The sequence below is a fragment of the Georgenia sp. Z1344 genome, assembly GCF_049856295.1.
Lineage (GTDB): Bacteria > Actinomycetota > Actinomycetes > Actinomycetales > Actinomycetaceae > JB111.
Map to the genome: position 1 here is coordinate 104,895 of NZ_JBNDMZ010000001.1, position 56,208 is coordinate 161,102.

Annotated in this window: 54 protein-coding genes (1 of these 54 cut by a window edge); 46 read left to right on the top strand and 8 right to left on the bottom strand. The window is 74.3% G+C overall.

Features of this window, described 5'->3' with window-relative positions; translation table 11 throughout:
* The 10 genes from ACPYO6_RS00520 to ffh form a co-directional block, all read left to right on the top strand.
* Positions 1-1,176 carry the 3' portion of an AMP-binding protein gene (locus ACPYO6_RS00520; protein ID WP_425712926.1) on the top strand. Its footprint begins 552 nt before the window's first position, so the window shows 1,176 of its 1,728 coding nt (coding positions 553-1,728); its start codon lies off the left edge, out of view; its stop codon occupies positions 1,174-1,176.
* On the top strand, positions 1,173-1,670 hold the full coding sequence (locus ACPYO6_RS00525; RefSeq protein WP_425712927.1) for a DUF4233 domain-containing protein: 498 nt from the start codon (positions 1,173-1,175) through the stop codon (positions 1,668-1,670). The genes ACPYO6_RS00520 and ACPYO6_RS00525 overlap by 4 nt, the downstream gene beginning before the upstream one ends.
* A 111-nt stretch (positions 1,671-1,781) precedes the next feature.
* On the top strand, positions 1,782-2,213 hold the full coding sequence (gene ndk, locus ACPYO6_RS00530) for a nucleoside-diphosphate kinase (protein ID WP_425712928.1): 432 nt from the start codon (positions 1,782-1,784) through the stop codon (positions 2,211-2,213).
* A 133-nt stretch (positions 2,214-2,346) separates the two neighbouring features.
* Positions 2,347-5,940, top strand: a complete 3,594-nt coding sequence (gene smc, locus ACPYO6_RS00535; protein WP_425712929.1) for a chromosome segregation protein SMC — start codon at positions 2,347-2,349, stop codon at positions 5,938-5,940.
* 53 nt (positions 5,941-5,993) lie between these two features.
* A complete protein-coding gene (gene ftsY / locus ACPYO6_RS00540; protein ID WP_425712930.1) occupies positions 5,994-7,208 on the top strand; it encodes a signal recognition particle-docking protein FtsY in 1,215 nt (404 codons plus the stop codon).
* 120 nt (positions 7,209-7,328) lie between these two features.
* A complete protein-coding gene (locus ACPYO6_RS00545) occupies positions 7,329-7,586 on the top strand; it encodes a type II toxin-antitoxin system Phd/YefM family antitoxin (protein WP_425712931.1) in 258 nt (85 codons plus the stop codon).
* A 1-nt stretch (position 7,587) separates the two neighbouring features.
* A complete protein-coding gene (locus tag ACPYO6_RS00550) occupies positions 7,588-7,845 on the top strand; it encodes a Txe/YoeB family addiction module toxin (protein ID WP_425712932.1) in 258 nt (85 codons plus the stop codon).
* Positions 7,846-8,007: 162 nt separating this feature from the next.
* The gene (locus ACPYO6_RS00555; RefSeq protein ID WP_425712933.1) at positions 8,008-9,315 is read left to right on the top strand and encodes an ammonium transporter; all 1,308 of its coding nucleotides are present in this window, start codon (positions 8,008-8,010) and stop codon (positions 9,313-9,315) included.
* 8 nt (positions 9,316-9,323) lie between these two features.
* Positions 9,324-9,662: a P-II family nitrogen regulator gene (locus tag ACPYO6_RS00560; protein WP_425712934.1), complete on the top strand. Its 339-nt coding sequence runs from the start codon at positions 9,324-9,326 to the stop codon at positions 9,660-9,662.
* A gap of 265 nt (positions 9,663-9,927) precedes the next feature.
* Entirely contained in the window at positions 9,928-11,490 is a 1,563-nt protein-coding gene (ffh, locus tag ACPYO6_RS00565; RefSeq protein WP_425712935.1) for a signal recognition particle protein, read from the top strand.
* A 138-nt stretch (positions 11,491-11,628) separates the two neighbouring features.
* Here ffh and ACPYO6_RS00570 read toward each other — a convergent pair whose 3' ends face one another.
* Positions 11,629-12,735, bottom strand: coding sequence for an amidohydrolase family protein (locus ACPYO6_RS00570; protein WP_425712936.1), 1,107 nt, complete (start codon positions 12,733-12,735; stop codon positions 11,629-11,631).
* Positions 12,736-12,818: 83 nt separating this feature from the next.
* Here ACPYO6_RS00570 and ACPYO6_RS00575 point away from each other — a divergent pair, with 83 nt between their 5' ends.
* The 20 genes from ACPYO6_RS00575 (at position 12,819) to ACPYO6_RS00670 (ending at position 30,007) form a co-directional block, all read left to right on the top strand.
* The gene (locus ACPYO6_RS00575; RefSeq protein ID WP_425712937.1) at positions 12,819-13,175 is read left to right on the top strand and encodes a GntR family transcriptional regulator; all 357 of its coding nucleotides are present in this window, start codon (positions 12,819-12,821) and stop codon (positions 13,173-13,175) included.
* Positions 13,172-14,047 carry an ATP-binding cassette domain-containing protein gene (locus tag ACPYO6_RS00580; protein ID WP_425712938.1) on the top strand — a complete coding sequence of 292 codons (876 nt, stop codon included), beginning with the start codon at positions 13,172-13,174 and terminating at the stop codon, positions 14,045-14,047. Before ACPYO6_RS00575 ends, ACPYO6_RS00580 begins: the two co-directional genes overlap by 4 nt.
* On the top strand, positions 14,044-14,820 hold the full coding sequence (locus ACPYO6_RS00585; RefSeq protein WP_425712939.1) for a hypothetical protein: 777 nt from the start codon (positions 14,044-14,046) through the stop codon (positions 14,818-14,820). Before ACPYO6_RS00580 ends, ACPYO6_RS00585 begins: the two co-directional genes overlap by 4 nt.
* A 92-nt stretch (positions 14,821-14,912) precedes the next feature.
* Positions 14,913-15,839 carry an ABC transporter ATP-binding protein gene (locus ACPYO6_RS00590; protein WP_425712940.1) on the top strand — a complete coding sequence of 309 codons (927 nt, stop codon included), beginning with the start codon at positions 14,913-14,915 and terminating at the stop codon, positions 15,837-15,839.
* Positions 15,836-16,642 (top strand): ABC transporter permease, encoded by an 807-nt coding sequence (locus ACPYO6_RS00595; protein ID WP_425712941.1) that lies wholly within the window; start codon positions 15,836-15,838, stop codon positions 16,640-16,642. The genes ACPYO6_RS00590 and ACPYO6_RS00595 overlap by 4 nt, the downstream gene beginning before the upstream one ends.
* 48 nt (positions 16,643-16,690) lie before the next feature.
* Entirely contained in the window at positions 16,691-17,578 is an 888-nt protein-coding gene (locus tag ACPYO6_RS00600) for an ATP-binding cassette domain-containing protein (protein ID WP_425712942.1), read from the top strand.
* Positions 17,575-18,357, top strand: coding sequence for a hypothetical protein (locus ACPYO6_RS00605; RefSeq protein WP_425712943.1), 783 nt, complete (start codon positions 17,575-17,577; stop codon positions 18,355-18,357). The genes ACPYO6_RS00600 and ACPYO6_RS00605 overlap by 4 nt, the downstream gene beginning before the upstream one ends.
* A 316-nt stretch (positions 18,358-18,673) precedes the next feature.
* On the top strand, positions 18,674-19,189 hold the full coding sequence (gene rpsP, locus ACPYO6_RS00610) for a 30S ribosomal protein S16 (protein ID WP_425712944.1): 516 nt from the start codon (positions 18,674-18,676) through the stop codon (positions 19,187-19,189).
* Position 19,190: 1 nt separating this feature from the next.
* Positions 19,191-19,430 carry an RNA-binding protein gene (locus tag ACPYO6_RS00615; protein WP_425712945.1) on the top strand — a complete coding sequence of 80 codons (240 nt, stop codon included), beginning with the start codon at positions 19,191-19,193 and terminating at the stop codon, positions 19,428-19,430.
* 158 nt (positions 19,431-19,588) lie between these two features.
* Positions 19,589-20,209, top strand: a complete 621-nt coding sequence (gene rimM / locus ACPYO6_RS00620; protein ID WP_425712946.1) for a ribosome maturation factor RimM — start codon at positions 19,589-19,591, stop codon at positions 20,207-20,209.
* Position 20,210: 1 nt separating this feature from the next.
* A complete protein-coding gene (gene trmD, locus ACPYO6_RS00625; RefSeq protein ID WP_425712947.1) occupies positions 20,211-21,623 on the top strand; it encodes a tRNA (guanosine(37)-N1)-methyltransferase TrmD in 1,413 nt (470 codons plus the stop codon).
* A 183-nt stretch (positions 21,624-21,806) separates the two neighbouring features.
* The gene (gene rplS, locus ACPYO6_RS00630) at positions 21,807-22,157 is read left to right on the top strand and encodes a 50S ribosomal protein L19 (RefSeq protein ID WP_425712948.1); all 351 of its coding nucleotides are present in this window, start codon (positions 21,807-21,809) and stop codon (positions 22,155-22,157) included.
* A gap of 151 nt (positions 22,158-22,308) precedes the next feature.
* Entirely contained in the window at positions 22,309-23,223 is a 915-nt protein-coding gene (gene lepB / locus ACPYO6_RS00635) for a signal peptidase I (RefSeq protein ID WP_425712949.1), read from the top strand.
* Positions 23,220-23,948 carry a ribonuclease HII gene (locus ACPYO6_RS00640; protein ID WP_425712950.1) on the top strand — a complete coding sequence of 243 codons (729 nt, stop codon included), beginning with the start codon at positions 23,220-23,222 and terminating at the stop codon, positions 23,946-23,948. Before lepB ends, ACPYO6_RS00640 begins: the two co-directional genes overlap by 4 nt.
* 7 nt (positions 23,949-23,955) lie before the next feature.
* The gene (locus ACPYO6_RS00645; RefSeq protein ID WP_425712951.1) at positions 23,956-24,258 is read left to right on the top strand and encodes a DUF2469 domain-containing protein; all 303 of its coding nucleotides are present in this window, start codon (positions 23,956-23,958) and stop codon (positions 24,256-24,258) included.
* An 87-nt stretch (positions 24,259-24,345) separates the two neighbouring features.
* Positions 24,346-25,293, top strand: a complete 948-nt coding sequence (locus ACPYO6_RS00650) for an alpha/beta fold hydrolase (protein WP_425712952.1) — start codon at positions 24,346-24,348, stop codon at positions 25,291-25,293.
* Between the two features lie 226 nt (positions 25,294-25,519).
* On the top strand, positions 25,520-26,080 hold the full coding sequence (locus ACPYO6_RS00655) for a YraN family protein (protein WP_425712953.1): 561 nt from the start codon (positions 25,520-25,522) through the stop codon (positions 26,078-26,080).
* Complete coding sequence (locus tag ACPYO6_RS00660) at positions 26,080-27,639, top strand: YifB family Mg chelatase-like AAA ATPase (protein ID WP_425712954.1); 1,560 nt, start codon at positions 26,080-26,082, stop codon at positions 27,637-27,639. The genes ACPYO6_RS00655 and ACPYO6_RS00660 overlap by 1 nt, the downstream gene beginning before the upstream one ends.
* A 79-nt stretch (positions 27,640-27,718) precedes the next feature.
* Positions 27,719-29,017, top strand: coding sequence for a DNA-processing protein DprA (dprA, locus tag ACPYO6_RS00665; RefSeq protein ID WP_425712955.1), 1,299 nt, complete (start codon positions 27,719-27,721; stop codon positions 29,015-29,017).
* 18 nt (positions 29,018-29,035) lie between these two features.
* Complete coding sequence (locus ACPYO6_RS00670; protein ID WP_425712956.1) at positions 29,036-30,007, top strand: tyrosine recombinase XerC; 972 nt, start codon at positions 29,036-29,038, stop codon at positions 30,005-30,007.
* A 126-nt stretch (positions 30,008-30,133) separates the two neighbouring features.
* Here ACPYO6_RS00670 and ACPYO6_RS00675 read toward each other — a convergent pair whose 3' ends face one another.
* Complete coding sequence (locus tag ACPYO6_RS00675; protein ID WP_425712957.1) at positions 30,134-30,838, bottom strand: murein hydrolase activator EnvC family protein; 705 nt, start codon at positions 30,836-30,838, stop codon at positions 30,134-30,136.
* 438 nt (positions 30,839-31,276) lie between these two features.
* On the opposite strand from ACPYO6_RS00675, the gene rpsB reads away from it, so the two are divergent.
* The 9 genes from rpsB (at position 31,277) to ACPYO6_RS00720 (ending at position 40,245) form a co-directional block, all read left to right on the top strand.
* A complete protein-coding gene (gene rpsB / locus ACPYO6_RS00680) occupies positions 31,277-32,284 on the top strand; it encodes a 30S ribosomal protein S2 (protein WP_425712958.1) in 1,008 nt (335 codons plus the stop codon).
* Positions 32,285-32,309: 25 nt separating this feature from the next.
* A complete protein-coding gene (gene tsf, locus ACPYO6_RS00685; protein ID WP_425712959.1) occupies positions 32,310-33,149 on the top strand; it encodes a translation elongation factor Ts in 840 nt (279 codons plus the stop codon).
* Between the two features lie 229 nt (positions 33,150-33,378).
* Positions 33,379-34,086, top strand: a complete 708-nt coding sequence (gene pyrH / locus ACPYO6_RS00690; protein ID WP_425713187.1) for a UMP kinase — start codon at positions 33,379-33,381, stop codon at positions 34,084-34,086.
* A gap of 4 nt (positions 34,087-34,090) precedes the next feature.
* Positions 34,091-34,648: a ribosome recycling factor gene (gene frr, locus ACPYO6_RS00695; protein ID WP_425712960.1), complete on the top strand. Its 558-nt coding sequence runs from the start codon at positions 34,091-34,093 to the stop codon at positions 34,646-34,648.
* A gap of 19 nt (positions 34,649-34,667) precedes the next feature.
* Positions 34,668-35,687: a phosphatidate cytidylyltransferase gene (locus ACPYO6_RS00700; RefSeq protein WP_425712961.1), complete on the top strand. Its 1,020-nt coding sequence runs from the start codon at positions 34,668-34,670 to the stop codon at positions 35,685-35,687.
* A gap of 34 nt (positions 35,688-35,721) precedes the next feature.
* Positions 35,722-37,053: a 23S rRNA (adenine(2503)-C(2))-methyltransferase RlmN gene (gene rlmN, locus ACPYO6_RS00705; RefSeq protein ID WP_425712962.1), complete on the top strand. Its 1,332-nt coding sequence runs from the start codon at positions 35,722-35,724 to the stop codon at positions 37,051-37,053.
* A complete protein-coding gene (locus ACPYO6_RS00710) occupies positions 37,053-37,580 on the top strand; it encodes a DivIVA domain-containing protein (RefSeq protein WP_425712963.1) in 528 nt (175 codons plus the stop codon). The genes rlmN and ACPYO6_RS00710 overlap by 1 nt, the downstream gene beginning before the upstream one ends.
* On the top strand, positions 37,577-38,935 hold the full coding sequence (locus ACPYO6_RS00715) for a 1-deoxy-D-xylulose-5-phosphate reductoisomerase (RefSeq protein WP_425712964.1): 1,359 nt from the start codon (positions 37,577-37,579) through the stop codon (positions 38,933-38,935). The genes ACPYO6_RS00710 and ACPYO6_RS00715 overlap by 4 nt, the downstream gene beginning before the upstream one ends.
* Entirely contained in the window at positions 38,932-40,245 is a 1,314-nt protein-coding gene (locus ACPYO6_RS00720) for a M50 family metallopeptidase (protein ID WP_425712965.1), read from the top strand. Before ACPYO6_RS00715 ends, ACPYO6_RS00720 begins: the two co-directional genes overlap by 4 nt.
* Here ACPYO6_RS00720 and ACPYO6_RS00725 read toward each other — a convergent pair.
* Both ACPYO6_RS00725 and ACPYO6_RS00730 read right to left on the bottom strand, forming a co-directional pair.
* On the bottom strand, positions 40,235-40,861 hold the full coding sequence (locus ACPYO6_RS00725) for an ArsR/SmtB family transcription factor (protein WP_425712966.1): 627 nt from the start codon (positions 40,859-40,861) through the stop codon (positions 40,235-40,237). The genes ACPYO6_RS00720 and ACPYO6_RS00725 overlap by 11 nt on opposite strands.
* On the bottom strand, positions 40,858-41,337 hold the full coding sequence (locus ACPYO6_RS00730) for an SRPBCC domain-containing protein (protein WP_425712967.1): 480 nt from the start codon (positions 41,335-41,337) through the stop codon (positions 40,858-40,860). Before ACPYO6_RS00730 ends, ACPYO6_RS00725 begins: the two co-directional genes overlap by 4 nt.
* A 180-nt stretch (positions 41,338-41,517) precedes the next feature.
* Here ACPYO6_RS00730 and ispG point away from each other — a divergent pair, with 180 nt between their 5' ends.
* Both ispG and ACPYO6_RS00740 read left to right on the top strand, forming a co-directional pair.
* On the top strand, positions 41,518-42,684 hold the full coding sequence (ispG, locus tag ACPYO6_RS00735; protein ID WP_425712968.1) for a flavodoxin-dependent (E)-4-hydroxy-3-methylbut-2-enyl-diphosphate synthase: 1,167 nt from the start codon (positions 41,518-41,520) through the stop codon (positions 42,682-42,684).
* Positions 42,685-42,690: 6 nt separating this feature from the next.
* A complete protein-coding gene (locus tag ACPYO6_RS00740; protein WP_425712969.1) occupies positions 42,691-43,572 on the top strand; it encodes a GNAT family N-acetyltransferase in 882 nt (293 codons plus the stop codon).
* Between the two features lie 72 nt (positions 43,573-43,644).
* Here the strand turns inward: ACPYO6_RS00740 and ACPYO6_RS00745 are convergent, their stop codons facing one another.
* The 3 genes from ACPYO6_RS00745 to ACPYO6_RS00755 all read right to left on the bottom strand — a co-directional run bounded on the left by ACPYO6_RS00745 (position 43,645) and on the right by ACPYO6_RS00755 (position 47,768).
* Positions 43,645-44,433, bottom strand: a complete 789-nt coding sequence (locus tag ACPYO6_RS00745) for an O-methyltransferase (protein WP_425712970.1) — start codon at positions 44,431-44,433, stop codon at positions 43,645-43,647.
* A gap of 244 nt (positions 44,434-44,677) precedes the next feature.
* A complete protein-coding gene (locus tag ACPYO6_RS00750) occupies positions 44,678-46,600 on the bottom strand; it encodes a fibronectin type III domain-containing protein (protein ID WP_425712971.1) in 1,923 nt (640 codons plus the stop codon).
* 208 nt (positions 46,601-46,808) lie between these two features.
* On the bottom strand, positions 46,809-47,768 hold the full coding sequence (locus ACPYO6_RS00755) for an NAD(P)H-dependent flavin oxidoreductase (RefSeq protein WP_425712972.1): 960 nt from the start codon (positions 47,766-47,768) through the stop codon (positions 46,809-46,811).
* 42 nt (positions 47,769-47,810) lie between these two features.
* Between ACPYO6_RS00755 and ACPYO6_RS00760 the strand changes: the two genes are divergently transcribed.
* A complete protein-coding gene (locus ACPYO6_RS00760) occupies positions 47,811-49,595 on the top strand; it encodes a proline--tRNA ligase (protein ID WP_425712973.1) in 1,785 nt (594 codons plus the stop codon).
* 42 nt (positions 49,596-49,637) lie between these two features.
* Here ACPYO6_RS00760 and ACPYO6_RS00765 read toward each other — a convergent pair whose 3' ends face one another.
* On the bottom strand, positions 49,638-50,621 hold the full coding sequence (locus ACPYO6_RS00765; RefSeq protein ID WP_425712974.1) for a hypothetical protein: 984 nt from the start codon (positions 50,619-50,621) through the stop codon (positions 49,638-49,640).
* Positions 50,622-50,972: 351 nt separating this feature from the next.
* Between ACPYO6_RS00765 and rimP the strand changes: the two genes are divergently transcribed.
* From rimP to infB, 4 genes are read left to right on the top strand one after another with little or no spacing between them, the layout of a single operon-like run.
* On the top strand, positions 50,973-51,446 hold the full coding sequence (gene rimP / locus ACPYO6_RS00770; protein ID WP_425712975.1) for a ribosome maturation factor RimP: 474 nt from the start codon (positions 50,973-50,975) through the stop codon (positions 51,444-51,446).
* 51 nt (positions 51,447-51,497) lie between these two features.
* Positions 51,498-52,610, top strand: a complete 1,113-nt coding sequence (nusA, locus tag ACPYO6_RS00775; RefSeq protein WP_425712976.1) for a transcription termination factor NusA — start codon at positions 51,498-51,500, stop codon at positions 52,608-52,610.
* 47 nt (positions 52,611-52,657) lie between these two features.
* Positions 52,658-53,038: a YlxR family protein gene (locus ACPYO6_RS00780; protein WP_425712977.1), complete on the top strand. Its 381-nt coding sequence runs from the start codon at positions 52,658-52,660 to the stop codon at positions 53,036-53,038.
* Between the two features lie 57 nt (positions 53,039-53,095).
* Positions 53,096-56,113 carry a translation initiation factor IF-2 gene (infB, locus tag ACPYO6_RS00785; RefSeq protein ID WP_425712978.1) on the top strand — a complete coding sequence of 1,006 codons (3,018 nt, stop codon included), beginning with the start codon at positions 53,096-53,098 and terminating at the stop codon, positions 56,111-56,113.
* Positions 56,114-56,208 lie beyond the last annotated feature (95 nt).

Below are 56,208 nucleotides of genomic sequence, written 5' to 3' on the forward strand. Positions count from 1 at the left end.
GACCCGGACGACGACGCGCTCGTCGTCTTCCAGGCCGCCGGGTCGCTGCGGCCCAACGGTGTCGTGTACACGCACCGCACCCTGTCCGCGATGTGCCGGGCGGCCACCCATGTCGCGCCGATCGACCACACGCACGGCCTCGTGGCCGGCTTCGCCCCGGCCGCGCTGCTCGCCCTCGCCGTCGGCGCCCCCACCGTCATCCCGGGCGACGGCCGCCCCGGCGCCCTCACCGCGCCGCAGCTCGCCCGCGCCGCACGCCGCGTCCCCTCGCCGACGCTCGCCGTCAGCCCCGCCGGTCTCGCCTCCGTGGTCGGGACGGCCGGGCGCCTGAGCCCGGACGAGCGCGACGCGCTCACCCGGCTGCGCAGGGTCGTCGTCGGCGGTGCGCCCGTGACGGCGGAGGAGCTCTCCCGCGCCTCCCAGCTCCTCGGCGGCCCCGAGATGCACGCGCCGTACGGGATGGCGGGGCTGCTGCCGTTCACCGACCTCACGCTGCCCGACCTGCGAGCGGCGGCGGCCTCGACCGCACGCGGCGCCGGCGGCGGCACCTGCGTGGGGCGGCCGGTCCCGGGGGCCGAGGTCGCGGTCGTCCCGCTCGACCACCTCGGTGCTCCCGCGGGGGGACCGGTCACCACCCCGGGCGTCACCGGCGAGGTGGTCGGCACCGCCCCGCACCTGCGCGACCGCTACCTCCTGCCCGCCGCCGAGCAGGCGCGCGCCCAGATGCTCACGGGGTGGCACCGGACCGGGGACCTCGGACACCTCGACGTCGAGGGCCGGCTCTGGCTCGAGGGGCGGGTGGGGAACGAGATCACCACGCCCGACGGCGTCGTCACGCCCGTCGCCCTCGAGGTCGCGCTGAGGTCGATCCCCGGCGTGGTGGCGGCGTGCGTCGTCGGCGTCGGACCGCGCGGCGCGCAGGACGTGGTCGCCGTGCTGCAGACCGACCCCCGGAGCCACCGCGGTGCCCGGGCGGCGGCCTCGCGGGCGCCGAAGGGCCTCATCGCCGCGGCGCGCGCCGCCGTGGCCGGACTCCTGCCGGGGTCCGCGTCGCTCGACGCCGTCCTGCGCATGCCGGTGATTCCCGTCGACGTCCGCTACGGCGCGCAGGTCCAGCGCGCGGCCGTCGCGCACCGTGCCCGGGTGGTCCTCGGCCGAACTACCCTGGGGGCGTGAGCAGCGAGCAGCCGGGCGGAACCGCGGCGACCCCGACGGGCGAGGTCGCGGAGACCCGGAGCCCCACCGCCGCGGACGCACCGGCCGCCCCGCGCCCGCCGAAGTCGGCCCGCGTCATGTTCCTCACGGCGATCCTTGCCCTCGAGGCGTTCGTCATGCTCTTCGCCACCCTGGTCGCGCACGGACTGCGGGCCGCCCCGCTGCCGTGGGTGTGGGGCGTGGGGATGACCGCGATGGTGCTCTGCCTGGTCGGCGCCGGGCTCGTGCGGAAGTACCCGCGCGAGGTGGGCGTCCTCGGCTGGCTCATCCAGCTGGGCCTGGCCGCCGTCGCGATCGTCGTGCCGCTCATGCTCGTGCTCGCGGTCGTGTTCGCCCTCATCTGGCTCATCGCGCTGCGCACGGGCGCGGACATCGACTCCGACCGGCGGGACCGCTACGCCGCCGAGCTGGAGCACCACCGCCTGGCGTCGTCGTCGGCCACCCCGTCCGCCTGACCGGCCCGGGCCGACCCGCCCGACCTGACCCGCCCGACCCACCCGCCCGTCCTGGCCCACCGGCCGGACGGGCCGCGCGGACCAGCCCCGACGCGCCACTAGGCTGCCGCCATGACCTCCCCGCTCGAGCGCACCCTCGTCCTCGTCAAGCCCGACGGCGTCGCCCGCCACCTCACCGGCGAGATCCTGCGCCGCATCGAGGCCAAGGGCTACACGATCACCGACCTGCGGATGCTCACCCCCGAGCGCTCCCTCCTCGAGCAGCACTACGCCGAGCACGCCGAGCGGCCGTTCTTCGCCGGCCTGGTGGAGTTCATGGGCTCGGGGCCGGTGGCGGCCGCCGTCGTCGAGGGCCGCAGGGTCATCGAGGGCGTGCGCAGCATCGTCGGCGCCACCGACCCGACCGTCGCCGCACCCGGCTCGATCCGCGGCGACCTCGGCCACGAGGGTGAGGGCAAGGTCATCGAGAACCTCGTCCACGCCTCTGACTCGGTCGAGAGCGCCGAGCGCGAGATCGGCCTCTGGTTCGCCCCGACCAGCTGACGAGTGAGCGGGAACCCGGCTGCCGGGCGGAAGTCCGCTCACTCGCCGGGAGGAAGTCCGCTCACTCGCCGATGGGGGCGGGGACGGGCCGGGTTCCGCGGGATCGCCGCCCTCCTGACCTAGGCTCGCGGGCGTGTATCTCAAGACGCTGACCATGCGGGGCTTCAAGTCCTTCGCGTCGGCGACGACCCTCCACCTCGAGCCCGGCATCACGTGCGTGGTCGGGCCGAACGGGTCGGGCAAGTCCAACGTCGTCGACGCCCTCAGCTGGGTGATGGGCGAGCAGGGCGCGAAGTCCCTGCGCGGCGGCTCGATGCAGGACGTGATCTTCGCCGGCACCACGGGCCGCGCCCCGCTCGGCCGCGCCGAGGTCTCCCTGACGATCGACAACACCGACGGCGTGCTGCCCATCGAGTACACCGAGGTGACGATCAGCCGCACCCTGTTCCGCTCGGGCGGCTCGGAGTACCAGATCAACGGCGAGTCCTGCCGCCTCCTCGACATCCAGGAGCTCCTGTCCGACACGGGCATGGGCAAGGAGATGCACGTCATCGTCGGGCAGGGGCGGCTCGACTCCGTCCTCCAGGCCACCGCCGAGGACCGCCGCGGATTCATCGAGGAGGCCGCCGGGGTCCTCAAGCACCGCCGCCGCAAGGAGAAGGCGCTGCGCAAGCTCGAGGCCACGGCCGCGAACCTCGCCCGCCTCCAGGACCTCACCGCCGAGATCCGCCGCCAGCTCGGCCCGCTCGCCCGCCAGGCCGACGTCGCCCGCCGCGCCCAGGTGGTCCAGATCGACCTGCGCGACGCCCGCGCCCGGCTGCTCGCCGACGACCTCGCCCAGCTCCGCGCCGCCGCCGACTCGGCGAGCACCGACACCGCCGCGATCGCCGCCCGCCTCGCCGAGGTCGAGGGGGAGCAGGACGTCGCACGACGCTCGCTCGCCGCCCTCGAGCAGGCCGCCGCCGAGGCCGCGCCCCGCCTCGGCGCCGCCACCGACACCTGGTACCGCCTCTCCGGCGTCCGCGAACGCCTGCGCGCGCTCACCGACGTCGCGAGCGAGCGGGTCCGCCTCCTCGGCGGGACCGGGGACGGGTCCGACGACGACGAACAGCCGGCCGCGGCGGGTGAGCGCCGTGAGGACGCGCGGGACCCGGACGTGCTCCAGGCACGGGCCGAGCAGGCGCGCGCGGCGGAGGCGGAGCTGGCCGTCGAGCTGGAGGCTGCCCGGCAGACCCTCGCCGGCGCCGAGGCCGCGCGCACCGAGGCCGAGACCGCCGAGCGTGCGGCCGAGCACGCGCTCGCCGCCGTCCACCGCGCCGTCGCCGACCGTCGCGAGGGGCTGGCCCGCCTCACCGGTCAGGTCGCCGAGCGCCGCTCCCGCCTCGAGGCCGCGCAGGCCGAGCTCGACCGCCTGCACGACGCCGAGGCCGCCGCGCGAACGCGCGCCGAGGAGGCGCAGCGCGAGTTCGACCGGCTCGAGCGGGACGTCGCCGGGGCGGAGACCGGCGAGGAGGACCTCGACGCCGCCTACGAACAGGCCGCGGACCGACTCGCGGAGGCGGAGGGCGAGACCGAGCGGCTCGCCGAGGAGCTGCGCGCCGCCGAGGCCGACCGCTCGTCCGCCCAGGCCCGCGCCGAGGCCCTCGCGCTCGGGCTCGCCGCCTCCGATGCCGCCCCCGGCGGGGAGGTCGAGGGCCTGCTCGGCCCGCTGCCCGAGCACCTCGAGGTCGAGGGCGAGTGGGCCGACGCCGTCGCGGCCGCCCTCGGTCCGTTGGCCGCCGCCCACGTGGTCGCCTCCCTCGACGCCGCCGTCACCGCGCTGCGCGACGCGCGCGAGCAGGAGGCCGGCAAGCTGCGCCTCGTCGTCGCGGCCGACCCGGACGCCACGGCCCCCGAGACGGTGGGCGAGCTGCCCGACGGCGTCGTCGCCGCGGCCTCCGTCGTCACCGCCCGCACCGAGGTGGCCGTCACGCTCGCCCGGCTCCTCGGGCGCACAGTCCTCGCCGAGGACCTCACGTCGGCCCGCGCCGCCGTCGCCGCCCGCCCCGAGCTGACCGCGGTGACCAGGGACGGCGACGTGGTCGGGGCCGCGGCCGTGTCCGGCGGCAGCGGCGACGAGTCCTCCGTCCTCAGCCTGCACGCCGCCCACGAGCAGGCGCTCGCCGACGCCGACGCCGCCGCCCGCCGCGCCGAGGTCACCCGGTTCGCGCTCGGCCCCGCTGGCGAGGAGGTCGAGGCCGCCCGGGAGCAGGCGAACGCCGCCCTCGACGCCCTGCACGCCTCGGACGCCGAGCTGTCCGCCGTCACCGAGCGCCTCGGCCGGCTGCGCCAGACGATCCGGGACTCCGGGGTCGAGATCGAGCGGGCCGGGCCCGCGCGCGAGCAGGCGGAGACCGCGCTCGTCGAGCACCGCGAGGTCCTCACCGAGCTCGGCGAGCGCCTCGAGCTGGCCGGCCGCGAGCCCGAGGAGGCGGAGGCGGACCTCGAGCGGGCCACGACCGAGCGGGACGCCGCCACCACGGCCGCCCGCGAGGCCCGGTCCGCCGAGACCGACACGCGCCTGTCCCTGCGCACCGTCGAGGAGCGGGTCGGCGCGCTCGCCGGCCGGGCCGCCTCCCTCGAGGCCGCCGCCCGCACCGAGCGGGCCGCCCGCGCCGCGGCCGCCGACCGGGCCGCGCGCCGCCGCCGGCAGGCCGCCGTCGCCGCCGAGGTGGTCGAGCGGGCGCAGGAGGGCGTCGCCGCCGCGGACCGGGCCGTCGGCGAGGCCGCCGCGCGCCGCGCCGAGGCGGAGGCCGAGCGGGAGGACCGCGAGAAGGCGACCACCGCGGTGCGCACCCAGCTCGCGGAGCTCGACAGGACGCTGGTCGGGCTGCGCGACGCCGCCCACCGCGAGGAGCTCGCCCGCACCGAGCACACGATGCGGGTGCGCCAGGTCGAGGAGCGCTCCGTCGAGGAGCTCGGCCTCGACCCGGAGGTGCTCCTCGACGAGTTCGGCCCGCACGTGCCGGTGCCGTCCACCGACCCGGTCGCCGACGGCGAGGAGCCCCCCGAGCCGCGGCCGTACCTGCGGGCCGAGCAGGAGAAGCGGCTCGCCCGGGCCGAGAAGGACCTCGCCCGCCTCGGCAAGGTCAACCCCCTCGCGCTCGAGGAGCACGCCGCCCTCGAGGAGCGCCACCAGTTCCTCACCGAGCAGCTGACCGACCTGACGAAGTCACGCGAGGACCTCCTGCAGATCGTGCGGGACATCGACACCCGGGTCGAGGAGGTCTTCACCGCCGCGTTCCACGACACGGCGGCGCAGTTCGAGGTCGTCTTCCCCCGCCTGTTCCCCGGCGGCGAGGGACGGCTCGTCCTCACCGACCCGGACGACATGCTCACCACCGGCATCGAGATCGAGGCGCGGCCCGCCGGCAAGAAGGTCAAGCGGCTGTCGCTGCTCTCCGGCGGCGAGCGCTCGCTCACGGCGGTCGCCCTGCTCGTGGCGATCTTCACCGCCCGCCCGAGCCCGTTCTACGTGATGGACGAGGTCGAGGCCGCGCTCGACGACGTCAACCTCGGGCGCCTCATCGAGATCTTCGCCGAGCTGCGCGCGTCCTCCCAGCTCATCGTCATCACGCACCAGAAGCGCACGATGGAGGTGGCCGATGCCCTGTACGGCGTCACCATGCGCGGCGGCCTCTCGACCGTCATCTCCCAGCGCATCGAGCGCGCCGACGCCTCCGCCTGAACGACCGGTCGGACTCGCCGACACCGACCTCCAGACCCTGCGACACTGGGCCCGTGGACACGCTGCAGATCGTTCTTCTCGTCGTCGGAGTCCTTCTCGTCGTCGGGGTCGTCGCCGGGCTCTTCCTCGCCCCCTCGCGCCGCAGGCGCGACGACACCCTGCCGCCGGGGGAGTCGAGCCCGTACCCCGGGGGTGAGGAACCGGCGTCGGGCGCGTCGGCGGCGCCGACCGCCGTCATCGACGAGGACCGCCCCGGCGGGACCGACGTCGCCGAGCCGGGCGTCGCGGAGCCCGAGGTCGCCGAGCCGGCCGCCCCCACCCTCGAGCAGCCCGAGACCGTCCCGTCGCGCCTCCAGCGCCTGCGCGCCCGCCTCGCGCGGTCCGGCTCGTTCGGCCAGGCGATCCTCGCGATCCTCTCGCGGGACACGCTCACCGAGGACGACTGGGAGGAGCTCGAGGAGACGCTGCTCGTCGCCGACGTCGGGATCGGCCCCACCACCGAGCTCATCGACACCCTGCGCACCGAGGCCAAGGTCACCGGCGCGAGCGACGCCGGCGCGGTGCGCGACATCCTGCGCCGCGAGCTCCTCGAGTTCGTCGGCCCCGACGCGGACCGCACGCTCGACCTCAGCCCCGTCGTCGGCGACGACGGCGCGCCCCACCCCGCGACCGTCCTCGTGGTCGGCGTCAACGGCACGGGCAAGACGACGACGATCGGCAAGCTCGCGCGCGTGCTCGTCGCCGAGGGGCACTCGGTGGTCCTCGGTGCCGCGGACACCTTCCGCGCCGCCGCCGCCGAGCAGCTGTCCACGTGGGGCGAGCACGTCGGTGTCCCGGTCGTCCGCTCCGAGACCGAGGGGGCCGACCCGGCGTCCGTCGCGTTCGAGGCCGTCAGGAGCGGTCGCGAGCAGGGCGCGGACGTCGTCGTCGTCGACACCGCCGGACGCCTGCAGAACAAGGCGGGTCTGATGGAGGAGCTGGGGAAGATCAAGCGCGTGATGTCGCGTCAGGCGCCGGTGCGCGAGGTCCTCCTCGTCCTCGACGCCACGACCGGCCAGAACGGCATGCAGCAGGCGAAGATCTTCTCCGAGGCCGTGTCGGTGACCGGCATCGTGCTCACCAAGCTCGACGGGACCGCGAAGGGCGGCATCGTCGTCACCGTGCAGCGCGAGCTCGGCGTCCCCGTGAAGTACGTCGGCCTCGGCGAGGGCCCCGACGACCTCGCGCCGTTCGTCCCGGAGGACTTCGTCGACTCGCTCCTGGGCTGACGCTCCCGCCCGCACCTTCCGCTCAGCCTCCCGGCGCCGTCACGTGATCGTCACGTGGCGGCGCCGACCCCTTGCCGACCCCCGTTCCTCGCCGTACAGTTTTCTGTACAGGAGGTCGCGATGAAGACGATGAGCTACACCGAGTCACGGGCGCGCTACGCCGAGGTGCTCGACGGCGTGACGAACGACCGCGAGGAGGTCGTCGTCACGCGCGCCGGGCACGAGTCGGTCGTCATCGTGTCCCTCGCCGACTACGAGTCGCTGCGGGAGACGGCCTACCTCATGCGCTCGCCGGCGAACGCGCGGCGCCTGCTCGACGCCATGGAGCGCCTCGAGTCCGGGGGCGGAGAGGTGCACGAGCTGACCGAGGACGCCTGACGTGCCGTTCGTCTGGGACGAGAACGCCTGGCAGGACTACCTGTGGTGGCAGGCGCAGGACCGCAAGGTCCTCAAGCGGATCAACCTGCTGCTGGCCGACGTGCGGCGCAACGGCAACGACGGCATCGGCAAGCCAGAGCCCCTCAAGCACGACTTCGCCGGGTACTGGTCGCGCCGCATCACCGACGAGCACCGGCTGGTCTACAAGGTCGTCGGCGACGACGTCCGCATCGCCTCCTGCCGCTACCACTACGGCTGACGCTCCCTCTCGCACCTTCCGCTCAGCCTCCCGGCGCCGTCACGTGATCGTCACGTGGCGGCGCCGCCGGTTACACGGCCGAAACCTCCTGCGCGGCCGCGCGACACACGCGCTCGGCACAGTCCCTCCCAGACCGGCCGACGGTGCCGGCGAGGAGGAGACATGACCCCATTGATCGCGTCGTCGGCGCCCCCGACGCTCGACACCGGCGCCACGGCCTGGATGCTGATGTCCGCCACGCTCGTGCTCATGATGACCGTGCCGGCTCTCGCCCTGTTCTACGGCGGCATGACCCGCTCGCGCGGCGTGCTCAACATGATGATGATGAGCTTCGGCGTCATCGCCGTGGTCGGCGTGATCTACCCGCTGTGGGGGTACTCGACGAGCTACGGCTCCTCGTTCGCCGGCCTGTTCGGCAACCCGCTCGACGGGTTCGCCCTCGAGGGTCTCGTCACCGCCGCGGACGGCACGTTCCTCCTCGACGACGTCGGGGTTCCCGTGTACGTGGGCGTCGCGTTCCAGTCCACGTTCGCGATCATCACGACCGCACTGGTCTCCGGCGCGATCGCCGAGCGCGTGCGCTACGCGACCTGGCTCGTGTTCGCCGCCGCCTGGGTGACGCTGTCCTACTTCCCGATGGCCCACATGGTGTGGGGCGGCGGGCTGCTGTCCGGCGACGGCCCGCTCGCCGGGATCGCCGAGCCGATCGACTTCGCCGGAGGCACGGTCGTCCACATCAACGCCGGGATCGCCGGGCTCGTGCTCGCGCTCGTCGTCGGCAGCCGGGCAGGCTTCGGCCGGCGCCCCATGCCGCCGCACAACCTGCCGCTCGTCATGGTCGGCGCCGCCCTGCTGTGGGTGGGCTGGTTCGGGTTCAACGCCGGGTCGGCGTTCACCGCCGACGGCGTCGCGGGTCTCGCGTGGGTCAACACGACCTCCGCGACCGCCGCCGCGATCCTCGGCTGGCTCGTCACGGAGAAGATCCGCGACGGCCGGATGACGTCGCTGGGAGCGGCCTCGGGAACGGTCGCCGGGCTCGTGGCGATCACGCCGGCCGCGGGAGCGCTCACCCCGGTCACGTCGATCGTCCTCGGCGTGATCGCCGGCGCCCTGTGCGCGCTCGCGGTGAGCCTGAAGTACCGCTGGCGGTTCGACGACTCCCTCGACGTCGTCGGCGTCCACCTCGTCGGAGGGCTCGTCGGCACCGTCCTCATCGGGTTCCTCGCCGACGACGGCGGACTGCTCACGGGCGGAGGACTCGCTCTCCTGGCGGTTCAGACGCTCGTCGCGGCGCTCGCCGTGATCTACTCGGGGCTCGTCACGCTGATCATCGCCCTGGTCCTCAGGGCGACCATGGGGTGGCGCATCAGCGAGGACGAGGAGACTGCCGGCATCGACACCGCCCAGCACGCGGAGAGCGCGTACGAGGGCATCGGCACCGGCCGCCTGCTCACCGGATCGGAGAAGTGAGGACCGCCATGAAGCTCATCACCGCCATCGTCCAGCCCTTCCGGCTCGAGGACATCAAGGCCGCCCTCGAGTCCGCCGGGGTCACCGGCATGACCGTCTCGGACGCCAACGGGTTCGGCCGCCAGCACGGCCACACCGAGGTCTACCGCGGCGCCGAGTACGAGGTCCGGCTCGTGCCCAAGGTCCGCATCGAGGTCCTCGTCGACGACGCGGAGGCGAGCAAGGTCCTCGACGCCGTCGTCAGCGCCGCGCACACCGGCCGCATCGGCGACGGCAAGGTCTGGGTGTCCGACGTCGGCGAGGTCGTCCGCGTCCGCACCGGCGAGCGCGGCTCCGAGGCCATCTAGCCGCGACGTCTCCCGGGCCCCCGTCCGTCTGCGTCACAGCCGGCGGGCGGGGGCTCGTGCCGTCTGCAGGGCCAGGGTCGGAACCTGAGTTGCGCCCGGCGCCTCGGCCACCGACCGGCCACCCGGCCGACGGGCGAGGGCGAGGCACACCACGGCCGCGTCGTCGTCCCCGTTGTTACCCTTGCGGGCAACGACCTGACCGCGCGCGCCGTCCCGAGCCGAGAATCCGGCTCCGCCGCAGCGCCCCGACCGACGAAGGACCTACGTGTTCGCCTCCCTCTCCGACCGGATCACCGGCGCCTTCAAGGGCCTGCGCGGGAAGGGGCGACTCTCCGAGGAGGACGTCGCCACCACCGTCCGGGAGATCCGGCGGGCCCTGCTCGAGGCCGACGTCGCGCTCCCGGTCGTCCGGGAGTTCACCGGTCGGATCCGCGAGCGCGCCACGGGGGCCGACCTGTCCAAGGCTCTCAACCCGGGCCAGCAGGTCATCAAGATCGTCCACGAGGAGCTCGTCGAGGTCCTCGGCGGCGAGTCCCGCGACCTCTTCATCGCCAAGCACCCGCCGACGGTCATCATGCTCGCCGGCCTCCAGGGCGCCGGAAAGACGACCCTGGCCGGCAAGCTCGGCAAGTGGCTGCGCGAGCAGGGCCACACCCCGCTGCTCGTCGCCTCCGACCTCCAGCGGCCCAACGCCGTCACCCAGCTCCAGATCGTCGGCGAGCGCGCCGGCGTGTCCGTGTGGGCGCCGGAGCCGGGCAACGGTGTCGGTGACCCGGTCGAGGTCGCCCGCTCGGGCCTCGAGCGCGCCCGGCAGGCCATGCACTCGGTCGTCATCGTCGACACCGCGGGCCGCCTCGGTGTGGACGAGGAGATGATGCGGCAGGCCGCGAACATCCGCGACGCGGTCCAGCCGCACGAGACCCTGTTCGTCCTCGACGCGATGATCGGCCAGGACGCCGTCACCACCGCGAACGCGTTCGCCGAGGGGGTCGGCTTCACCGGCGTCGTCCTGTCCAAGCTCGACGGCGACGCGCGCGGTGGCGCCGCCCTGTCCGTCCGCGGTGTCACGGGCGTGCCGGTCCTGTTCGCCTCGACCGGTGAGAAGCTCGAGGACTTCGAGCGCTTCCACGCCGACCGCATGGCGTCCCGCATCCTCGACATGGGTGACGTCCTCACCCTCATCGAGCAGGCCGAGCGGACCTACGACGCCGCCGAGGCGGAGAAGCTCGCCGAGAAGCTCGCCGGCGACGACTTCACGCTGGGGGACTTCCTCGGGCAGCTCCAGCAGATCAAGAAGATGGGCTCGATGAAGAAGATGCTCGGGATGCTCCCGGGCATGGGCCAGATGCGCGAGCAGCTGGACAACTTCGACGAGCGCGAGGTCGACCGCGTCGAGGCGATCGTCCGCTCGATGACGCCCGCCGAGCGCGACAACGTCAAGATCCTCAACGGCTCGCGGCGCTCGCGCATCGCCAAGGGCGCCGGCACCACCGTCCAGCAGGTCAACTCCCTGCTCGAGCGGTTCGAGCAGGCCCGGGTGATGATGCGCAAGATGAACAGCGGCGGCGGCATGCCCGGCGCGGGCGGGTTCCCAGGCGGCCCCGGCATGGGCGGCGGAAAGAAGTCCAAGGGCCGTCAGGCGCCGCAGGTGAAGAAGAAGAAGAAGGGCAAGAGCGGCAACCCCGCCAAGCGCGCGCAGCAGGAGCGCGAGCTCGCCTCGCGCGCGTCCGCCCCGTCGGGCGCCTCGTTCGGCGGCGGGGGCACGGGTCCGGTCCAGCCCAAGCCCGAGGACCTCGACATCTCCGAGCTGCAGAAGTACCTGCGCTGACGCTGTCGACGCGGATGCGGACGTCGACGCGGACGCCGGTTCAGTCCCCGGGTGGACGTCCGCTCGCCCGCCGGGTGTGCTCGCTCGCCAGGTTCCCGCACGCGTCGGGCGGACATCCGCTCACTCGCCGGGTGAGGGTCAGCGGATGCGCGTGCCGCGCAGGACGATCGCCGTCGGCCGCCGCGTGACGCCCACGTCAGTCCGCGGGTCGTCCGCGTAGACGACGAGGTCGGCGCTCGCCCCGTCCTCGATGCCCGGTACACCGAGGTAGCGCCGCGCCTCCCACGTCGCCGCCGCGAGGACGCGCTCGTGCGGGATGCCCAGCTCGGCGCACGCCACGAGCTCGTCCGGCAGCGTGCCGTGGTCAAGCGTGCCCCCGGCGTCGGAGCCCATGAGCAGCGGCAGGCCGGCCGCCACGACCTCGCCCCAGAACTCGCGCCGCCGCGCGTGCATCGCCCGCATCCGGGCCGCGTAGACGGGGTACTTCGCGCCGGCCTGGTCGGCGAAGTCGCCGAACTGGGCGGTCTGCCGGGCCGTCACCGTCACCGGGACGCCGCGGGCGGCCAGCTCGGTCATGTGGTCGGTCGTCATGCCTGTCCCGTGCTCGAGGCAGTCGACCCCCGCGGCGAGGCAGTCCTCGACCGTCTCGGTGGCGAAGGTGTGGACGGTGACGCGCGCGTCGTTCTCGTGCGCGGCCGCGACGGCGTCGGTCAGCACGTCCCGCGGCCACAGCGGCGTGAGGTCGGCGTCGGCGCCGAGGGACCGGTCGATCCAGTCGCCGACGAGCTTGACCCACCCGTCCCCGCGCCGCGCCTCCTCGGCCACGGCCTCGGGCAGCAGCGCGACGTCGTCGAGCTCGCGCGCGAAGTTCCTGATGTAGCGCTTCGGGCGGGCGATGTGCCGGCCGGCGCGGAGCAGCCGGGGCAGGTCGCCGCGGTCGTCGACCCAGCGCGTGTCGGCGGGGGAGCCGGCGTCGCGGACGAGCAGCACGCCCGAGTCGCGGTCGGCGAGCGCCTGCGCCTCGGCCGTCGCCTCGTCCACCGCGCCTCCCGCGCCGAGCCCGATGTGGGCGTGCACGTCGACCAGACCCGGCACGACGACGCCGCGCACCTCGTCGGACGCCTCCGCCCCCGGCGGGGGAGAGGTGTGGATCCGCCCCGCCTCGACCCAGATCTCGGGCAGCACGGTGCTCTCGTCGACGACGACGGTGCCGCTCAGGTGCAGCGGGCGTGACGGGGCGCTCATGGGGACGAGGGTCGCACGGGTTGACGGTTCGTCGGTTCCGTGGTTCATTAGTCGAGTAATGAACCAACGAAGGAGGTGACGAGATGTTCGACGGGCCCGAGCCGATCTACCAGCAGATCGCGGAGCACCTGCGTCGGCAGATCGTCACCGGCAACCTCCGGGAGGAGGAGCAGGTCATGTCGACCACCCAGTTCTCGACCACGTACCGGATCAACCCGGCCACCGCGGCAAAAGCATTTGCGCTGCTGGTGGACGAGGGCATCCTGTACAAGCAGCGCGGCGTCGGCATGTTCGTCGCCCCGGGCGCCCCCGCCGCCCTCCTCGCCAGCGGGCGCGAGGCATTCTTCGCCGAGCACCTCGACCCGGTGCTCGCGGAGGCCGCCGCCCTCGGCATCACCGAGGGCGAGATCATCGCCCACATCAAGGGAGCGACGTCATGACCGGCTACCGCGTGGAGATCGACGACCTCGGCGTCCGGCTCGGCCGCACGCAGGCGCTCGACGGCGTCACCACGACGATCGAGCCGGGCTCCATCACAGGCCTGCTCGGCCGCAACGGCGCCGGCAAGTCGACGCTCCTCGGCGTCGTCGCCGCCCTGCGCCGCCCCACCTCGGGGCGCGTGCGCGTCGAGGGCGCCGACCCCTTCGAGCACGAGACCCTCATGGAGGGCACGTGCCTCGTCCGCGAGGCCGGCGACCTCTTCACCACGGAGAACGTGCGCGCCAACCTGCGGGCCGTGCGCCAGACCCGCCCCCGGTGGGACCAGGCGTTCGCGGACGAGCTGCTCGACGCGTTCGAGGTCGACCCCAAGAAGTCGGTCGACGCGCTCTCGCGCGGCAACCGGTCGGCCGTCGCCGCCACGATCGGGCTCGCCTCGCGGGCGCCGCTGACGATGTTCGACGAGGTCTACCTCGGGATGGACGCACCCTCGCGCGCCCTGTTCTACGAGCGGCTGCTCGCGGACTACGCCGAGCACCCACGCACGATCGTCCTGTCCAGCCACCTCATCAGCGAGATCGAGCAGCTGCTCGAGCACGTGATCATCCTCGACCGCGGCGGGCTGCGCGTGGCCGGCGACGCGGACGAGATCACCGCCGGCGGACTCACCGTCACGGGACCCGCCGACGCGGTCGACCGCGCCGTCGCCGACCTCGAGGTCCTCGCCGTGCGCACGCTCGGCGGCACGAAGGAGGCCGCGGTCTACGGCCGGCCCGACCGGGCCACCCTGCGCGGCCTGGAGGACCAGGGGCTCGCCGTCGGCCGCCTCGGCCTGCAGGAGCTCGTCATCCACCTCACGGAGCGCACGTCATGACCTCCACCGACCCCACCCTCACCACTCCGACCGCCGTGCCCGGCACCGGGCGGGGCACGCGCCCCCAGTGGGGCCGCGCCACGGCCTCGATGCTGGGCGTGCACGGCGTCGTCGGGGCGTGGTTCTGGGCGCTGGCCGTCGTCGCCGTCGTCGTCGCCACCCTGCTCGTCGACCACTTCACCACCGTGCGCGTCTCCGTCATGCAGTTCGCCATCTACGCGACCCTGTGGTTCCCGTTCTCGATCGCCGTGGCCATCGCGGTCGTCCTCACCACGTGCGTGGCCAACGGGATGACGCGACGCTCGTTCATCCGCGGGGCGCTCGCCTCGTCCTTCGTCGCCGCGCTCGGCCACGGGCTCGTCATGGCCCTGCTCCTGATTGTCGAGGGCTGGATCTACGGCGCGCTCGGCTGGGCGCACGGCGCCATGGGCACCGACGACGACGGGATCGTCGACGGCATCTGGGAGTCCGGGCTGCTCGCGCCGTGGGCCGTCATCGCGCTCATGGTGCTCGCCGGGCTCGTCTCGGGCCTCGCGGTCGGCGCCGGCTACCACCGGTTCGGCGGCCTGCGCGGCACGCTCCTGCTCCCGTTCGCCCTGCTGCCGGTCCTCGGCGCACAGGTTCTCGTCGACCTCGGCCGGCCCGACTCCGTCGGCAACCTCGCGGGCCTCGGCGGCTGGGTCTACCTCATCGTCGGCGGAGCGACGCTCGTGATCGCCGGCTACTTCGCGGCCGTCGTCCGGCGTACCCCGATCGGCGGCGTCGTGGCCTGATCGCCCGCGCCCGCCCACCGGTCCGTCCCACCCACGGGCACGGACCGCCCACCAGCTCCACACGTACCGCACCCCCGAAGGAGGGGACACCTGTGTCATCCGCCATCGAGATCACCCACCTCCGCAAGACCTTCGGCCAGAAGGTGGCCGTCGCCGACGTCAGCCTGAGCGTCCAGCCCGGCGAGATCGTCGGCATCCTCGGCCCGAACGGCGCCGGCAAGACCACCAGCGTCGAGATCCTCGCCGGCCTGCAGAAGCAGGACTCCGGCACCGCCCGCGTCCTCGGCATCGACCCGCAGGCCGACCCCGCCGCCGTGCGGCAGGTCCTCGGCGTCCAGCTCCAGGAGTCCAAGCTCCCGGCGAAGATCACCGTCGAGGAGGCCCTGCGCCTCTACGCGGCCTTCTACCCCGAGCCGGCGGACGTCGACGAGCTCATCGCCATGCTCGGCCTCGAGGACTCGAGGCGCACCCGGTTCGACGACCTCTCGGGCGGTCAGCAGCAGCGCCTGTCCATCGCGCTCGCCCTCGTGGGCAGCCCGCAGGTCGTCATCCTCGACGAGCTGACCACCGGGCTCGACCCCGTCGGCCGGCGCGAGACCTGGAAGCTCGTCGAGCGGGTCCGCGACTCCGGCGTGACGATCCTCCTCGTCACGCACTTCATGGACGAGGCCGAGCACCTCGCCGACCGGATCGTCGTCATCGACGCCGGCCACGTCGTCGCCGAGGGCACCCCGGCCGAGCTCACCTCCGCCGACTCGGGCCAGACCGTCCTCACGGTCGGGCTGCCCGCCGGCGCCGCCGACCCGGAGGACCTGATCCGGGACCTCGACGCCGTCAGCGACGTCACCCGCCGCGGCTCCGCGCTCAGCATCACGGGTGGCACGCGCGTCCTGCCCGACGTCGTCGCCGCCCTCGACCGCGCGGGCATCGTGCCCGCGTCGCTCAACACCCGTACCCGCACGCTCGAGGACGTCTTCGTCGACCTCACGAGTGCCCAGCCCGAGGAGGTTGCCGCATGACCGCCACCGCCCACGCCACCACGACCCCCGTGCCCCGAGCCGCGCGCCAGCGAGGCCTCGGCGCCCTCGTCCGCTCCGAGGCCGTCCTGTTCCTGCGGGACCCCGGGTCGGTGTTCTTCGCCCTGTTCTTCCCGCTCATCCTCGCCGTCGGGCTCGGCTTCGCCATCCCCGGCATGCGCGACACGATCGAGTCGCCCGGCACCTCCTACGACGGGGTGACCGTCATCGCCTCGTTCATGCCCGTCATCCTCGCGACCGCGATCGCCGCACCCGCGCTGACGACGCTCCCGTCGTACATCGCGGGCTACCGCGAGCGCGGCGTGCTGCGCCGCCTCGCCGCGACGCCGATGCGCCCGTCCGGCATCCTCGTCGCCCAGGTGATCGTCAACGTCGCGGCGTTCCTCGTGGCGGCGGTGCTCGCGCTCGGTGTCTCGGCGCTCGTCCACGACCTCGTGGTCCCCACCCAGCCGGTACTGCTCGTCCAGGCCGCCCTGCTCGGGCTGGCGTCCACCTTCGGCATCGGGCTCCTCATCGCCGCGTTCGCGGCGAAGGCCTCGACGGCGAACGGACTGGGGATGCTCGTGTACTTCCCGATGCTCTTCTTCGCGGGCCTGTGGACGCCCGGGCCGATCATGCCGGACATCGTCGAGTCGATCGCCCGGTTCACGCCGCTCGGCGCCGCCAGCCAGGCGATGACCGAGGCCTGGTTCGGCTCGGGCGTGCCGTTGCTCCAGCTCGTCGTCATGATCGCCTACGTGGCCGTGCTCTACCCGCTCGCGGCCCGCCTGTTCCGCTGGTCCTGACCACCCACCCGCGCGAGCCTGACCACCCACCCGCGAGAGGCTGACGACGTGAGCTCCACGCACACCCCGCTCGACGCGCGGCTCGAGGACGTCATCGTCCGGCTCGGCCGCACGACTGCCCTGGACGCCGCGATGTGCGGCTTCCGCGAGGGCCGGATCACCGGCCTGCTCGGCCGCAACGGCTCGGGCAAGACCACGGCGCTGTCCGCGCTCGCCGGCTTCCGCAGGCCGACCCGGGGGAGCGTGCGGGTGGGCGGGCGCGACCCGTTCGACGACGCGCAGCTCGCGCCGGCGATCTGCCTCGTGCGCGAGTCCGGAGACGTCGTCCCCGACCAGCCCGTCGAGGACACGTTCCAGATCGCGGCCATGCTGCGGCCCACGTGGGACCAGGCGTGGGCCGAGCAGCTCCTCGACCACTTCGGCATCGACCCGAAGCAGCACCCGGTCAAGATGTCGCGCGGCCGACGGGCCGTGGTCGGCGCGATCCTCGGGCTGGCCTCGCGCGCCCCGCTGACGATGTTCGACGAGGTCCACCTCGGGATGGACGCGCCCACGCGCGTGGAGTTCTACGACCTGCTCGTGGCCGACTACGCGCGCAACCCCCGCACGATCGTCCTGTCGAGCCACCTCATCTCCGAGATCGAGAACGTGCTCGAGGACGTCGTGCTCCTCGACGACGGGCGGGTGGTCCACGACGGCGGCGCCGAGGACCTCCGCTCCCGCGGGGCCACCCTCACCGGACGCACGGACGACGTGCGGGCCGCCGCCGCCGACCTCACCGTCCTCGCCGAGCGCAGCCTGGGCCCCACCAGCGAGCTCACCGTGCTCGCCGACATCGACGCCGCCACCCGGGCCGACCTCGCCCGTCGAGGCATCGGGGTCGGTCACCTCGGGCTCCAGGACGTCGTCATCCACCTCACCGGGAGCTCCTCATGACCACCCTCGCGTCCGACCTCGTCCGGGCCCCGCAGCACGCCGGGCCGCGGCGGCCCCAGTGGCTCTCGATCGCCGGCTGGAACACGGTCGCGCACGGCTACGTCACGCTCATCGCCCTCGTCATCGGGATCGCCGCCGCAGCCGTCACGCTCACGGTCCTCGCGGTGGGGTGGAGCGTCGACCGGTCGTGGGTCGCGTCGCTCTCGTCGCTGGCCTTCGGCGTGCCGTTCGTCGTCGGCCTTGTGCTCGTGCGCCAGCACATGGTCGCGTTCGTGCCGCAGGGGGCCACCCGGCCCTCGGTCGTCCTCGGCAACCTCGCGTCCGCCCCGGTGGCCGGCCTCGTGTGGTCGACGGGGGCGACGCTCCTCATGGCCGCCGAGGCGCTCGCCTTCCGGGTCGCCGGGTGGGAGCACGCCTTCCCGGAGTCGGACGTGCCGACCGCCTGGGAGCGCGGGTGGTGGTTCTTCGCGCTCGTCATGGCCGCCAACTCGTTCGGGGCCGTCCTGTCCGGCCAGCTGGTGGGCGCCCTGTTCTACCGCCTGCACGGCGGCGCGGTCGTCGGGGCGATCCTGCTGACGATCCCCGCGCTCCTGCCGGTCGTGGGAGTCGCTGCCCTCGTCACCGGCAACGACATGCAGGGCGAGATGTTCCAGCGGATCTCCGACGTCGGGCCGACGCCCGTGACGGTCCCGCTCGTGCTGCTCGGCGCCGTGGTGCTGACGGCGGTCGGTCTCTGGCTCGTGCTGCGCGACGCCCCGGTACGCAACCGCCCCGCCTGACCGAGCCGGACCGTCCCCGACGACGACACCCCGCCCGACCTCGCGTCGACGTGGCCACCGGCCGTCCGGGGGTGGGGCCACGGACCGCCTGTCGACGTGGCTCCCGGCCGCCCGTCGACGTGGCCGACGGCACGCGCCCGCCCGCCGACGACCGGTGCCGGCGGGGGAGATGTCTGGCACAATGGCGGGCTGTACCCGGTGTGCGTGGGCCCCTCTCTCCCGCGCGGACCGTGTCCCGGGCAGCAACCGTCGTCGTGTTCCCACCGTCGGCGCGCGCACGCCCACCTGAACCCCAGAACCAGGAGCACCCACTCAAGTGGCAGTCAAGATCCGACTCAAGCGTCTCGGCAAGATCCACGCCCCGCACTACCGCGTGGTCGTCATGGACTCCCGCACCCGTCGCGACGGCAGGGCCATCGAGGAGATCGGCCTCTACAACCCGATGCAGGAGCCGTCGCTCATCCAGATCGACTCCGAGCGCGTGCAGTACTGGCTCGGCGTCGGCGCGCAGCCGACCGAGCAGGTCGCCGCGCTCCTCAAGGTGACCGGCGACTGGCAGCAGTTCAAGGGCATCGACGGCGCCGAGGGCACGCTGCGGACGAAGGACGCCTCCGAGGAGACCGTCGCCGCCGCCCGCGCCGAGGCCGTCAAGGCCGCCGAGGACGCCGCCGAGAAGCGCAAGTCCGACGCGTCGGCCAAGAAGGCCGAGGAGGAGGCCGCGGCCGCCGCCGAGGCGAGCGCCGACGAGTCCACCGACTCCGACGACGCGGCCGCCGAGGGGTCGACCGAGACCGCCGAGGGCGGCGCCGAGGCTCCGGCCGAGGAGGCCTGACGTGCTGGCCGACGCCCTCGAGCACCTCGTGCGCGGGATCGTCGACAACCCGGACGACGTCCACGTGGCCGAGCGCTCGCTGCGCCGCGGCGACCTGCTCGAGGTGCGGGTCAACCCCGCGGACCTCGGGCGCGTGATCGGGCGTCAGGGGCGCACCGCGAAGGCGCTGCGCACCGTGATCGGCGCGCTGTCGACCTCGGGCCCCGTGCGGATCGACGTCGTCGACACCGACCGCCGCTGAGCACACCGACGCCGGACCCGGCCCGCCTCGCGGGCCGGGTCCGCGTCGTTCGCACCACCGTTCGTCCCACCACCGTTCGTCCCACCATCGTTCGTCCCACCACAGTCCACCGGGCCTGCCGGCGCGCGCCGCGCGGCCCCACCGGTCAAGGAGTCGCCGTGCAGCTCACCGTCGCCGTCGTCGGGGCCCCGCACGGGCTGCGGGGCGAGGTCCGGCTCGACGTCCGCACCGACGACCCCGAGCGTCGTCTCGCCGTGGGTGCCACCCTCGAGACGGACCCCGCGGACGCCGGGCCGCTCGAGGTCACGAGCACCCGGGTCGACCGCGGCTCCTACTACGTCCGGTTCGCGGGGGCGGAGGACCGCACCGCGGTCGAGTCGCTGCGTGGCGTCCGGCTCGTCGTCGAGACCGACGAGGAGGACGACGAGGAGGACGCCTGGTACCCGCACGAGCTACGGGGCCTGCGCGCCGAGCACGTCGACGGCCGCACGCTCGGCGAGGTCGTCGACCTCCGGGCCGCCCCGGGGCACGACCTCCTGCTCGTCCGCGAGACCGACGGCCCCACGACCCCCGTGCCGTTCGTCCGCGCGCTCGTGCCGGTGGTCGACGTCGCCGCCGGGAAGGTCGTCCTCGACCCGCCGCGCGGCCTGCTCGCCGGCGACCCGCTGCCCGAGGATGCGGACGAGACCGGGACCGACGACGAGAACCCGGTCGACGACGGCCCGGACGTGACTGACGCAGGTGCCACCGACGCGGGCCCGACCGACGCGGGGCACTGACGTGCGCATCGACGTCGTGACGATCTTCCCCGACTACCTCGCGCCGTTGGACCTCAGCCTCATCGGGAAGGCCCGGCGCGACGGCCTCGTCGACCTCGCCGTCCACGACCTTCGGGACGTGACGACCGACCGTCACCGCACCGTCGACGACACCCCGGCCGGCGGGGGAGCGGGCATGGTCATGCGCGCCGACGTGTGGGGCGAGGCCCTCGACCCGCTGCTCGCGGTCGGCGGCGTCCTCGCGATCCCCGCCCCGGCCGGCGAGCCGCTCACGCAGGCCACGCTCGACTCGCTCGCCACCGGCGACGGCCCGCTCGTCGTCGCGTGCGGACGGTACGAGGGCATCGACGCCCGGGTCGCCGAGCACTACCGCGGCCGTGACGATGTCCGGGTCCTCGAGTACTCCCTCGGCGACTACGTGCTCAACGGCGGGGAGGTCGCGGCGCTCGCGCTCGTCGAGGGGGTCGTCCGGCTGCTGCCCGGCGTCGTCGGGAACCCCGACTCGCTCGCCGAGGAGTCCCACGCCGGCGACGGCACCCTCGAGTACCCGGTCTACACCCGGCCGACGGAGTGGCGCGGGCTCGAGATCCCGCCCGTCCTCACCTCCGGCGACCACGGCGCCGCCGCGGCCTGGCGGCGCGAGCGCTCGCTCGAGCGGACCGCCGCCCGGCGCCCCGACCTTCTCGACGCCCTCGACGCCGGAGCCCTCACGAAGGCGGACCGGCGCACCCTCGCGCGGCTCGGCCGGGTCGTCCCCGACGGCGCACCGTCTCCCGTGCCCGTCACCGTCCGCGACGCCGGCCCCGACGACGCCGAGGCCCTCGCCGCGCTCGCCGCCGCCACGTTCGCCCTCGCCTGCCCGCCCGGCACCGCGGAGGAGGACATCGCCGCGTTCGTCGCCGAGCACCTGACCGCGGAGCGGATGGCCGCCCACATCGCCTCGCCGACGGCGATCCTCCAGGTCGCGGAGGTCGGGACCGGGCGTGCCGAGGACGGAACCGGTACCGGTGCGGGATCGGTACGGGGCGCAGCCGACGGCGCGACGGCCCGGCCAGAGCTCGCCGGCTACACGCTCACCCACCTGCCCGGGAGCGCCGACGCCGTGCCGTACGCCGACGACGTCGCGGCCGTCGTCATCGCCCGGCCGGCCGCCGAGCTGTCGAAGATCTACATCGCCCGCGCGTACCTCGGCTCCGGCCTCGGCCGCCTCCTGCTCGACTCCGCGGTCGCGGCCACGGCCACCAGCGAGGTCGACGGGGAGCCCGTGCGCGCCCTCTGGCTCGGCACGAACGCCCGCAACCGACGCGCACGGAAGGCCTACGAGCGCGCGGGGTTCGTCGTCGTCGGCCCGCGCCGGTTCCGCGTCGGCGACCAGGTGCACGACGACGTGGTGATGGTGCGCGACCTCACGTGAGAGCGGTGCATCGGCCCTGGGGGCGGACGGGCCGATGTGGCAGGATGGAGCGGCTTGCGCGGCACAGCCGCGGCCGGTGACCTGCCGCAGGGGGTCCCGGCCCGAGCAGGCACCCGAACCAGACGGCGCCGAGCGCCGACCAGCCGGCCGTGACCTGCGCGCACGGGCGAAGGAGAGATTCTCATGCAGACCCTGGACTTCATCGACGGTGCGTCGATCCGCACCGACGTCCCCGCCTTCCGCGCGGGCGACACCGTCAAGGTCAACGTCAAGGTCGTCGAGGGCACGCGCTCCCGCGTCCAGGTCTTCCAGGGCGTCGTCATCGCCCGCCAGGGCCAGGGCGTCCGCGAGACCTTCACGGTCCGCAAGGTGAGCTTCGGCGTCGGCGTCGAGCGCACGTTCCCCGTGCACGCCCCGACGATCGACTCGATCGAGCGCGTCACCCGCGGCGACGTCCGCCGCGCCAAGCTCTACTACCTGCGCAACCTGCGCGGGAAGGCCGCGAAGATCCGCGAGAAGCGCGACAACGCCTGAGCACCGGCACGACCGAGCCGACCGCTCCCGGACGACGCCCGGCGGACGAGATGTCCGCCGGGCGTCGTCGTGCGCGGGATACCGTGTGGACCGACGGCGGTGGGACCGCCTGGCGTGCGGGCATCCCGGCCGGCCGTACCGAGGAGGACGCATGACCGAGCCGCTCACGCCCCCGAGCGCTCCGACCCCCTCCGAGGTCGACGTCCACGGCACGGCGATCACCCATGACCCTGACGGCCGGGCGCCGCGGGGCCGGGGAGCCGGCGCGGGGAGAGGCAGTCGTCCGGGTGAGGGCATCGGCTCCGACCCCGGCGCGGACCCCGGCGCGGACCCGGGCTCGGACCCGGCTGCCGAGGACGACCCTCGTCGCCGCGGCACCGGCCGCTCGGCGCGGCGCGGCGGCATCGGGGCGTGGCTGCGCGAGACCGCGATCGTCGTGGTGTGCGCGCTCGTCCTGTCCGTCCTCATCAAGACGTTCCTCGTCCAGGCGTTCTACATCCCCTCGGGCTCGATGGAGGAGACCCTCGAGGTCGGGGACCGGGTGATGGTGAGCAAGCTGACGCCGGGTCCGTTCGACCTCGAGCGTGGCGACATCGTCGTGTTCGTCGACCCGGGCGGCTGGCTCGAGGACCAGCCCGTGGAGTCCAGCAACCCGGTGCAGCGGGCCGTCACCGACGGCCTCACCTTCGTGGGGATCCTCCCGCAGGACGCCGGGCAGCACCTCATCAAGCGCGTGATCGGCCTCCCCGGCGACACCGTGACCTGCTGCGACGCCGACGGGCGGCTCATGGTCAACGGCGAGCCGATCGACGAGCCCTACCTTGCGCCCGGCGCGCAGCCCTCGGGGCTCGAGTTCGAGGTCGTCGTCCCCGAGGGGCACCTGTGGGTGATGGGCGACAACCGGGACAACTCCGCGGACTCCCGCGCGCACATGGGTGGTCCGGGTGGCGGGTTCGTGCCGCTCGAGAACGTGGTCGGCACCGCGTTCGCGACCGTGTGGCCGATGGGCAACGTCGACTGGCACTCCGACCCGGAGGAGACGTTCGAGGACGTCCCCGCACCGTGAGGGCCGCGCCACCCGACCTCGCCCGCGAGCGCGAGCTCCTCGCCGATCTCCCGGAGCACACCGTGGTGCTCGGGGTCGACGAGGTCGGCCGGGGCGCGCTCGCCGGACCGGTGACCATCGGCGTGTGCGCGGTGGGCAGGGCCACCGGGGAGATCCCGGCGGGCCTCACCGACTCCAAGGCGCTGCGCCCCGCCGCGCGCGAGGCCCTGGTCGAGCCGGTGCGCGCCTGGGCCGCGGCCTGGGCGGTCGGGCACGCGTCGCCGGCCGAGATCGACGCCCTCGGGATCCTGCCGGCCCAGCGGCTCGCGGCGAGGCGGGCGCTCGTCGCCGTGCACGCCGACCTCGCCCGGGGCGGCCTCGTGGCCGGGGCGACGATCCTCGACGGCGCCCACGACTGGCTCGCCGAGCCCGAGGCGGACCTGCTCACCCTGGCGAGCGACGCCGTCGTGGCGGCCGCTGCCGGCGTCCCGGCGTGGGACGTGCCCGTGATGACCGAGGTGAAGGGCGACCTGCGCTGCGCCTCCGTGTCCGGGGCGAGCGTGCTCGCCAAGGTCGAGCGGGACGCGCTCATGGTCGAGGCCGCCGCGCGCCCCGAGCTCGAGGCGTTCGGCCTCGCGGGCAACAAGGGGTACGGCTCCGCCGGTCACCTCGCGGCGCTCGCCGAGCTCGGCGCGAGCGACTGGCACCGGCGCTCGTGGCGGCTGCCCGCTCGTCGGGGTGCATGATGGCCCTGTGAGTGCCGAGGACCTGGAGAACTACGAGACCGAGCTCGAGCTGGGGCTCTTCCGCGAGTACCGAGACGTCGTCAATCTCTTCACCTACGTGGTCGAGACGGAGCGCCGCTTCTACCTGTGCAACAGCGTCGACGTCCAGGTGCGCAACGCCGGCGGCGACGTCTTCTTCGAGCTCGAGCTCTCCGACGCCTGGGTGTGGGACGTCTACCGCTCCGCCCGGTTCGTCAAGAACGTGCGCGTCGTGACGTTCAAGGACGTCAACGTCGAGGAGCTCAACCAGTCGGACATCAAGCTGCCGTAGGGGTGGTCGGTTCGTGAGGGAGCGCGCGGGGGCTCATGAGCGGCTGGTCGGGGGCTCGTTCGTGAGCGGCCGCGCGGGCGGGCGCTCGTGACGGACGACCTGCCGGAGCCGACCGTCGTCGAGCTCGACGCCCCCGTCGCCTCCTACGTGCTCGGCCCGGAGCGGGACGACGACGCCGTCGCCACCTCTTCGCTCGGCCCGGAGCGCGACGGAGCCGCCACGAACGCCGCCGACGTCGTCCTCTGCCACGGCACGCCGTGGTCGTCGCGGGTGTGGGAGCCGGTGGCCCGGCTGCTCGCCCGCGACCGTCGCGTGTACCTGTGGGACATGCCCGGGTACGGGGCGTCGATCCCGGCGGCCGCGCCGACCGACGGAATCGATGCGCCCGACGGATCCGACGGCCCACCGCCCGACCTCCCCGCCGTCGACCTCGTCGCGCAGCGCCGCCGTCTGGCCGCGCTCCTCGACCACTGGGGGCTCGAGCGGCCGCACCTCGTGGGGCACGACATCGGCGGCGCCGTCGTCCTCGGGGCCCACCTCCTCGAGGGGGGCGAGGCGGCGACGATCACGCTGCTCGACATCGTCACGCTCGACCCGTGGGGCTCCCCGTTCTTCCGGCTCGTCGCCGAGCACGAGGACGTGTTCGCCGCCCTGCCGTCGGCGCTGCACCGCGCGCTGGTGCGCGAGTACGTCACCGGGGCCGGCGGTCCCGGCCTGGACCCCGCGCTGCCCGACGACCTCGCCCGGCCCTGGACGAGCGTCGACGGGCAGGCTGCCTTCTACCGGCAGATCGGTGCGCTCACCCCGGAGCACACGCGGCCCGTGGTCGAACGGCTCGGCTCCGTCCGCGCGCCGACGGCGATCGCCTGGGGCGAGGCGGACCCGTGGATACCGGCGGAGCAGGGCGCCGAGCTCGCACGACTGCTGCCCGGCGACCCGGAGGTCACCCTGCTGCCGGGCGTCGGCCACCTCGCCCCGCTCGAGGCGACGCGGGCGGTCGCGCGCGTAATCGAACGGCGGATCGCCGCGAAGTAGCGGGCGTGCCGGCGTGCGCTCGCGCGGGCGATTCCCTGCGTTCGTGTGGCCGTGTGGCCGTGTGGCCGTGTGGCCGTGTGGCCGTGCGGCCCGGCGTGGCCGGGCGTCGCGCGTCGGCGACGAAGTCCCCACAGGCACGGCCGACGCACCCTCGTCCACAGACCTGCCGTGTACGCCGGGCAGCCGTCTTCCCGCTCGCCTTGGGTGGGTCCCGGAGGTGGTCGCGATGCCGGACGGCACGGGCACGGAGCGGGACGAGAGAACGACGACGGCGGACGCGGTGGGCGCGGCGGGCACGGCGCGCGGGGCGGTACCGGGGGCATCGGCGACCGGGATCGCGCCGGCGCAGGACGACCAGGCGCAGGACGACCAGGCACCGCCGCCGTCGGCCGGGCGCCTCGCGCTCGGTGCGTGGGGCGAGCGGGTCGCCGAGCGGTACCTCGAGGGGCTGGGCATGGTCGTCGTCGAGCGCAACTGGCGGGTGCGGGACGGCGAGCTCGACATCGTCGCCTGGGACCCGGAGGGCAGACGCTGGACCGTGGTCGAGGTCAAGACCCGGCGCAGCACCACATTCGGCGACCCCGTCGAGGCCGTGACGGCCGACAAGGCGGCGCGCCTGCGGCGGCTCTCCCGCGCCTGGGTCGTCGCACGCGCCACCCGCGCCCGGCCGTGGGACCCGGAGGCCGGGCAGGAGGCCTACCGCGGCGCACGGATCGGGATCGACGTCATCGGCGTGCTCCTCACCGACGGCGCCCCTCGGATCACGCACCTGCGGTCGGTGGCCTGATGGGCGCGTCGTTGGGGCACGCGCGGGCGGTGGCCGTGGTCGGGACCACCGGGCACGTCGTCGACGTCGAGGCGCACATCGCCGACGGCCTGCCGGCGTTCACCATCGTCGGGCTCCCGGACACGGCTGTCTCAGAGGCCCGCGAGCGCGTGCGCGCCGCCCTGTCCTCGTGCGGCCGGGCGTGGCGCCCCTCGCGCACCACGGTCAACCTCGCCCCCGCCTCCCTGCACAAGCACGGCACCGGGCTCGACCTGGCGCTCGCCGTCAGCGTCCTCGGCGCGGCCGGGGACATCGCCGACCGCCGCCCCGGTCTGTTCCTCGGTGAGCTCGGGCTCGACGGCCGGGTGCAACCGGTCCGCGGGGTCCTGCCCGCCGTGCTCGCCGCGCGCGACCACGGGCTGCGAGAGGTGGTGGTGCCGGCCGCGAACGCCGCCGAGGCGCGGCTCGTGGGGGAGATGACCGTGCGGGCGGTCGAGCACCTCGCGGACGTCGTCGTCGCGCTCGGGGGAGAGGCGCACCGACCCGCGCTCCCGGCCGGTTCGGAGACCGCCGGACGGTCCGGAGGTGCAGGTGGGGCGAACGGCGCCCAGGCGGCGCCCCGGCCGGAGCCCGACATGATCGACGTCATCGGGCAGGCCCCGGCGCGCCGGGCCGTGGAGGTCGCGGCCGCCGGCGGGCACCATCTCCTCCTGCTCGGGCCGCCCGGCGCGGGGAAGTCGATGCTGGCCGCCCGCATGCCGGGCCTCCTGCCGGACCTCGACGACGACGCCGCGCTCGAGGTGACCGCCGTGCACTCCGTGGCCGGGACGTACTCCGGCGACTCGCTCGTCCGGCGGCCGCCGTTCGAGGAGCCGCACCACACGGCGACCGCCGTCGCGATCGTCGGCGGCGGGTCCGGGCTGCCGCGGCCCGGCGCCGCCTCCCGCGCACACCGCGGCGTCCTCCTGCTCGACGAGAGCCCCGAGTTCCCCACCCGGGTGCTCGACACGCTGCGCCAGCCGCTCGAGACAGGGGAGATCGTCCTCCACCGCGCCGCCGGCTCGGCGCGGTTCCCGGCACGCTTCCAGCTCGTGCTCACGGCCAACCCGTGCCCGTGCGGGAACGCCGACCGGGACGGCGCGCTGTGCACGTGCTCGAGCGCCGTGCGGTCCCGCTACCTCTCCCGGCTCTCCGGACCTCTGCTCGACCGGGTCGACCTCCAGGTCCAGGTCGCGCGGGTCTCGCGCGCGGCCGCTTCGGTCGAGGAACCGTCGGAACCGACGGCGGTCGTCGCCCGTCGGGTCGCCGCGGCTCGCACGGCCGCCGCCGACCGGCTCGCCGGCACCGGGTGGAGCACGAACGCCGAGGTGCCCGGTGCGTGGCTGCGGGAACGCACCGGTCGCAGCGCGGTGGCGACGGTGGCGGACGCCGTCGACACCGGGCGGCTGACGATGCGCGGGATGGACCGCGTCCTTCGGGTGGCCTGGTCGATCGCCGACCTCGCCGGGGCGGACTCGCCGAGCGACATGCACGTCGGCGAGGCGATGACCCTCCGGTCGCAGGGGCCCCGCCGTGGCTGAGCCCGGCGGTCCGACCGCCGCCCACCGGGTCACGGACACCTCACCCGCACTCTCGACCGAAGAAGGCCTGGCACGCTCGATGGACAGCTCACCCGCACTCTCGCCAGAAACCCCAACCGCACTCGCGGTAGGGAATCGACCTGAACGCTCGGCGGAGGTCGTCGCGGCCGCCGCGTGGACGCGGCTCGTCGAGGGGGCCGACCCGCAGGCGCACCGGCTGATCGCCGTCCTCGGCGCTGTCGAGGCGCTCGACTGGGTCCGCCACGCCGCCTCCGCGACGGCCCTGCCCGCGGCGCCCCACGACGCCGAGGTCGGGCGGGGCACGCTCGCCACCTCCGTCGCGCGGTGGGCCCCGCGCCTCGACCGGCTCGCGCCCGAGCGCGACCTCGACACGATCGAGAACCTGGGCGGCTGGTTCACGATCCCTGGCGCCCCCGGGTGGCCGGTCGGCCTCGACGACCTGGGGGAGGACGCGCCGGCCGGCCTCTGGGGCCGCGGGCGCCGGGCCGCGCTCGAGCGGCGCGCCGTCGCCGTGGTCGGCTCGCGGGCCTCGACCCCGTACGGGATGACGGCGGCCGCCGAGATCTCGGCCGGCGTCGCGGGGGCGGGCCTCGTCGTCGTCTCGGGTGGTGCGTACGGGATCGACACGGCCGCGCACCGCGGGGCGCTCGTCGTCGGGGGTACGTCCGTCGCCGTGATGGCCGGCGGCGCGGACCGGTTCTACCCGCAGGGCAGCGCGGAGATGCTCGCGCAGCTCCTCGACGACGGAGCCGTCGTCGCCGAGTCCCCGCCCGGGTCGAACCCGGCGCGGCACCGGTTCCTCTCGCGCAACCGCCTCATCGCCGCCATCTCGGGCGCGACGCTCGTGGTCGAGGCGGCCCTGCGCTCGGGTGCCCTGTCGACCGCGCGGCACGCCGCGTCGATGGGGCGCCCGCTCGGTGCGGTCCCGGGACCGATCACCTCGATGGCGTCCGCCGGCTGCCACCGACTCATGCGCGAGCAGGGGGCCACGTGCGTGACGAGGCCCGAGGAGCTCGCAGAGCTGGCCCTGCCCATCGGCACGAGCCTGGCGGCGACCGGCACGAACGGTCGGGGGACCACCGACGACGCAGGAACGGACCCGCTGCCTGGTGGGGACGGCCCGTCGACGGAGGAGGACGGGATGCTCCCGGGCCTTCTCGACGGTCTGGACCCTGCGTGCCGGCGGGTGCTCGACGCCCTGCCGGCCGTCCGCGCCGCCGACGAGTCCTCCATCGCGCGCAACGCCGGGCTCGACACGAGGACCGTCCGCTCGGCGCTCGGCCTCCTCGAACTCTCCGGCCGGGTCGAGCCGGTGGGAGAACGGTGGCGACGGAGCGGGCAGCGTCCCGGCGGCTGACGGCGTACCCTGCGTGCCATGACGGGGACGATCGCCGGGTCGGACGGGTCCGCCGCGGCCGCCGCAACCACCTCGGTCGTCCCGCGCGGGGAGCTGCTCGCCGGGTTCGAGCGTCACCTCGCGGGTGAGCGGGGGCTCTCCGCGCACACCGTGCGCGCGTACCTCGGCGACGTCACCACGCTCCTCGTCCACCTCGGGCACGCCGACGACGACTCCGAGGTCGACCTCACGGCCATCGATCTCACGGACCTGCGATCGTGGCTCGCCGGCCAACGGTCCGAGGGGCTCGCGCGCTCGACCCTCGCGCGTCGTGCGGCCGCCGTGCGGTCCCTCGGCGCCTGGCTCGCGCGCTCCGGCCGGGTCGACGTCGATCCCGCGCAACGCCTGCGGTCGCCGCGCCCCGACCGCCACCTGCCGACCGTCCTCGGGGTCGATGCCGTCGAGCAGCTGCTCGGCTCCGCCGCCGAGCGCGCCGAGGACGGCGACCCCACCCACCTGCGCGACCACGCCGCCCTCGAGCTCCTCTACGCGACCGGCCTGCGGGTCGGGGAACTCGTCTCGCTCGACCTCGGCGCCGTCGACCTCGCCGAGCGCACGGTCCGCGTGGTCGGCAAGGGGAACAAGGAACGGGTCGTCCCGCTCGGCGTCCCGGCGGCCGAGGCCGTGCGCCGCTGGACGGACGAGGGGCGCCCGTCGCTCCCGGTGCGCGCGGGGGAGCGGGCGCTGTTCGTCGGTGTCCGGGGCTCTCGCATCGATGCCCGGACCGTGCGCGGCATGCTCCACCGGGCGACGGCGCTCGCCGGCGTCGCCGACCTCGCCCCGCACGGGTTGCGGCACTCCGCCGCGACGCACCTGCTCGCCGGCGGCTCGGACCTCCGCTCGGTCCAGGAGATCCTCGGCCACTCCTCGCTCGCCACGACGCAGCGGTACACCCACGTCAGCCCCGAGCGCCTGCGGTCCGTCTTCACGCAGGCCCACCCGCGCGCCTGACACCCGTCCAGGCCTACCCGCGAGCCCGACACGCCCGCGCGCCCAACACGCCCGCGCGCCCAACACGCCCGGGCGCCTACCCGGCTCACCCGGACGATCGGCGGTACTGCTCCCGACGCCCGCCCCTCACCGGCCGAGCGGGAGCAGCCGGACGGGCTGCGGTGCGTCGCCGAGCAGCGAGAGCGGGTCGACGTAGTCGTGGCTCCCGCGCCGCGCGCCCCAGTGCAGGCACCCTGGCGGCGGGCAGTGGCCGGCCGCGAGGGTCCCGACCACCTCGCCACCAGTGACCCGGTCGCCCGCGGACACGCTTGCCGACACGGGCTCGTAGGTCGTCCGCAGCCCGTCGGCGTGGTCGATCGACACGACGGGCCGCCCGGCGACCTGGCCGGTAAACGCGACGACGCCGTCGGCCGCCGCGACGATCGTCGTGCCGGGCCGGACGTCGAGGTCGACCCCGCGGTGCCCCGGCCCGTACCGCGACTCCGACCCCTCGAACGGGGCGAGCACCGGGACCGCGCCACCGGTGGGCCAGTCGTACTCGACGGACCCGTCCGACGGATCGACGTCGGGCGAGAGAAGGGTGCCGGTCGCCACCCCGGGCGACGCTCCGGCGTCGTGCGGGGTCCCTCCGACGGCGAGCGAGAGCGAGCCCCCGACCGGACCGACCACGGGGCCGACCACCGGCCCCGGCGGGGACGGCGCACCGGGCAGGGCGTGCGCGGCCGGCGCGCGTGCGCCCACCAGGGTGAGGCAGACGGTGAGGGCGAGGACGAGGAGGGCGCGGCGGACGACGTCGTCGTCGGGGCGACCGGGTGCGCGTCGTGGGGTCATGGCACCAGGCCACCGCATCGCCGCACCACCGCGTCCGGCGATCGCCGCGACCGGTGGACGGCGGCGTCGCGGGACCGCCTGTGGGGACGTCGTGCTCAGGAGTGCGACACATGGAAACACCTGCGCCCCCGTGGTCACGTGAGTCCCACGACGCACCGATCGGCGCGCGAGCCCCGGTCCCGCTCCGCTACCATGACAGGGCGACCGGTCTCTGGCCGGTCGACTTCGCGTGCCTGCTCACCGCCGCACCAGCCCCCGCCCCGCGCGGACGGCCTCGGTCGGCGGGGCGATCGGCAGCGGTCCCGCCTCGCGGGCGCCGACGTCGCAGGCACCAGGGGTCGTGGCCACCCGGTCACGACCGACAACCACGGAGAGGGCCCCGCCGCCGAGCGTCGGGGCCGAACGCGTGCGGGCGATCCCGCACCGAAAGGAAGAGCCATGGCCGTCGTGTCCATGCGTCAGCTGCTCGAGTCCGGTGTCCACTTCGGTCACCAGACCCGCCGCTGGAACCCCAAGATGAAGCGCTTCATCCTCACGGAGCGCAACGGCATCTACATCATCGACCTGCAGCAGTCGCTCGCCGAGATCGACCGGACCTACGAGTTCGTCAAGGAGACCGTCTCGCACGGCGGGACCATCCTGTTCATCGGCACCAAGAAGCAGGCGCAGCAGGCGATCGAGGAGCAGGCCCGCCGCGTCGGGATGCCCTTCGTCAACCACCGTTGGCTCGGCGGCATGCTGACCAACTTCTCGACCGTGCACCAGCGGCTGCAGCGCCTCAAGGAGCTCGAGCAGCTCGACTTCGACGATGTGGCGGGTTCCCACCACACGAAGAAGGAGCTGCTGATGATGCACCGCGAGAAGGTCAAGCTCGAGCGCACCCTCGGCGGTATCCGCGACATGGGCAAGATCCCGTCCGCCGTGTGGGTCGTCGACACCAAGAAGGAGCACCTCGCGGTCTCCGAGGCGCGCAAGCTCAACATCCCGGTCGTCGCGATCCTCGACACCAACTGCGACCCGGACGAGGTCGACTACCGCATCCCGGGCAACGACGACGCGATCCGCTCCGTCGCCCTGCTCACCCGCGTGATCGCGGACGCTGCGGCCGAGGGTCTCGTCGTCCGGCACGGCGGCGCCAAGGGCGCCCAGGCCGACGACGCCGAGCCGCTCGCCGAGTGGGAGCGCGAGCTCCTCGCCGCGCACGAGTCCGACGCCGCCACCCCGGCCGCGACCGAGGCGCCCGCCGCCGAGGCTGAGGCTGCTCCGGCCACGGAGGCCCAGGCTGCTGAGGCCGCTCCGGCCACGGAGGCCCCGGCTGCTGAGGCCGCTCCGGCCGAGGCGCCCGCCACCGAGGCTCCGGCCGCTGAGGCCGCTCCGGCTGCCGAGACCGCCACCGAGGCCCCCGCGGCCGAGGCGACGGACTCGACCGACACCACCGCCAACTGATTCCCACCTGCACAGAGAGGAACCCATGGCCAACTACACCGCGGCCGACATCAAGGCCCTGCGCGAGTCGACGGGTGCCGGCATGCTCGACGTCAAGAACGCCCTCGTCGAGGCCGACGGCGACACCGAGAAGGCCACCGAGATCATCCGCGTGAAGGGTCTCAAGGGCATCGCCAAGCGCGAGGGGCGTGCGGCGTCCGACGGCCTCATCGCCATCGACGTCAGCCCCGGCGGCGCCGGCGAGATCGGCACGATGGTCGAGGTCAACTCGGAGACGGACTTCGTCTCGAAGAACGAGAAGTTCGTCGCGCTGGCCGACGCCGTGCTCCAGGCCGCGGTGGCCTCGGGCGCGACCGACGTCGAGACGCTGCTCGCCGCCCCGTCGGGCGACGGCACCGTCAAGGACGCCGTCGAGAACCTCGCCGCCACCATCGGCGAGAAGATCGAGGTCCGTCGCGTCGAGCGACTCGAGGGCGAGAAGGTCGCGTCCTACCTGCACCGCACGGCCAAGGACCTCCCGCCGCAGGTCGGTGTCCTGGTCGCCACGGACGCGGCGGGCGCCGAGGCGGCGCACGACGTCGCCCTGCACGTCGCCGCGTACTCGCCGGCCTACCTCACCCGCGAGGACGTCCCCGCGGAGACGGTGGAGAACGAGCGCCGCGTCGCCGAGGAGACCTCGCGCGCCGAGGGCAAGCCGGAGCAGGCGCTGCCGAAGATCATCGAGGGCCGGATGAACGGCTTCTACAAGGAGAACGTCCTGGTCGACCAGGCGTTCGCCAAGGACCCGAAGCAGACGGTCGCGCAGGTCGTCGGCGCCTCGGGCGGCACGGTGACGGGCTTCGCCCGCTTCCGCGTCGGAGCCTGACCCAGGCACCACTGGTGGCCCCGGACCGCACGGTCCGGGGCCACCCGCCTATCCGCACGAGATCGACCCGCTCCCCGGCACACGCCGCGCCGCCCGAAGGAGACCAGCGCCGATGACCGACCGAACCGACACCGACCTGACGCACGGCGGGACCAGCCCGGGAGGGACCGGTCCGGGTGAGATCGCCCCCGGCGGCCCGGGGCGCAACGCCCCCGCCCGGCGCCGCGTCATGCTCAAGCTCTCCGGCGAGGTCTTCGGCGGCGGCGAGGTCGGGCTCGACCCCGACGTCGTGCTCCGGGTCGCCCGCGAGATCGCGGACGCGCACCGCCAGGGCGTCGAGATCGCCATCGTCGTGGGCGGCGGCAACTTCTTCCGCGGCGCGGAGCTCAGCGCCCGCGGGCTCGACCGCTCCCGCGCCGACTACATGGGCATGCTCGGCACGGTGATGAACGCGCTCGCGCTGCAGGACTTCCTCGAGCAGTCGGGCGTGCGCACGCGCGTGCAGACCGCCATCACGATGGGCCAGGTCGCGGAGCCCTACATCCCGCTGCGCGCGATCCGGCACATGGAGAAGGGGCGCGTCGTCGTGTTCGGCGCCGGCGCGGGCATGCCGTACTTCTCCACGGACACCGTCACCGCCCAGCGCGCCCTCGAGACGCACTGCGACGAGGTCCTCGTGGGCAAGAACGGGGTCGACGGCGTCTACACCGCCGACCCGCGCACCGACCCGAGCGCGGTCCGCCTCGACCACCTCACCTACGCGGACGCGCTCGCCCGCGGTCTGCGGGTCGTCGACGCCGCCGCGTTCTCGCTGTGCATGGACAACGGGCTGGCCATGCGGGTGTTCGGCATGACCGACCGGGGTAACGTCACCCGCGCCCTGCTGGGTGAGAAGATCGGCACGCTGGTGACCGCCGGCGAGACAGACGAGGAGTGACCACGTGATCGACGACACCCTGCTCGAGGCAGAGGACAAGATGGACAAGGCCGTCGAGGTGGCCCGTGACCGGATGAGCAACATCCGCACCGGCCGTGCGAACGCCGCGATGTTCAACGCGATCCTCGTGGACTACTACGGCGCCCCGACGCCCCTGCAGCAGCTCGCCTCGCTGCAGATCCCCGAGGCCCGCACGGTCCTCATCTCCCCGTACGACCGGGGAGCGTCCTCCGCGATCGACAAGGCGCTGCGGGCCTCCGACCTCGGCGTCAACCCGACCGACGACGGCAACGTCCTGCGCGTCGTCCTCCCGGCGCTGACCGAGGAGCGTCGCCGCGACTACGTCAAGCTCGCCCGCAACGAGGCCGAGGACGCCCGCATCTCGGTGCGCGCCGTGCGCCGCAAGGCCAAGGAGGAGCTCGACCGCCTCGTCAAGGACGGCGAGGTCGGCGAGGACGAGGGCACGCGCGCGGAGAAGGAGCTCGACGCGCTGACGAAGAGCCACGTCGAGACGATCGATCAGGTCGTCGAGGCCAAGGAGAAGGACCTCCTCGAGGTCTGACCCACGAGGGGCCGCCACCATGGACGTTCCGACGACGCCGCCCGGTCCGCGCGCCCCGGTGCCCGTCACCGGGGGGCCCGCCGCCGGGCGTGCGTCCGGGGCGGACCCCTCGTCCGGCGCCGGTCCGTCGTCCGGTGCCACCCCCGACCGCACGGGCACGACGACGAACGGCCCCACCACCACCGCCCCCTCCGCCGAGGATGCCGCGCCGGTGCGGACGGGCCCCCGCGCGGGCCGCGAGCTGAGCAGGGCGATCCCCGTCGGGATCGGCCTCATCACGCTGCTCGCGCTTTCGCTCGTCTTCCGGCCGGAGCCGTTCGTCGCGCTGGTGGCGCTCGTCGCCGTCGTCGGCACGTTCGAGCTCGCGGCCGCGGCTGCCCAGCGGCACATCGACATCGCCCGGGGCCCCGTCGCGGCGAGCGGTGTCGTCATGGTGGCCGCCACGTGGTTCGCGGGCGAGCGCGGGTTGCTCGCCGCCTACGCCGGCGCGGTCGCACTCGTCGTCACCGTCGCCGTCCTCGCGCGCCGCGGCACGAACGGCGTCCGGGACGCCGCGGCCGACGTCTTCGTCCTCACCTACGTCCCTTTCCTCGTCTCGTTCGCCGTCCTCCTCGTGCGGATGGACGACGGCGTCCTGCTCGTCCTCACCGTGGCGCTGCTCGCGGCGGCCAACGACACGGGCGGCTACGTGGCCGGGATCCTGTTCGGCAAGCACCCGGTCGCGCCCACGATCTCGCCGAAGAAGTCGTGGGAGGGCGTCGTCGGCTCGGTCCTCGCGTGCGCGCTCGTCTCCTACCTGCTCGTCACCGTGCTCCTCGGGGAAGAGCTGTGGCTGGCCCTCGGCCTCGGGCTCGTCGCGGTCGGCACCGCCACGATCGGAGACCTGGCGGAGTCCCTCCTCAAGCGCGACCTCGGCGTCAAGGACATGTCGAACCTCCTGCCCGGGCACGGGGGCCTGCTCGACCGCATCGACTCGATCATCCTCACGCTCCCCCTCGTCTACCTCACACTCGGCCCGCTCGCCCGGGCCGCGGGCTGACCTGCGGGCCGGTCGGTGAGACACTGAGCCCGCCATGACCTCCGAGAACTCGCCCCGCACGCCCGCCCCGCGCGCCGCATCGACCGGCGCCGCGTCCGACGGCGCGCGCTCGACCGCGCCCACGCGGACGACGTCCACCGCCACCGCGACGGCCACCGCCGATCCTGCGCGCGCCACAGCCGCACCCGCCGCCGGCCGCCAGGTCCGGCCGGCCCTCGAGGGCGCGGCCCCCGGTGAGCGCCTCCAGCTGACCTTCACGGCGAAGCGTCGCGGGAAGCCGCCGCGGCACCTCGCGGACCTCGCGGTCGACGAGCGGGCCGGCGTCGCCAAGGAGCTCGGTCTGCCGGGGTTCCGGGTCGACCAGCTCTCGCGGCACTACTTCGGGCACCTGACCAACGACCCGGCCGACATGACGGACCTGCCGGTCGCGACCCGTGACTCTCTCGCGGAGACCCTCCTCCCGCCACTGGTGAGCCGCGTGCGGGACATGCAGGCCGACGGCGGCGCCACCGTGAAGTCGCTGTGGAAGCTCTACGACGGCGCGATGGTCGAGTCCGTCCTCATGCGCTACACGTCGCGCACCACGCTGTGCGTGTCCTCGCAGGCAGGCTGCGGGATGGCCTGCCCGTTCTGCGCCACCGGCCAGCAGGGGCTGACCCGCAACCTGTCGACCGCCGAGATCGTCGAGCAGGTCCGCCTGGCCGCGGCCGCCTGCAGGGACGGCGAGCTCTCCGGCGGGCCGACCCGCCTGAGCAACGTCGTCTTCATGGGCATGGGCGAGCCGATGGCCAACTACAAGGCGGTCATCGGCGCCGTGCGCCGCATGGTCGACCCGGCCCCCGCCGGCCTGGGGATGTCGGCCCGCAACATCACGGTCTCGACCGTTGGCCTCGTCCCCGCGATCGACAAGCTCGCGGCGACCGGCATCCCGGTCACGCTCGCGGTCTCCCTGCACGCGCCGGACGACGAGCTGCGCGACGAGCTCATCCCCATCAACTCGCGCTGGAAGGTCGGCGAGCTCCTCGACGCCGCCCGCCGCTACTTCGAGGCCACGGGCCGCCGCGTGTCCATCGAGTACGCGCTCATCAAGGACATGAACGACCACGCCTGGCGCGGCCGGCTCCTCGCCGAGGAGCTCAACAAGCGGGGCAAGGGCTGGGTGCACGTCAACCCCATCCCGCTCAACCCCACCCCGGGATCGATCTGGACGGCGTCCGAGCGGGACGTCGAGGCCGCGTTCGTCGCCGAGCTGCGCGACGCCGGGATCCCCACGACGGTGCGCGACACGCGCGGATCGGACATCGACGGCGCCTGCGGCCAGCTCGCGGCCGAGGTCATCGACCAGCCCACGAAGGGACGGCAGTGATGAGGGGTTTCGCGAGGGTCGGGCGCCGCGAGGACGGCTATGACACCGACCAGGTGGACGAGTTCTTCACCCGCGCCCGGGACGTCGACGGCGGCATCGACGAGACCGCGGTGCGGCAGGCCGCGTTCGACCTCGTGCCCGGCGGCTACGACCCCGAGCAGGTCGACCTCGCGCTCGACCGCCTCGAGGAGAGCCACACGCGCCGCCGCCGGCAGCGCACGGTCGCCGAGGGCGGCGACGACGGGTGGCGCACCCACGTCGAGGGCCTCGCCGGGACGCTCCGGCCGCGCCTCGAGCGCCCCGAGCGGGAGCGGTTCGTCCGCCCCGGCTCCACCGGCTACTCCGCGAGCGCGGTCGACGCCTTCCTCGCCCGCGTCGAGGAGTACCTCCGGGTGGGCGACGGCCTGACGGCCGAGGACGTCCGCGCCGTGACCTTCCCGCCCGCGCAGGGGCGCAAGGCCTACGACGAGTCCGTCGTCGACGTGTACCTCGACCGCGTGGTCGAGGTCGTCCTCGCCCGCGCATGACCACCGAGGTCGTCCTCCTGGGCTCGACCGGCTCGATCGGCACGCAGGCCCTCGACGTCGTCGGGCGGGCGAACGCCGACGAGCCCGGCCGCTTCGTCGTCCGCGCGCTCGCCGCGTCGGGCTCGAGGCCCGAGCTCCTCGCCGAGCAGGTCGCCGCGCACCGCCCAGGCGTCGTCGGCGTCGCGGACGAGACCAACCTCGCGGACGTGCGTGAGGCCCTCGCCTCCGCGCTCGGCGCGGGCGCAGCGCTGCCCGAGATCGTCGCCGGCACGGACGCCTCGACCGAGCTCGCGGGCATGCTCGGCGGTCCCGGTCGCACGGCCGACGACGACGAACCGCAGTCTCGACGGCGACGAACCGCAGTCTCGACGGCGACGAACCGCAATCTCGACGAATCGCCGGAGCAGTCCGGCCCTGGTGACGCGTACTGGGAGCCTCCCTCCGCCGTCGTGCTCAACGGCATCACCGGCTCGGTCGGTCTGCGCCCCACGCTCGCCGCCCTCGCCTCGGGCGCGACCCTGGCGCTCGCCAACAAGGAGTCCCTCGTCGCCGGCGGCGCGCTGGTCGCGCAGGCGCTCACGCGGCCCGGCCAGATCATCCCCGTCGACTCCGAGCACTCGGCGATGGCGCAGGCGCTCGGGGGAGTGCGCCACGAGAAGGGCCTGACCTCGCCGGTCGTCACCGGAGTGAGCGACGTGCGCCGGCTCGTCCTCACCGCGTCCGGCGGCCCGTTCCGCGGGCGCACGCGCGACCAGCTCGCCGACGTCACGGTCGAGCAGGCACTCGCGCACCCGACCTGGGCGATGGGCCCGGTCGTCACCATCAACTCCTCGACCCTGATGAACAAGGCGCTCGAGCTCGCCGAGGCGTCGCTCCTGTTCGACGTGGCGCCCGACGACATCACGGTCGTCGTCCACCCGCAGTCGATCGTCCACTCGATGATCGAGAGCGTCGACGGCTCCACGCTCGCCCAGGCCTCCCCGCCCGACATGCGCCTGCCGATCGCGCTCGGCCTGTCCTGGCCGCGCCGCCTGCCGGGCGTCGCGACGCCGTGCGCGTGGGACGCCGCGACCTCGTGGACGTTCGAGCCCCTCGACGACGCGACGTTCCCCGCCGTCTCCCTCGTCCGGTCCGCCCTCACCGCCTCGGCCACGCACCCCGCGGTCGTCAACGCCGCCAACGAGGAGGCCGTGGCCGGGTTCATCGCCGGGCGGCTGCCCTACCTGGGGATCCTCGACGTCGTCGAGCGCGTCCTCGCCGAGCACGACGGCGTCGCGCAGCCGGTGCTCGCCGACGTCGAGGCCGCCGAGAGCTCGGCCCGCGCCCGCGCGCGCGAGCTCGTCGCGGCCGCGTGAGCTTCCTCCTCGGCGTCCTCGTCCTCGCGGTCGGGCTCGTCGCCTCGATCGGCCTGCACGAGCTCGGGCACCTCGTCCCGGCCAAGCGGTTCGGCGTCCTCGTCCCGCGCTACTTCGTCGGCTTCGGCCCCACCCTGTGGTCGACGCGCCGCGGCGAGACCGAGTACGGCCTCAAGGCGATCCCGCTCGGCGGGTTCGTCACGCTCGCCGGCATGTTCGCCCCCGCCCGCCCCGGGCGCCGCACGCACCGCAAGGACGGCCGGCCCACGCTCGCGCAGGAGGCCCGCGAGATCTCCGCCGAGGAGGTCCCCGAGGGCCAGGAGCACCGCGCGTTCCACCGACTGCCGGTCGGGAAGAAGATCGTCGTCATGATGGGCGGCCCGCTCGTCAACCTCGTCCTGTCGGTCATCCTCCTCGCGATCGTCGTGTGCGGGATCGGGATCTCCGCGCCCACCACCACCCTCGACTCGGTCCAGGAGTGCGTCGCCACGTCGGCGGGCACGGGGGATGGCGGCACGGACGAGAGCCCGACGACGCCCGCCCCGGGCGATGCCGACTGCCTCGCGGGACCGGGCGCCGCGGCCGGCCTGCAGCCCGGCGACGAGATCGTCAGCTGGGGCGGCGTGGAAGTCGAGGAGTGGACCGAGGTGCAGGAGACGATCGCGAGCGGCGGGGCCGTCCCCACCGACGTCGTCGTCGAGCGCGACGGCGCCGAGGTCGCGCTCACGGTGACGCCCGAGGTCGTCGAGCGCCCCGTCGAGGGCGGCGGGACCGCGCCCACGCCGTACGTCGGCATCGGGCCGGCGTTCGCGCAGGACCGGCTCTCCGTCACCGAGGTTCCCGGGATGGCGTGGGAGCAGCTGACGGGCACCGCGGAGATCATCGTGCGGCTCCCGGTCGCCCTCGTCGACGTCGCCAAGGCCACCTTCGGCCTCCAGGAGCGGGACCCCGGCGTCGTCGGGCTCGTGGGCGTGGGTCGGTTCGCCGGCGAGATCGCCTCGGTCGAGGCGCCGGAGTACACGGGCGTCCAGCGGTTCGCCGACCTGCTCTCGCTGCTCGGCGCGCTCAACATGACCCTCTTCGTCTTCAACCTCGTCCCGCTGCTGCCGCTCGACGGCGGGCACGTGGCCGGCGCCCTGTGGGAGGGGCTGCGGCGGTTCGTCGCGCGGCTGCGCGGCCGCCCCGACCCGGGCCCGGCGGACACCGCCAGGCTGCTCCCGCTCACCTACGTGGTCGTCGCCCTCATGATCGGCATGACGGTGCTGCTCGTCGTCGCGGACATCGTCGTGCCGGTCTCGCTCACGGGTTAGCGGCCTCCCCGAGGACCGGCGCCGCCTCGCCGTCCGGCAGCGTGTCGGCACCCGGCGTCGCCCCGTCGTCCGGCAGCGTGTCGGCACCCTGCGCCGCCCCGCCGTCGGGCAGCGTGTCGGCACCCCGCGCCACCCCGCCGTCGGGTTCGGTCCCGCCACCGGGCAGTGCCTCGGCGCCGTCCGCCGCCCGAGCCTCGGCCAGCGCCGCGAGCCGGTCGAGCCGCTCGTCCCAGCCGCGGCCGATGCTCTCGAGCGCGGTCGCGAGCTGCGTGAGCCGAGCGCCGAGCGCCCGGTAGCGCAGGTGCCGCCCCTCGCGCGCGGCCTCGACGAGCCCGAACTGCGCGAGCGTCTCGAGGTGGTGGGCGATCGCCTGCCTGCTCACCGGCAGCGTGCGGGCCAGCTCCGAGGCCGACGACGGCGCACGTCCGACCGCGCGGAGGACCTCCCACCGCGTCTCGTCCGCCAGCGCAGCGAACAGGGGAGCGGGCGAGTCGGGGTCGCCGGGGGATCGGGGGCCGCCGGGGGAGTCCGCGGTCACCGCCGGCCCGCCGGACGCGGCGCTCGCCGATTGCCCCGAGGCTCCGCCCGGTGTCTGGCGCGTTGCGCCGGCCGTCACGCCCGCGCCTCGACGTGGGCGACGAACGAGTCCAGCACCTGGATCCATCCGCCGACGTTGTCGTCCATCGCCGCTCGGCGCTCGGCGGTCGGCAGGTGCCGGAACCCGGACTCGAGCACGGTGACGAGGGTGCGGCCCTGTCCGTCGTCGTCGAGGGTGAACTGCACGAGGGAGGCGGTCTCGCCGGGCTCCTCCTCGCCGAGCTGGCCCCAGACGAGGTCGAATCGGGTCGGCACGTCGAACCGGGCGACCCGGATCGGCATGAGGCCGTGGTCGCGCCACTCGAGCGTCCCGGTGGCGCCCTCGCGCATCCCGCCGGGCACGTCGGCGGGCATGCCCCACCACTGCCCGATCGCCTCGGGGTCCGTGAGGGCCTCCCAGGTCTCCTGCTTCGGGGCGCGCACGAGCACGGTGCGGGTGATGGTGCCGGCGTCGAGGTCGGCGACGGGCGTGGTGTCGAGCGGCGTGCGGTCCATGGCGGGCTCCTCGAGTCGACGGACACGTTGTGCAAGTAGCTGGTTGCAGGTCGAGCATAGAGCCCGCGGCCGCCAGGTGCAGGCGGTCGTTTGCATGTGCCGTTCGTCGTCGTGCGCCGTGGATCGTGTCGCCGGTCTCGCACGCGGGACGTGTCTGGACGGCGGTGCGATACTGGGCGGGTGAGCGTCCCCATCAATCTCGGCATCCCGACCGTCAAGCAGCCGCCGCCCGTGCTGGCGCCGCGGCGCAAGACCCGCCGCATCATGGTGGGCGACGTCCCTGTCGGCGACGGGGCCCCGGTCTCGGTCCAGTCGATGACGACGACGAAGACCCACGACATCGGCGCCACGCTCCAGCAGATCGCCGAGCTCGTGGCCACCGGCTGCGACATCGTGCGGGTCGCGTGCCCCACGGACAAGGACGCCGAGGCCCTCAAGGTCATCGCGGCGAAGTCGACGATCCCGGTCATCGCGGACATCCACTTCCAGCCGAAGTACGTCTACGCGGCGATCGAGGCCGGCTGCGGCGCCGTGCGCGTCAACCCCGGCAACATCCGCAAGTTCGACGACCAGGTCAAGGAGATCGCCCAGGCGGCCAAGGACCACGGCACGTCGATCCGGATCGGCGTCAACGCCGGCTCACTCGACCCGCGCCTGCTGAAGAAGTACGGCTCGGCCACGCCGGAGGCCCTCGCCGAGTCGGCGATCTGGGAGGCGTCGCTGTTCGAGGAGCACGACTTCCACGACTTCAAGATCTCGGTCAAGCACAACGACCCGGTCGTCATGGTCCGCGCCTACGAGCTGCTCTCCGAGGCCGGCGACTGGCCGCTGCACCTCGGCGTCACCGAGGCCGGCCCCGCCTTCCAGGGCACGATCAAGTCGTCCGTGGCGTTCGGCGCGCTGCTCTCGCAGGGCATCGGCGACACGATCCGCGTCTCGCTGTCCGCCCCGCCGGCCGAGGAGGTCAAGGTCGGCAACCAGATCCTCGAGTCGCTCAACCTGCGGCCGCGGACGCTGGAGATCGTCTCGTGCCCGTCGTGCGGGCGCGCGCAGGTCGACGTCTACACCCTGGCCGAGGAGGTCACCGAGGGGCTCAAGGACCTCACCGTCCCGCTCCGGGTGGCCGTCATGGGCTGCGTCGTCAACGGCCCGGGCGAGGCACGCGAGGCCGACCTCGGGGTGGCGTCCGGCAACGGCAAGGGCCAGATCTTCGTCAAGGGCGAGGTCATCCGGACCGTGCCGGAGGACCAGATCGTCGACACCCTCATCCAGGAGGCGAACCGCATCGCGGCCGAGATGGGGCTCGAGGACGAGGCCGGTGCGGCACCGGCCGTCACCGTCCACTGACCGCGGATGCGGCTGTTCCGGGCCTCCGCGCGGCGTGACGCGGCGGCCGCGGTCTCCGTCCTCGGCCACGAGCGTGCGGCCGATGCCGGGCAGCTGTGCGCGCACTACCCGCTGACCTCGACGCTCGCCGCCGTCCAGGTGGTGGGGGGCCGGTTCGACACCTCGACGCCCGGCTCCCGCATGCTCGGCATCGACGGCGAGCAGGGGCTCGAGGCCCTCACCTGGGTCGGCGCGAACATCGTGCCGGTCGGGACCACCGCCGAGCAGCGGCCCGCGATCGCGCAGACGATCGCCGACCACGGCCGTGCCTCGAGCTCCGTGCTCGGCGACGCGGAGCAGGTCCTCTCGCTGTGGTCCTTCCTCGAGCAGCGCTGGGGGCGGCCGCGCGAGATCCGCGGGAACCAGCCGCTGCTCGTCATGGACTCGCCCGCGACGGTCGAGCCGGACCCGCAGGTGCGGCGCGGGACCGTGGCCGAGGCGCCGATCGTGGCACCGGCGTCGGTGGCGATGTTCATCGAGGAGGTCGGCTACGACCCCACCCGCTACGGCAACGGCTACGTCCGGCGCGTGCGCTCGCTCCTCTCGCTGGGGCGGACGTGGATCCGCACCGAGCCGCACCCCGAGACCGGGCAGGAGCGCGTCGTCTTCAAGGCCGACGTCGGGGCGCTCGCCCTCGGCGTGGCCCAGGTGCAGGGCGTGTGGGTGGCGCCCGACCGGCGCGGCCAGGGGCTCGGGTCGCGGGGCATGGCCGCCGTCGTGCGCGACGTGCTCGCCGACGTCGCGCCCACCGTCTCCCTCTACGTCAACGACTACAACACGGCCGGCCTGGCCACCTACCGCCGCCTCGGCATGCGCCAGGAGGGCACCTACGCCACCGTCGTCCTCTGACGGCGGCCCTCACCCGCACTCTCGACGAGTGAGCGGCTTTTCCGCCCGACGAGTGAGCAGACGCGCGCCCGGTCAGCCCCTGCGACGCGCGACGATCAGTCCGTCCCATCCCTTGACGCCCACGGTCTGCAGCGCGGTCGCCTCGAGCTCGGGGTGCCGGGAGATCGCCGCCACCAGGTCGCGCACCCCGCGGACGCGCGGATCCGTGCTGTCGGGGTCGGCGACGGCGCCGTCCCGCACCACGTTGTCGACGACGACGACGGACCCGCGTCGCGTCAGCCGCATCGCCTCGGCGAGGTAGAGCGGGTTGCTCGGCTTGTCCGCGTCGATGAACACGAGGTCGAACGGCTCGACCTGGTCCGCGACGAGCTGCTCGAGCGAGTCGGCCGCCGGCCCCTCGAGCACGTCGACGCGATCGGCGACGCCGGCCCGTTCGAGGTTCTCCCGCGCGACGGCCGCGTTGGCCGGCTCGAGCTCGAGCGTGACGACCCGGCCGGCCAGGCCCACCGCGCGGGCGAACCAGATCGTCGAGTAGCCGGCGAGCGTGCCGATCTCGAGGACGCGCAGCGCGCCCGTCATCGAGGCGAGCAGCCCGAGGAAGGCGCCCTGGTTGGGGGCGACCTCGGCGTTCGGCATCGTCGTCGTCGCACCCGACTCGCGCGCCTGGACGAGCGCGTCGTCCTCGATCGCGAGGGCCTGCTCGAAGTACTCGTCCACCTCGCGCCACGCGGCGGTGGAGGCGTAGCGGTGCGGCGGGGGTGCGTCGGAGGCGGACGCGTCGGTCACGGTGTCGTCGGAGTCGGTGGCGTCGGAGTCGGTGGCGTCGGACGTGGGGCCGGAGCTGCTCGGCGTCGCGGTCATGACCGTGACGCTACCGGTGCGCCCGAGCCTCACGCCCGCCGTCGAACGGGCTTGCCGACGACGGCTCCCAACCGCACTCTCGACGAGTGTGCGGCCTCCGACGAACGCTCCCAACCGCACTCTCGACGAGTGAGCGGCCTCCGACGACGGCTCCCAACCGCAATCTCGACGAGCGAGCGACGTCCGACGACTGCCCTCACCCGCACTCTCGACGATCGGGTGGGTGAGCGCGCCGCCTCGCGCGTCAGGCCATCCGGCGACGGATCCCGTAGAGCGCCCCGCCCGCGAGCGCGAGCACGGCCGCCACGGCGATCGTGCCGCCGACAGTGGCCCCGGTGTCCGGCAGCGACCCGCCGCCCCCGCCGTGGCGCCCGCCGCCGCGGCCGTCGTTCCCGGCAATCGGACCCGCGACCTGGGTGGGGCCGGGCTCGTCGTCGTCGGAGGGGGTCTCGGACGCACCGTCCGTCGGGGCCTCGGACGGGCTCTCCGACGGACCGTCCGTCGGCGTCTCGCCGGGGCCGTCGGTCGGGGTCTCGGTGGGCGACCCGGTCGGGTCCTCCGTTGGCTCCTCGGTCGGCTCGGGCGCCGGCTCGACCGTCACCGTCCGCTCGACGCTCGAGCTGTTCCCGGAGCGGTCGGTCGCCGTGTAGGTGAGCGTGTACTCGCCGGGCGTCGTCGTGTCGATGACGCCGCTGACCTCGGGCTCGATCGCGACCGTGTCGCAGTTGTCGGTCACCTGGACGCCGGTCAGCGCGTCCCACGGGTCGCCGGCGGTCACGGTGAGCGCGGGCGCGCCGATCGCGGGGGCGGTCTCGTCGCCGCTGAGGGTGACCTCGTCGACCACGCTGTTGTCCGGGAAGGAGGCGCCCGTCGACACGTTGGTCGCGGCCTCCGCGCGGTGCGTCGTCACCGTGATCGCGCACTCGTCGATGCTCAGGTGGCTGTAGTTCGCCACGTTCTCCGAGTTCTCGACCTCGCCCCACTCGGCGGGCTCGGGCAGCTCGTCGTTGCGCCCGTAGAACTTCGAGCCCGACGCCGTCGTGCCGGTGACGTAGAGGACGTCCCCCTCGCCCGGGGCGAGGAAGTCGGGACCGACGGTCGGGTCACCGTCCGGCTCGCCGACCGGCACGCCCCGGTTCATCAGCGGCGTGCGCGTGTAGTAGTGGTCGTGGCCGGACAGGACGAGGTCGACCCCGAGCTCGGACATTCCCTGGGAGAGCGCCGTGCGGCGGCCGTCGATGATGCCGAAGTCCTCGGCGTCGATGTCCGTGGCGTGCGTGGCGACGGAGTAGATCGAGTGGTGGAACGTGACGACGACCCACTGCGACGGGTTCTGCTCGATCGCCGCCCGCGCGTAGTCGACGAGCGAGCCGTGGATGAGGTTGTTGCTGTTGAGGTGGATGAACAGCGTCCCGTTGTACGTGTAGTGGTAGTTGAAGCCGCTGCCAGGCCGTCCGCCGTTCCGCGGGAGGTTGAAGTGGTTCCCGTAGGTGAGGAAGTGCGCGACGTCGTGGTTGCCGAGCGTGGTGGCCAGCGGGAACTGCGTGAGCTGGACGGGCTCGTGGAAGGCGTCGTACTCGGCGTCGTCGGCGATGACGCGGTCCACCTGGTCGCCGCCGGAGAGCAGGAACTCGGCCTCCGGGTACGTGGCCCACGCCTGGTCGAGCGTGTCGATCCACTGGAGGCGCTCGGCCTCGAGGTCGGTCGTGCCGATCTGGGGGTCGGCGACGTAGACGAGGTCGACGCTGTCCCCGGACGCGGGCCCCGTGGTGAACGTGTACAGCTCGGACCAGCCGTCCTCGGTGCCGACCTGGTACGTGTAGCCGGTCGAGGGGGCGAGCCCGTCGACGGTGGCGTGGTGGTAGGTGTAGCCGGGCTTGTTGACCGCGAGCCCGCCGGTGGACTGCTCGATCGTCCGCGCTCCCGCCGGGAACTCGGTCTCGTCCATCTCGGCCGTCGGTGCGATGACGATCGACTGGGGGGAGAGGTCGAGGCCGCGGGAGTGCCACGAGAAGTTGCGCTGGGTCTCGCTCTCACCGACCAGCATCGTCACGTTCTCGACGGCGTCGGGCGTCGGCTCGGCGGCGCCCGCCGCGAGGGCCGGGCCGAGGGACAGTGCGGCGGCGAGGCCGGCAGCGGCGGCGAGGTGACGACGGCGCGGGGTCATGAGGTTCCTCCGGGGGCGCAGGACGATCACCCGGGGGCCCGGAACGATCACCGGAACGCTGTCAGGCGGAGGCGAACGGGACGTGACGGATCGCCGACGTCCCGGTGAACCGCGCCCTGACTCTCCCAGCCCGTGTCACCCGACCCGCGGCTACCCGCGCGTCACTGCCGGGCCGAGCCCCCGATGCCCGACCGCGCGCGTGCCGTGCCTACCCCCGCGCGAGCCCCGCGAGGATCTCCTCGGCCTCGGCGACGATCCTCGGCACGAGCTCCCCGCAGGTCGGCACGTCGTGGATGAGCCCCATCGACTGCCCGGCGGTCCACACCCCGGCCTCGGGGTCGCCGGACTCGAGCGCCCCGCGCCCGCGGGCCCCGGACACGAGGTGGGCGACGTCCTCGAACGATCCGCCGCCGGCGAGGATCTCCGCCGCCTCGCGGGCCACGGAGTTGTCCGCGATCCGCGAGGTGTTGCGCAGCTCGCGCAGCACGAGGCGCGTGCCGGTCTCGGTCCCGTCGACGATCGCCTGCTTGATCCCGTCGTGCACGCGGGACTCGGCGGTCGCGACGAACCGCGTCCCCATCGACACCCCGACCGCACCGAGCGCGCGGGCGGCGGCGAGCCCCCGCCCGTCGGCGATGCCCCCGCAGGCGAGGACCGGCACGTCGAGGGCGGCGACGGCGGAGGGCACGAGCACGAGCCCGCCGACGTCGTCCTCCCCGGGGTGGCCGGCGCACTCGAAGCCGTCGATCGTGATGACGTCGGCGCCGAACCGCTGCGCGGACAGCGCGTGCCGGACGGACGTGCACTTGTGGATGAGCGTGATCCCCGCGGCCTTGAAGGCGGCCGCGGCCTCGCCCGGGTTCGCGCCCGCGGTCTCGACGATGCGCACGCCCGACTCGATGATCACCTTGACGTACTCCGCGTACGGCGGCGGCGTCATCGCCGGCAGGAACGTGAGGTTGACGCCGAACGGCTTGTCCGTCAGCTCGCGCGTGCGGGCGATCTCGGCGCGCAGGTCCTCCGGGGTCGGCTGCGTGAGGGCCCCGAGGACGCCGAGGCCGCCGGCGTTCGACACGGCGGCGGTGAGCTCGGCGACCGAGACCCACTGCATCCCGCCCTGGACGACCGGGTGCTCGATGCCGAGGAGGTCGGTGATCGCTGTACGCATGGGGGACATCGTGCCCGACCGCGACCGCCTAACCTGTCCACCATGCTCTCCACGATGTCCTCCCTCTTCCTGCGCACGCTGCGCGAGGACCCCGCCGACGCCGAGATCGCGTCCCACAGGCTGCTCGTCCGCGCCGGCTACATCCGCCGTGCCGCCCCGGGCATCTACACGTGGCTGCCGGTCGGCCTGCGCGTCCTCGCGAAGGTCGAGGCGGTCGTGCGCGAGGAGATGCTGGCGATCGGCGCCCAGGAGGTGCACTTCCCGGCTCTGCTTCCCAAGGAGCCCTACGAGGCCTCGGGCCGCTGGACCGAGTACGGGGACAATCTCTTCCGCCTCAAGGACCGCCGCGAGAACGACTACCTGCTCGCGCCGACCCACGAGGAGATGTTCACCCTCCTGGTCAAGGACCTCGTCTCGTCCTACAAGGACCTGCCGCTGCAGCTCTTCCAGGTCCAGACGAAGTACCGCGACGAGGCCCGCCCGCGTGCCGGCATCGTCCGCGGGCGCGAGTTCGTCATGAAGGACGCCTACTCCTTCGACCTCGACGACGACGCGCAGGTCGCCAGCTACGACCTCTACCGGGCGGCCTACCTGAGGATCTTCGAGCGGCTCGGCCTCGAGGTCGTCGTCGTCGCCGCGGACGCCGGGGCCATGGGCGGCTCGCGCTCGGAGGAGTTCCTCCACCCGACGCCGGTCGGCGAGGACACGTTCGTCCGCTCGCCCGGCGGGTACGCGGCCAACGTCGAGGCGGTGACGACGCCGGTCCCCGAGCTGCCTCAGCATGCCGAGGAGCCGCCCGCGCCGGTCACGGTCGACACCCCGGGCGCCGACACGATCGAGACCCTCGTCGCCGCGCTCGACGCCGAGGTGCCGCACGCGGAGGGCCGCGGCTGGGCGGCGTCGGACACCCTGAAGAACCTCGTCCTGGCCCTCACGCACCCCGACGGCGAGCGGGAGATCGTCGTCGTCGGCCTGCCCGGGGACCGGGCCATGGACCCGGCCCGCGCGGAGGTGGCGTTCGCGCCGGCCGAGGTGGAGACGGCGACCGAGGCCGACCTCAAGGCACACCCCGAGCTCGTCCGCGGCTACATCGGGCCGCGCTCGGAGCACGCGCGCGGCGACGAGACGGCCGTGCGCTACCTGCTCGACCCGCGGGTCGTCGACGGCTCGGTGTGGGCGACGGGCGCCGACGTCGACGGGCGCCACGTCGTCGGGCTCGTGGCCGGCCGGGACTTCGTCTCCGACGGGACCGTCGAGATCGCCGAGGTCCGCGCCGGTGACCCCGCACCCGACGGGACCGGGCCGCTCGAGCTCGCCCGCGGGATGGAGATGGGGCACATCTTCGCGCTCGGCCGGAAGTACGCGGACGCGCTCGGGCTGACCGTGCTCGACCAGAACGGCAAGGCCGTCACGCCGACGATGGGCAGCTACGGCATCGGTGTCACGCGCGCGCTCGCGGCCATCGCCGAGTCGACGAGCGACGAGCAGGGACTCGCCTGGCCCGTGCACGTCGCACCGTTCCACGTCCACGTCCTCGCCACGGGCAAGGGCGAGGAGATCTTCGAGGCCGCCCGCGACCTGGCGGACCGGCTCGACGCGGCCGGCGCCGAGGTGCTCTACGACGACCGGCCGAAGGTCTCGGCGGGGGTGAAGTTCGCCGATGCCGAGCTCATCGGGGTGCCGTACGCGCTCGTCGTCGGCCGGGGGCTTGCGAACGGCGTGGTCGAGGTTCGGGACCGCGCGACCGGCGAGCGGGTCGAGCTGGCGCCCGAGGCCGCCGCCGACGAGCTGCTCGCCCGCCTCCGTGCGGCCGGCGTCGTCGCCTGAGGCGCGCTGCCGCGCCTGACCGAGGCGCGGCTCACCCGTCGATCAGGTGGCGGACTCGCTCGCCGACTCCGCGCCCGCCGAGCCCGGCAGGCCGGGGAGCGCGCCCGGGTCGACCCCGGCGGCCTGCAGTCGCACCGCAGCGTCGGCGGCGGCGTCGACGAGTGCCCCGCGCTGCTCGGCCGGCGCGGTGCCGGCGAGGAAGATCCACTGGTCGAGCAGGTCCGCCTCGGTGACGGCACGGAAGGCGTCGGCGTCGCCGTCGGGCCAGGGGTAGGCGGGCTCGCGGGTGTCCTGCGCACCGGCCTCGATCGCGGTGTCGACGAGCACCTGCAGCTGGTCGGCTCGCTCGGGCGCCGACTCGGCCATCCCGCGCGCCGCGAGGATCTCCTCGAGGTAGCGGGCCTGGTCGAGGACAAGAACGGTGGGTCCGTCGGCGACGGCGGCGACCACCTCGGGCGTCATCGGCGTCACCTCGACGGGGGTCCCGCCGTCGGAGTGCTGCTCGAGCTCGAGCGCGGCGAGGATGCGGCCGGTGGCGGTCGCGGCGAGCACGGACGCGAGGTCGCGCTCGGCGGCGGGCACGTCGGCCAAGATGGCGATCGTCGAGTCCGCCGATGCGCTGAGGAGCCCGCGGAGCTCGGTGACGTCGGCCACCACCGGTGCCTCCGGCAGCGGCGCGTTCGTCTGCCCCTCGGGCGGCCCGTCCGGCCACGCCACCCACACGCCGCCGAGCGCCTCGACCTGGGCGTCGAGGTCGGCCGCCACGCCCTCGACGGCCTCGGCCACGGCCGGGTCCGTCGAGGGGTCGGCCGCGAGCGTCCGCGCGGCCTCGGCGAGGCCGGCGGTCTCGACGGCCACGTCCTGGCGCCACTGCTGCGTCGCCGTGGCGGCGGGCGGCGGCTCCGGGTCGGAGTCGATGCGGATGCTGCAGCCGGCGAGCGCGACCCCGGCCACGGCGATCGCCGCGAGCGCTCGTACGGAGCGGCGGCGGGGGAGGCGGCGGTGGCCGACGGTCGAGGTGGTCATCGCGACGCATCATGTCAGGTGGCCGGCGCGCCGGGCGGCTTTCAGGGGGCGTGCCGGTCTCCGTCGAGCGGCCCGCGCCACCCGCGAACGACGCACGGCCCGCGCCACCCACTCGCGCCTCACCGCCCGCACCCACCACCAGCCGCGAGCGACGTACCGCCCGCACCAACCACCAGCCGCGAGCGACGCGCTGCCCGCACCAACCACCAGCCGCGAGCGACGCGCCGTCCGCACCCGCCACGACCCGCGCGTGTGCTCCACGACGCCTCCACCCGGCTCGTGGCCGCGCGGCCCGGGCGGTAGTCTGGGGGACTGCCCCGGGGAGCCAACCGGGACGACGAGGAGGATCGCGTGACCACCCCATCGAGCAGCACACCGTCCGACCGGGTCCGCGCCGCGGCCTCGGGCGCCGTCGAGCAGGCGGGTCTCGTCGTCGAGGACGTCGAGGTCGCCGGCACCGGCACCCGGAAGGTCGTCCGACTCACCGTCGACCTCCCCGACGGGCCCGGGGGAGTGACCTCCGACCAGATCGGTGACGTCTCCCGCGCCGTGTCGGCCGCCATGGACGAGCACGACGCCGTCGACGGCACCTACACCCTCGAGGTCTCCACGCCCGGGACCGACCGCCCCCTGACCGAGCCGCGGCACTTCCGCCGCGCCGTCGGGCGGCTGCTCGACCTCACGACCGCCGACGGGCGCCGCACCGCGCGCCTCACCGGCGTCGAGGGCGACACCCTGCAGCTCACCGACGAGCAGGGGACTCACGAGGTCCCGCTCGCCGACGTCACCCGCGCCCGCGTCGAGGTCGAGCTCACGCGGCCCTGACCGCGAGCCGACCCCGCCCGCGAGCCGACCTGCCCGAAGGAAGAGGACACCATGGACATCGACATGCAGGCCCTGCGCATGGTCGAGGCCGACCGGGGCATCCCGCTCGACACCCTCGTCGCCGCGATCGAGGAGGCGCTGCTCGGTGCCTACGAGCGCACGCCCGGCGCGGTGAGCCCGGCCCGGATCGACCTCGACCGCCGCACGGGCACCGTCACGGTGCTCGCGACCGAGACGGACGAGGAGGGCAACGCGATGGGCGAGTTCGACGACACGCCGTCGGGCTTCGGCCGCATCGCCACCGCCACCGCTCGCTCGGTCATCGTCCAGCGCCTGCGGGACGCGGAGGACGACCAGGTGATGGGGTCCTACCGGGACAAGGCGGGCGGCCTGCTCTCGGGCATCGTCCAGCAGGGCCGCGACCCGCGGAAGGTGCTCGTCCAGCTGCCCGACAAGGTCGAGGCCGAGCTGCCGCAGCACGAGCAGGTGCCGACGGAGTCCTACAAGCACAACGACCGCCTGCGCGCCTACGTCGTCGACGTCTCGCGCGGGGCGCGTGGCCCGCAGATCACGCTCTCGCGCACGCACCCCGAGCTCGTGCGTCAGCTCTTCGCGCTCGAGGTCCCCGAGGTCGCGGACGGGTCGGTCGTCATCGAGTCGATCGCGCGCGAGGCCGGGCACCGCACGAAGCTCGCCGTCCGCTCCACCGTGCCCGGGCTCAACGCCAAGGGAGCCTGCATCGGCCCGATGGGCGCGCGCGTGCGGGCCGTGATGAGCGAGCTGCACGGCGAGAAGATCGACATCGTCGACTACTCCGAGGACCCGGCCACGTTCGTCGGGTTCGCGCTCTCGCCGGCCAAGGTCGCGAGCGTGACGGTGGTCGATCCGGACGCGCGCGCCGCCCGCGTCGTGGTGCCGGACTACCAGCTCTCCCTCGCGATCGGCAAGGAGGGCCAGAACGCCCGCCTCGCCGCGCGCCTGACGGGCTGGCGCATCGACATCCGCTCCGACGCCGCCCCCGCCGAGCCCACGACCAGCGCCGGCGAGCCGAGCGCAACGGACCCCGCCACCGGCCCCGCCGGCGCGTCCTCTGCCGCCGCTCCTACCAGCCCGGACGCCGGCGGCACGTCCGCCGTGCCGGACGACGGCACGCAGGCCGGGTGAGGGGCGCCACGAGGTTCGCCCCGGAGCCGAGCGGCGGAAAGGGTACGATGGTCGACGGCGTCGGCACCCCTGCCCCCGACGGGGCCGGACCGAACGGCCCGATGCGCACCTGCATCGGCTGCCGGGCCGTCGCCGGCCGGTCGCACCTCGTGCGGATCGTGCTCGCCCCTCCCGCCCGTGCGGTGGTGGACGAGTCGGCATCCGCACCCGGCAGGGGGGCGTGGCTCCATCCGGAGCCTGCCTGCCTGGACCAGGCGGTTCGCCGCCGTGCGTTCGCGCGGGCCCTGCGTGCAGCGGGGCCGGTGGACACCGGTGACGTGACGCGCTGGTTCGCGGCCGCGACGATCGACGACACACCGTCGTCGAGGTCAGATCGAGATGAAAGCGGGTTGGAAGCCGATGGGCACCCGATGAGTACCCAGCGATGAGCTGCCAGCAATAACCACGGTCCGCCCTGTCCCGGGACGGTCCGAGACAGGAGAGATGTGGCCAAGGTCCGCGTTCACGAGCTCGCGAAGGAGCTCGGCGTCGACAGCAAGACGGTCATGGCGACGCTGCGAGAGCAGGGAGAGTTCGTCAAGTCCGCCTCCTCCACTGTGGAGGCCCCAGTCATCAGGCGTCTGAAGGAGCACTACGACGCCAACCCGCCGGCGACCAAGAAGAAGGCGCCGGCAGCCTCGAAGTCCCCGGCCCGCTCGGGCGGCTCGTCGTCGGGCAAGGCCCCGACGCCGGGCCCGCGCCCGGCCGCGCCCGCCGAGCAGCCGGCCACGAGCGACGCCCCGGCGTCGTGGTCGGAGCAGGCTCCGACCCCCGGGGCGACCCCGGCCGCGCCGGCGACCGAGGCGACCCCGGCGGCTCCCGCCGCCGCGGCGACCCCGGCCCCGACGCCCGCCCCTGCGCCGCCGGCGCCGACCGCCCCCGCGGGTGACGCCCCGGCGTCGTCCGACCAGGGCTCCGCCGCCTCCGAGGCTCCCGCCGCCACGCCGACCCCGGCATCAGCGGCACCGACCCCGGCGGCACCCACGCCCGCGGCCCCGACCCCGAAGGCGGCAGCGCCCACCCCGAGGTCGGCCGCGCCGACCCCGGCGAGCGCACGTCCCGGCCAGGGCTCGCGCGGCGACTCGGGTCGCGGCGACTCCGGCCGTGGCGGTCGTGACCAGGGCCGCTCCGGCGGTCGTGAGTCGACCCCGCGTCCGGGCAACAACCCGTTCGCGTCGTCGCAGGGCATGCCCCGGTCGGGCGGCTCCGGCGGCTCGGGCGGTCCGCGCCCCGGTGCGCCGCGTCCGGGCAACAACCCGTTCGCGTCGTCGCAGGGAATGCCCCGCCCGGGCGGCTCCGGCGGTCCTCGCCCGGGTGCCACGCCCGGCCCGCGGCCCGGCGGCGGCCCGCGCCCGAACCCGAACATGATGCCCGGCCAGTCGAGCGTCGGCCGTCCGGGGGCGAACCAGCGTCCCGGCGGTCGCGGTCGTCCCGGCGGCGGCGGTCGACCGGGCGGCGGCCCGGGTGGTCCCGGTGGCTCCGGCGGCGGTCCCGGCGGCGGTGCGTTCCGCGGTCGTGGCGGTCGTGGGGCGACCCAGGGTGCGTTCGGTCGCTCCGGCGGCCGTCCCGTGCGCGGACGGAAGTCGAAGCGCGCGAAGCGCCAGGAGTTCGAGCAGCAGAGCGCGCCGTCGCTCGGCGGCGTCCAGGTCCCGCGCGGCGACGGCTCGACCGTCGTCCGCATCCGGGCCGGCGCCTCGCTGTCCGACTTCGCCGACAAGATCGACGTCAACCCGGCGTCGCTCGTCACCGTCCTGTTCCACCTGGGCGAGATGGCCACGGCGACCCAGTCGCTCGACGAGGACACGTTCAAGGTCCTCGGCGAGGAGCTCGGGTACGTCATCGAGATCGTGTCGCCGGAGGACGAGGACCGCGAGCTGCTCGAGCAGTTCGATATCGACCTCGATGCCGAGCTCGAGGCCGAGACCGACGAGGAGCTGTTCCCCCGTCCGCCGGTCGTCACCGTCATGGGTCACGTCGACCACGGAAAGACCAAGCTGCTCGACGCGGTGCGGTCCACGGACGTGGTCGCCGGCGAGCACGGCGGCATCACGCAGCACATCGGTGCGTACCAGGTCTCCGTCGAGCACGAGGACGTGGAGCGCGCGCTGACGTTCATCGACACCCCGGGTCACGAGGCCTTCACGGCCATGCGTGCCCGTGGTGCCGACGTCACGGACATCGCGATCCTCGTGGTGGCCGCGGACGACGGCGTCATGCCGCAGACGATCGAGGCGCTCAACCACGCGCAGGCGGCCAGCGTGCCGATCGTGGTGGCGGTCAACAAGATCGACGTCGAGGGGGCGAACCCCGCGAAGATCCGGCAGCAGCTCACCGAGTACAACCTGGTGGCGGAGGAGTACGGCGGCGACACGATGTTCGTCGACGTCTCGGCCAAGAACCGCACCGGCATCGACGACCTGCTCGAGGCGGTCCTGCTCACCGCGGACGCCGCCCTCGAGCTGACGGCGAACCCGGACAAGGACGCGCGCGGCGTGGCCATCGAGGCCAACCTCGACAAGGGGCGCGGCTCGGTCGCGACCGTGCTCGTCCAGTCGGGCACGCTCAAGGTCGGCGACTCGATCGTCGCGGGTACGGCCCACGGCCGCGTCCGCGCGATGCAGGACGAGCACGGCGCGAACGTCAAGGAGGCCGGCCCCTCGCGGCCGGTCCAGGTCCTCGGCCTGGCCTCCGTGCCGCGGGCCGGTGACACGTTCATCGTCGCGCCCGACGACCGCACCGCCCGGCAGATCGCCGACAAGCGTGAGGCCGCCGAGCGCGCCGCGACCCTGGCGAAGCGCCGCAAGCGCATCTCGCTGGAGGACTTCACCAAGGCGCTCGAGGAGGGGAAGGTCGACCACCTCAACCTCATCCTCAAGGGCGACGTGTCCGGTGCCGTCGAGGCGCTCGAGGACTCGCTGCTCAAGATCGACGTCGGCGACGAGGTCGCGCTGCGCATCATCCACCGCGGCGTCGGTGCGATCACGCAGAACGACGTCAACCTCGCGACCGTCGACAACGCGGTCATCGTCGGCTTCAACGTGCGTCCCGCCGAGCGGGTCACGGAGCTGGCCGACCGCGAGGGCGTCGAGATGAAGTTCTACTCGGTCATCTACGACGCGATCGAGGACGTCGAGAGCGCGCTCAAGGGCATGCTCAAGCCGGAGTACGAGGAGGTGGAGCTCGGTACCGCCGAGATCCGCCAGGTGTTCCGCTCCTCGAAGTTCGGCAACATCGCCGGTTCGATCGTCCGGTCGGGCCTCATCCGTCGCAACGCCTCCGCGCGGCTCGTCCGCGACGGCGTCGTGGTGGCGGGCGACCTCAAGATCGACTCGCTGCGCCGGGAGAAGGACGACGTCACCGAGGTCCGCGAGGGCTTCGAGTGCGGTATCAACCTCGGCTACCGCGACATCGAGGAGGGCGACGTCATCGAGACGTTCGAGATGCGGGAGAAGCCCCGCGCCTGATCGTGTCCGACGATCCTTCCGCCGCGGGGGGGGGGGGGGGGGGAAAGGGGGGGGGGGGGGGGAAAGGGTGGGAGAAAAAAAACAAGAAAAAGGAA

Excerpts from the sequence above, each read along its gene's own strand:
- ndk (WP_425712928.1), top strand. The coding sequence starts at position 1,782 with ATGACCTCCCCGCTCGAGCGCACCCTCGTCCTCGTCAAGCCCGACGGC.
- ACPYO6_RS00545 (WP_425712931.1), top strand. The coding sequence starts at position 7,329 with ATGAAGACGATGAGCTACACCGAGTCACGGGCGCGCTACGCCGAGGTG.
- ACPYO6_RS00555 (WP_425712933.1), top strand. The coding sequence starts at position 8,008 with ATGACCCCATTGATCGCGTCGTCGGCGCCCCCGACGCTCGACACCGGC.
- ACPYO6_RS00560 (WP_425712934.1), top strand. The coding sequence starts at position 9,324 with ATGAAGCTCATCACCGCCATCGTCCAGCCCTTCCGGCTCGAGGACATC.
- ACPYO6_RS00570 (WP_425712936.1), bottom strand. The coding sequence starts at position 12,735 with ATGAGCGCCCCGTCACGCCCGCTGCACCTGAGCGGCACCGTCGTCGTC.
- ACPYO6_RS00575 (WP_425712937.1), top strand. The coding sequence starts at position 12,819 with ATGTTCGACGGGCCCGAGCCGATCTACCAGCAGATCGCGGAGCACCTG.
- ACPYO6_RS00580 (WP_425712938.1), top strand. The coding sequence starts at position 13,172 with ATGACCGGCTACCGCGTGGAGATCGACGACCTCGGCGTCCGGCTCGGC.
- ACPYO6_RS00585 (WP_425712939.1), top strand. The coding sequence starts at position 14,044 with ATGACCTCCACCGACCCCACCCTCACCACTCCGACCGCCGTGCCCGGC.
- ACPYO6_RS00595 (WP_425712941.1), top strand. The coding sequence starts at position 15,836 with ATGACCGCCACCGCCCACGCCACCACGACCCCCGTGCCCCGAGCCGCG.
- ACPYO6_RS00605 (WP_425712943.1), top strand. The coding sequence starts at position 17,575 with ATGACCACCCTCGCGTCCGACCTCGTCCGGGCCCCGCAGCACGCCGGG.
- rplS (WP_425712948.1), top strand. The coding sequence starts at position 21,807 with ATGCAGACCCTGGACTTCATCGACGGTGCGTCGATCCGCACCGACGTC.
- lepB (WP_425712949.1), top strand. The coding sequence starts at position 22,309 with ATGACCGAGCCGCTCACGCCCCCGAGCGCTCCGACCCCCTCCGAGGTC.
- ACPYO6_RS00655 (WP_425712953.1), top strand. The coding sequence starts at position 25,520 with ATGCCGGACGGCACGGGCACGGAGCGGGACGAGAGAACGACGACGGCG.
- ACPYO6_RS00660 (WP_425712954.1), top strand. The coding sequence starts at position 26,080 with ATGGGCGCGTCGTTGGGGCACGCGCGGGCGGTGGCCGTGGTCGGGACC.
- dprA (WP_425712955.1), top strand. The coding sequence starts at position 27,719 with ATGGACAGCTCACCCGCACTCTCGCCAGAAACCCCAACCGCACTCGCG.
- ACPYO6_RS00670 (WP_425712956.1), top strand. The coding sequence starts at position 29,036 with ATGACGGGGACGATCGCCGGGTCGGACGGGTCCGCCGCGGCCGCCGCA.
- ACPYO6_RS00675 (WP_425712957.1), bottom strand. The coding sequence starts at position 30,838 with ATGACCCCACGACGCGCACCCGGTCGCCCCGACGACGACGTCGTCCGC.
- rpsB (WP_425712958.1), top strand. The coding sequence starts at position 31,277 with ATGGCCGTCGTGTCCATGCGTCAGCTGCTCGAGTCCGGTGTCCACTTC.
- tsf (WP_425712959.1), top strand. The coding sequence starts at position 32,310 with ATGGCCAACTACACCGCGGCCGACATCAAGGCCCTGCGCGAGTCGACG.
- pyrH (WP_425713187.1), top strand. The coding sequence starts at position 33,379 with ATGCTCAAGCTCTCCGGCGAGGTCTTCGGCGGCGGCGAGGTCGGGCTC.
- ACPYO6_RS00700 (WP_425712961.1), top strand. The coding sequence starts at position 34,668 with ATGGACGTTCCGACGACGCCGCCCGGTCCGCGCGCCCCGGTGCCCGTC.
- rlmN (WP_425712962.1), top strand. The coding sequence starts at position 35,722 with ATGACCTCCGAGAACTCGCCCCGCACGCCCGCCCCGCGCGCCGCATCG.
- ACPYO6_RS00710 (WP_425712963.1), top strand. The coding sequence starts at position 37,053 with ATGAGGGGTTTCGCGAGGGTCGGGCGCCGCGAGGACGGCTATGACACC.
- ACPYO6_RS00715 (WP_425712964.1), top strand. The coding sequence starts at position 37,577 with ATGACCACCGAGGTCGTCCTCCTGGGCTCGACCGGCTCGATCGGCACG.
- ACPYO6_RS00730 (WP_425712967.1), bottom strand. The coding sequence starts at position 41,337 with ATGGACCGCACGCCGCTCGACACCACGCCCGTCGCCGACCTCGACGCC.
- ACPYO6_RS00740 (WP_425712969.1), top strand. The coding sequence starts at position 42,691 with ATGCGGCTGTTCCGGGCCTCCGCGCGGCGTGACGCGGCGGCCGCGGTC.
- ACPYO6_RS00745 (WP_425712970.1), bottom strand. The coding sequence starts at position 44,433 with ATGACCGCGACGCCGAGCAGCTCCGGCCCCACGTCCGACGCCACCGAC.
- ACPYO6_RS00750 (WP_425712971.1), bottom strand. The coding sequence starts at position 46,600 with ATGACCCCGCGCCGTCGTCACCTCGCCGCCGCTGCCGGCCTCGCCGCC.
- ACPYO6_RS00755 (WP_425712972.1), bottom strand. The coding sequence starts at position 47,768 with ATGCGTACAGCGATCACCGACCTCCTCGGCATCGAGCACCCGGTCGTC.
- ACPYO6_RS00760 (WP_425712973.1), top strand. The coding sequence starts at position 47,811 with ATGCTCTCCACGATGTCCTCCCTCTTCCTGCGCACGCTGCGCGAGGAC.
- ACPYO6_RS00765 (WP_425712974.1), bottom strand. The coding sequence starts at position 50,621 with ATGACCACCTCGACCGTCGGCCACCGCCGCCTCCCCCGCCGCCGCTCC.
- nusA (WP_425712976.1), top strand. The coding sequence starts at position 51,498 with ATGGACATCGACATGCAGGCCCTGCGCATGGTCGAGGCCGACCGGGGC.
- ACPYO6_RS00780 (WP_425712977.1), top strand. The coding sequence starts at position 52,658 with ATGGTCGACGGCGTCGGCACCCCTGCCCCCGACGGGGCCGGACCGAAC.